Below are 44634 nucleotides of genomic sequence, written 5' to 3' on the forward strand. Positions count from 1 at the left end.
TAACTCGACAAGGTGTCCGGATGTTGCCGAAATGCTGTCCGGATAATTCCGTTATGCTGTCCGGATGTTGCCGTTACGCTGTCCGGATGCTACCGGAATGGGTGTCCGGATGCGGCCGAAATATGCAGGATAAACCTTTTTTAATGTAGAATAATTCAGTAAAATAGCATCAGGTAAGTAGTTCCTGATATGATAAAAAATTACCATGCGCTGAAAAAACAATGGAGGGGTGTCTGTGGACCTTTTTTCTGATCAAGTGATGGTTTCTCTGGTAAAGGAATTAGACGCCGGTGCTCTGCGTCAAAGAGTGATGGCTAATAATATCGCCAATGTAAATACTCCATACTTTAAAAAAACTGTCGTGGAATTTGACAGTTTGTTGAAAAAGGCTCTCGGCCGGGAGCCGGTGGAGATGATAACGACGGATCCCAGGCACTTTGGCGGAAAACCTTCACTGGCCGAACTGAGGCCGGAAGTATCCCTTAGTAAAGAAACTACTATGCGCACTGATGGAAACAACGTTGACATTGACGAGGAAATGACGAACCTTGCGGCAAATAGCATGCAATACCAGGCGGTTGCCAAAGAATTGAGTGAACGTTATTCCGGTTTGAGCTACGTTATTACTGGCGGAAGGAGATAAATAAATGGCCGGTTTTTTCACTTCTTTTGCGATCAGCGCATCAGGTCTTACGGCGGAGAGATTGCGTTTGGACTTGATCTCCAATAATATTGCCAATATGAATACTACCGGCAGGCCGAATGATCCGAACAACCCCCCCTATCGCAGGAGAATTCCCTTATTTGCTCAGATATTGAGGCAGGAAGAGGATGCGGGTGTGTCACAGCCGCTTTTTAGTGGCGCGGGTGTACGGGTAACCAAGGTGTTGGAAGACAGCAACCCGCCGCGGTTGGTCTACGACCCTTCTCATCCTGACGCTGACGAAAAAGGCTATGTGGCTTACCCTAATATTAATGTTGTTAATGAAATGGTTAATATGATTACTGCCACCAGAGCTTATGAAGCGAACGTGACGGCTTTAAACGCCGCCAAAGATATCGCTTTGAAGGCGATGGAAATAGGGCGCGGTTAAGAGGAGGACAGGCAAATGCAAGTATCACCTGTTGGGCTGGCCCTGCCGGTGCAACCGGCGGGACCCGGGAACAAGCAGGAAAGCGGGGGGAGTTCTTTCGCCGACATGTTGAACGACTCCCTGAAAAAATTAAATGATAGCAAGGTGAACGCCGATAACTTGACGCTAAAGTTTCTTACAGGTGAAATACAAGATTTTCACCAGGTTGCCATAGCCATGCAGGAAGCTAGTTTGACTATGCAGCTGGCCGTTGAAGTAAGAAATAAAGTGATTGAGGCTTATCAGGAAGTTTCCCGTATGCAAGTGTAATGCTTTTGTTGAATTTAACGCGTTTATTTGGATGTTTGAGGTGGTTTGATTGAACCTAGGCGGCTCTCTAGCCATGGTCAAGGAGAGATGGCAGGCCTTAAGCCGAAATCAAAAGATAATCTCGGTCCTGGTCGCTGCCGGTGTTTTAGTATGTTTTATATATCTTGGACTTATTGTCACAAGACCTAGTTATGCACCCTTATTATCGGGACTTGATCCGAAGGAAGCTGGAGCTATCGCTGAAAAATTAAAGACAATGAAAATTCCATACCAGCTTGCCGACCAAGGGCAAACTATCAAGGTGCCGGAGTCTCAGGTTTATGAAGCAAGGATCCAGTTAGCCAGCAGTGGCGTGTTGGGTGGGGACGGCAAGGGGTTTGAGCTTTTTGACCAGAATAAGTTCGGGCAAAGCGATTTCGACCAGCAGGTTAACTACCAGCGGGCCTTGCAAGAAGAATTAAGGAGAACAATAATACACATTGAAGGAGTGCAAGATGCCAGGGTTCATCTGGTGCTTCCGCAAAAAAGCGTGTTTGTCAACGATCAGGGTACCCCAACCGCTTCGGTGGCTTTGACGTTAAAACCCGGGGCCCAACTGAAGCCCGAGCAGGTTCAGGGAATTTGTGATCTCTTTGTGGGCAGCGTGGAAGGGCTAAAGCCTGAAAATATTCATATTATAGATAACGCGGGGAATGTCCTTAGTGAAAACTTGAAGTTAAACAACAACCCGGATGTAGTGCTCACCAAGACTACTTTGGAGCAGCAAAAATTGCAGCGGGAATATGAAAAAGAGCTGGAAATAAGGATTCAGCAGATGCTTGCCAAGATCACCGGCCAAAATAATTCCGTGGCGATGGTCACCGCTGATCTTGATTTTAGCAAACAGCAAGTAACTAACACTACTAACACAAACCCGGACAATGTGAAGGTTAGCGAGCATACCATAAAGGAAACAGGTAAAGGCAGCACGTCAGGCGGCGCGGTGGGAACCGATTCTAACATTACTACTACTCCCTTTGCCCAGAGCGTCGACTCATCTAACTTCAGCAAAGAAGATAACACCATCAACTATCAGGTGAGTTCAAAACAAGAAACACTGGTTGCGGCGCCAGGCAGAGTGAAGCGCCTGTCCGCGGCAGTGGTTGTTAAAGATAACGCGGACAGCCCGGTTGACGTTACTAAGATCAAGGATGCCGTAGCTGCCGCCATGGGGTATGATCAAAGCCGCGGTGATCAAATCAGTGTCACCAGTATGGCATTTGACGACTCGCTTCAGAAAAAACTTGACGCGGAAGCTGCTCAGGAAAAAAGCGCCAAGGATAGAAGCAGGATATATATTATTGCCGCGGTCGCCGGAATTATTCTGCTAGCGTTACTGGTTCTACTGGTTATTTATCTGGTGAACCGGCGCCGCAGTGCCCAAGCGCAGTTTGAAGAAGAACAAGAGATAGAAGAAACCTTCATTCCGGTGGGAGTCCTGGAAGCGGAGCCGGAGCATGAAATCAAGGACGATAAACAAGAGCAAATACGGAAAATTGCTACCGAGAGACCTGACGATATTGCTGAAATTATAAAAGTTTGGATGAGGGATTAGGAGGGACGACATTGCAGCTTTCCAAGCTGACCGGTTCTCAAAAAGCGGCCATACTTTTGATCGCCTTGGGTTCGGACTTGTCGGCCAAGGTTTTGAAACAGCGTTTCGCGGATGCTGAGATTGAACAGCTTACTCAGGAAATCTCCAATATGATCAAAGTGCCTCCTGAAATCAAGTATGCTGTTTTTGATGAGTTTTTTGAACTGCACCGGGCGCGGGAATTCCTGATCCACGGTGGGATGGGTTACGCCAAGGAATTGCTTGAGAAAACCCTTGGTCAGCAAAAGGCTTCTGAAATACTGTCCAAGCTGACCAAGGAAATGAAGTCAGTACCTTTTAGCGCCTTGCGCAAGGCTGATCCAAAGTCGATTTTAAACATTATCCGTGAAGAACACCCGCAAACCGTGGCGCTGGTTCTTGCCCATCTAACCCCGGAGCAAGCCGGCATTATTCTGGCGTCCATGCCGCCCGATATGCAAAGTGATATTGCCAGGCGTGTCGCTATTATTGACCGCTTGACCCCAGATGTGATCAAGGATGTTGAAGCTGTGCTGGAAAGCAAGATTTCTTCAGTAGTACAACAGGACCACTCCGTGGTGGGCGGTGTCCAAGCCCTCGTGGATATTCTGAACAGGGTGGGCAGAAGCGCGGAAAAAGTGGTTTTGGAAGGTTTGGAAAGGGAAGACCCGGCGCTGGCGGAAGAAGTCAAGCGGCGCATGCTTGTATTCGAAGACATGATTATGCTCCCGGATAACTTCATCCAGAGAGTTTTAAGGGAGGTCAATTCAAAAGATCTGGCTATGGCTATGCGTGGCGCCGGTGAAGAGGTGAACGCCAGGATATATAAAAACCTGTCCAAACGCGCGGCGGAAATGCTCAAAGAGGAAATCGAATTTATGGGACCGGTACGTTTAAGAGAAGTGGAACAAGCGCAGCAGAAGATCGTGAATATCTTGCGCAAGCTTGACGAAAGCGGCGAAATTATCATCTCGCGGGGTGGCGAGGATGTACTTGTATAAGATTATCAAGAGTACTGATGTGCGGGATAGCAACTTGCAAATATTGCCGCTCAGGTTGTGTAATTTTGTTGGGGAACCCCAGTTCGGTGACGGAAATGGGGACAACGCAACCCAGGAGACAGATCTGGAAGAAAATATTGATTTAAGCGCCGAAATCTTGGCGCAGGCTGAAGAAACATTAAGCGAGGCTCGCGCTGCCGCGGACGAACTAATCAGACAAGCCCGGCTTGACGGTGAAAATATCAAGCAAGAAGCTTGCCGTCAAGCGGAGCTTGAAAGTGAACAGATCAAACTGGAAGCGCGCAAGACCGCATTTGACCAGGGGTATCGGGACGGCTACCAGGAAGGGATGGCAAAAGCGAAGGAAGACGGCGAAACGATCCGGGAAATGGCTCTGGATGTATTGAAACAGTCGGAAGAAAGTCGCCGCCAGACCCTGAGGTCACTTGAAGGTAATATTATCAATCTGGCCAGGGAAATAGCCGAAAGGCTTTTGTCAGCCCAGTTGTCTCTTGAACCGGAAATTGTCTGTAACGTGGCCATGGAATCGCTTCGCCTGGTTGCGGATAGACTCCAGGTGGTTCTGTACATAAACCCGTCGGAACTGGCGCTGTATGAAAAAAGGAAAGAAGAGATGAGAGGTCTGCTGCCGGCGAAGGCGGAGCTTCAAGTAATTGCTGACGCTTCGATTGAGCCGGGCGGGTGCAGGGTCGAAACTGAGAGTGGACGGGTGGACGCTACTATGGAAACGCGGCGGGTAGCGTTATTTAAAGCTCTTTACGGTGAGGAGGGCTAGTTTGTGGAAAGTGCTCCAATAGACCTGTCGGTATGGAGGTCGCGCATAAAAGAAGCCAACTTGCTGAAACTGACCGGCAGGGTCACCCGTGTTATCGGACTCACAGTCGAAGTGCAGGGAATCAATTCTCCAATTGGAGAGGTTTGCGGGATTAATGTGCCGGGTGAACCTGAGCCGGTCCGGGCTGAAGTGGTAGGTTTCCGTGACGGGAGCACACTGCTGATGCCGCTTGGCGAACTCAGGGGGATTTACCAGGGGTGCAGCGTTATTCCCACAGGCAAGCCGTTTTATGTTAAAGTGGGGGAACAACTGCTCGGCAGGGTATTGGACGGTCTGGGTCATCCTTTGGACGGTCTGGGTCCTCTGAACGGGCTTACTGAAGAATACGCGGTGGACAATCGTCCACCAAACCCGCTAAAGAGAAAACGTATATCCGAGGTGCTGTCAACCGGAGTGCGGGTGGTGGATGCGTTTCTTACCTGCGGCCGGGGTCAGCGTATCGGCATTTTCTCCGGCAGCGGGGTGGGAAAAAGTACCTTAATGGGAATGATCTCGCGGTACGGCAGCGCCGACGTTAACGTTATCGCCTTAATCGGGGAGCGCGGCCGGGAGGTGCTGGATTTTATTGAGACCGACCTCGGCCCGGAGGGTTTGGCCCGCTCGGTGGTTGTAGTGGCGACATCTGAGCAGCCCGCGCTGGTGCGCTTAAAAGGCGCCTTTGTCGCTTGCGCTATTGCCGAGTATTTCCGGAATCAGGCTAAAGATGTGCTGTTGATGATGGATTCGGTGACCAGGTTTGCCATGGCGCAGCGCGAGGTTGGCCTGGCTATCGGGGAGCCGCCCGCGACTAAAGGCTATACTCCCTCTGTGTTCGCGCTGTTGCCCCGGCTGCTTGAACGGCCGGGCATGTCCGACACCGGCTCAATTACAGCTTTTTTTACCGTGCTTGTAGACGGAGATGATTTGAATGAACCGATTTCCGACGCGGTGCGCGGCATCCTGGACGGGCATATCGTGCTGTCCCGTTCACTAGCTGCGGCCAACCATTACCCGGCAGTGGATGTGCTGAACAGTGTCAGCCGCTTGATGCCCGATATTACCTCGGAGGAGCACCGGGCGCAGGCCGGGAAGTTGCGTGACTGGCTGGCAGCTTACCGCCAGGCGGAAGACTTGATCAATATCGGCGCTTACGTGGCGGGTTCAAACCCGCGGGTTGACGAGGCTATCGCTTCCTACCAGGGAATTGTTGACTTCTTGAAGCAGGGAATGCACGAGCATAATAATTACGATGACACATTAAACAGGCTAAGTGCGATAGCTCATGGAAAGAGGTGATCAAGCATCGTTAAGTTTCATTTTCAGCTTGAGCCGGTTTTGCGGCATCGCGCCGCTAAAGAAGTTTCAGCGGAGCAGGCCCTAGCCATGGCACATCACGAATATAACCGGCGCCTGGCAATGCTCGAGAATACCAGACAGCGTCTGGAAGCGGCGTTTGATGTGGCTGAAGAAGATGCGGACGTTCTGGGAGTGGCGTATTTGTCCTTTTACAGGGCTTCATTAAACAAGAAAATTGATATACAAGAAAAGGATGTCAGTAATGCCGGCCTCGTTGTTGAGAGTAGGCGCAATGCCGCTGTTCGGGCCAGACAGGAGCGGCAGGTCATTGAGATGTTGAAGGATAAGCATTTGATGAACTACAAGCGTGAAGTGGCGGCCAGGGAGCAAAAAGAAGTGGATGAACTGGCCCTTTATGCCTACCAGCGACGGCTGGACAATCTCTGACAAAAGCTTATTCATTAGTTAGCTTGTTAAGGTTGCTAAATGATAAGAACAGGAGGGGTGTTGTTATGAAATTAAAGTTTTTCGGGATTTTGTTGGTTTCTTTGCTCGCAGTAGCTATTTTTTCAGGGGGTATGCCCGGGGTTTCCGTGGCTGCGGATGTGTATCTGCCGATTCCGGGTGATAATAGCGTTTCGCAATGGGTGTATACTTCAACAACTGCAACTAAAGGTTGGACCAAGCTAAGTGCTATAAGCAAGAGTGTTGAGATTAATTTCGGCAAAGATAATTACCTTTTATTCAATAATAATATTAGCGGTGAAGGCATCAATGTTATTCTTAGGGATAAAACAATATTCCCCACTAATGACAGTTCCAGCATTAACGGTTCCTTTGCTCAGTCGGTTGATCCTAGTCCACCCCATGCTTATATTAATCATACAAATGACTGGATAGTAAAACCACTTTCCCCTGTATACACAATAGTCCCTAGTCAGACACTAACTGCAAGTAATGGTCCATTACCTGGATATAGCTTTGTTTCGCCCTCAACAATTACATTAAAGTATAACAGCAATATATCGGATTCTTATGAAACTGTGAGCGTTCTTTATCGTATTGATGACAACTCCCCCTGGGAGATACTGCCAGGGTTGGTGAACTCCGGTTCAAAGACAGTTACCGCTACTTTTACCACGAACGGCTTCGGCAGCTATTGCGTGGTTAACTTAGACAGTGATTTCAATGAGTTTTCACAGGAGATCGCGAGCGTCAACTGGTCACAGCAATATGTTCAATCACTGTGGAATAAAGGGATCATGAGTCAAACCGGGAGTAACGGGTACTTTGGACTTGTTGACGGTTCAAGCAATGAATACAATACGACCCGCGGCGAGTTCGCTTCAATGCTTGTAAAGGGTATGAGGCTTCCACTAGCCAGTCTGGACAATAACATTTTTTCCGATGTGACTTCTGCTAGTCCTTCATTGTTTGCTGATGGTGTACATTATGAATATTACTATCCGCAATGGCGTGAAAACGTTTGTACCGCGGCAAGTTACGGGCTTTTCAACGGTATCAGGACCGCTGGTGGTTCTCTGGTGTTTCAACCCACTGCGCCTGTAACGCGCGAACAGGCGGCTGCTTTGATCGCGCGTGCAGTAAATCTTAAGGTGGATTACATGGATGATCCCTCTAATGATAAGGTTTTAACTGCATTAAAAAAAATGTATGCTGATAATGATGACTATTTGAATATTAGCGTCTGGGCAAGACCTTATGTGCTTGCTGTTTCCAAGGCAAAATACATGTCAGGAACACTTAATGCAACTACCAAAAAATACAGCTTCAACCCAACGGATCCCATTACCCGTGCTGAAACAGCGAAAATTATTCAAAAGGTACTGAAGAACAAAAAGCTTATCTAAAGAGGAAGTCATCCGAAAAAGTGTGCCTCTTGATATAAATTTCTTGGAAAGGAGGTGAAAAATATGCAAATAGCGGCTGTTAATAATGTGTTGGTTTCACGGAAGGGAAACGGGACATTATCTGGAGATTCGGCGGACGCAGGAGGGTTTGACATGGCCATGGCTGCCATGCTGGCACTGCTAAATCCACAGCCCCCCGGAGCAAGCCAGGTTTCCGCCGGTTCCGGCGATGACAGTATCAATGCTCAAATTGCCGGGACTAGTAGTGGTGGTTTTGTTGACGTGCCAATAGTATCAGGTGAATTACCGGGAAATATGTTGATTGTGAGGCCGGCTTCTTCGCAACAGGACGCAGAATCAGTTGGTGGCGAAGCATTGGTGAATAGTAACACTACCACTGAAATAGCGCAAATACCCATGCCGGAAGTGCTTCCGGATACAACCCAGGTTATTACGGTAACAAACTCGCCTGAAGGTTTAATTAATCAATCACCGGGAGTGCTGCCGGACACAGCGCAGACTATTACGGTAACAACTCAGAATATTGCGGTAACAAATTCGCCTGAGAGTTTAATTAATCAATCACCGGAAATGCTTCCGGACACAGCCCAGGCTATTACAGTCACAACCTCACCTGAAGATTTGATTAATCAATCACCGGATGTGCCGCCGGACACGGCCCAAGCTATTATAGTCACAACTTTGCCTGAAAGTATAGCTAATCAATCAGCGGACCTTACCGGGCAAACAACCCAAGCTGTTTTATTTACGGAGGTAGAAGGGGAAGCGCAAAACAATCAGGCAATAGCTGGTAACAGCGCCATCACTGTGCAACCGGGAGACACTGCTAAGGTACAACCTCCTGCCACTGATAATAATATTTTTGCATCCGTGGTGATTTCAGAAGCAGGTAATGTGTCCGATAGCCAAGGAGTGCCAGGAAAAAATTCGGCTGTTCAGGATATACAATCCGACAACGTTTCGTTTGTTCCGATATCTGAAGCAACTTATGTTGCAGACTCTTCTGTTAATAACGATATAGGGCAGAGTTTGCAAGTTGTGTCTGATGCCGGAAATGCAAACGCAGTAGTCGCTGGGGTAAACACCACTGAAACGGATAATGTTGTTACAACGCAGTCTGAGCCTGAGAACGTGAACAATCCGGCTTCCGGTTCAATAGCTGCAGGAGAGCCACAGTTAACATCTGAAAAGAAAATTGTTACTTTTGTTTCGGAAAACGCTGTGATTAAACCGGATGTGGAGAACCAGTCCGGAGTCGTAACAGCGGAACAACAGCGTAATCCGGAATTAGCCTACCAGGGTGGCAATGAAAACAAGCTGCTGAATAACAAGCCAAAGGGACCACAAACCGCGGATGAGAGTAAAAATATAATATCGAACGATACAGTTCCGGCGGGAAAAGTTGATTCCAACAATGGATTGGGGACAGGCAATACGACTGATAATAGCGCTCAATTCCCTGCGCAGGTTGCCACTGACAGCTTAAAAGGAGTACCTTTGTCCAACCTCAGAGATAGGGTGCTTCAGGAAATAAGGCATGTATATAACAACATTGGCAATGACAATCGGCAAACACAGGTACAGCTAAAACTTGAGCCTGAGCAATTGGGACAGCTCACGATTAAACTTTATTTTCATAAAGGTGAATTAAACGCCCACTTTTACACCGCGAACAATAGCGTGAAAGAGGTTCTGGAAGGTTCGCTGCAGCAGTTAAGGACTTCCCTCGGCCAGCAGGATTTGAAATTAAATGAGGCGTTTGTGTTCGTCGGCAACGGCAGCCAGGACAATTCGAATTTTTATTATCAGGGAAGGAATCAGAGCGGCACAGTTCAATTCGGTAGCAATAACTACCATAAAGACAGTGACATTCCGGTTGAGCCTGCACAGTCCGGCAGGACCGAAACTGGTTCGAGTTCCCGGCAGGTTGACTATTTAGTATAAACAGGATGTGATGTTTTAATGGAAGTAAATTCAACCACTAATGATTATTCGTATCCAACGGAAGCGAAAAGGAAAGATCCTGTAAAGACACTTGACAAGGATGCGTTTCTCCAGTTGTTCGTAACTCAGTTGCAAAACCAGGACCCAGCCAGCCCGCAGGATACAAGCGCATTTATTTCGCAAATGGCTCAATTTACCATGCTTGAGCAATTGACAAATATGAATACAGAAATCACCAAGCTCAAACTTTCGCAGGAGATGGGTCAGGCGTCGGCGCTAATCGGACATCAGGTGAAAATTACCGCCGATAGTACTGATAGTTCCGGTAGTTCCGTTATTAATGAAGTTTCTGGTCAGGTGGAAAAAGTCACACTTACAGGTGATACTGTGCAAGTATATGTAAATGGAACTGCTTATGGGCTGGATAAGGTGACCGAAATCAAGTAGGAGTGGTGCGAGATGAACCATAACATTAGTTCAATCCTGCCTGTTGCGCCGCTTCCGGTCATACCGGCAACTGGGGGCGGACAGTCGCCGCGGAAAGACGATAAGCTGTCCTTTCAGGAAGCAGTTCAGCGGGAGATTGAAAAAAACCAGGGATTAAAGATCTCGGCACACGCCGAAAAACGGCTAAAAGAAAGGAATATTGTTTTAGCTCAGGATGATCTGGCCAAGATTAATACGGCTGTAAAACAGGCTGAATCCAAGGGGGCGCGGGAATCATTGATAATCTACGGTGATTTGGCTTTGATTACCAGCGTACGCAATAAAACAATAGTAACAGCCATGGACGGAAACTTTGCGACGGACCACGTTTTTACCAACATAGACAGCGCGGTGATTGTAAAGTAAACGAGCTTCAAAAAATATTTCACAGCCGGCCCGAAAGGAGGCTGTGCAGCCGCCGAACGACTGAGGCGGCTATCAAAAAGGAGGATAAATAATGATTAGATCTCTTTTTTCCGGCGCTTCGGGTATGAAAAACCACCAGATCAGAATGGATGTTATCGGCAACAATGTCGCCAATGTCAACACAACCGGCTTTAAAGGCAGCAGGACTAATTTCCAGGATATTCTTTACCAGACGGTACGTTATCCCAGTGCCGGCGTTGATAACATAGGTGGAATCAACCCGTCTCAAGTCGGTCTGGGCGTGATGGTTTCCAGCATCACCAACAATACCGGCCAGGGTGGTTTGCAGAATACCGGCCGCTCACTGGACCTTGCCGTCAACGGTAACGGCTGGTATGTATTGTCGACTAACGGAGAAGCTGTGGCGGGAACTGGTGAAATTAATGAAAGGTATTCCAGAGAGGGGATATTCTATATTGATAATGTAGGTAATATCGTTAATTCAAGCGGCTACAACCTTTGCGATGTTGGGGGTAATCCTATCCAGCTTGATATCGCCTCAAGCGGGGTTGCGACTATAAATATTTCGAAAGACGGGTGGATTTCTTACACTCTATTGGATGGTACAAAAAATGACAATGCTTTTCAGATAGGCCTGGCCATGTTTCCCAACCAGGATGGCCTGGAGCGCGATGGACTGAATATGTATAAAATTTCGCCAACCAGCGGTAATGCTGTTGAAGTGTTCGGAGCTCCGGGCGGCACTACAGGCGGATATGGCACGATCAACTCCGGTTTCCTGGAAATGTCCAACGTGGATTTAACAGACGAATTCGTTAACATGATTACCACTCAGCGCGGTTACCAGGCTAATGCCAGGACGGTTACTACTTCCGACCAGATTTTGGAGGAATTGTTAAATATCAAACGGTAGCTGAGTTTCTACCTTTACATGCAGTATCTTATTTGGCTGTAATGCATAGTTTGTTTATAGAATCCAAGAAAAGTAGGTGTGGCCGTGCCAAAGGACAGTGAAAAACCTCAGGGAAAAGGAACGAAAAAAGATAAGCCTAAAAAGAAAAAAATACTACTGATTTTGCTTATAGTCCTGGTGGTTTTAGCCGGTTCTGCGGCCGGCTGGTATTTCTTTTTTAAAAGTCCGGCCGGGGATAGCGCGGTGGCAAAGAAGGCCAGTAGTGTAGAAGAAACGAAAGCGCCTGAAAAAAATACAAAAGCAAAAGAAGTACAAAATGAAAAGCTGGATCTGGGCGAGGTGGTGGTGAATCTTTCCGGTGACGGGGGAGGACACTACCTCAGGGTGAAGGTTGTTATAGAGTATCCTAAGGATAATAAAGATCTGGCCAAGGAATTAAAAGACAAGCAGCATCAAGTAATGGATACTTTGATTTCCACTTTGCGCACTAAAACGCTTACTGACGTCACTTCCACCGGTTCGGTAGAGAATCTTAAAAAAAGCTTGCTTAAAGAAATCAATAATAATTTGAAAACCGGAGATATTGCCGGGATATTCTTCACGGATTTTCTGGTCCAGTAGGGGGAAGCGCTTTGATGACCGAAGAGGAAATCAGGTCTCTTCTAGGCGGCCCGCGAAAAGGCGAGGTTGAAATTAGAAAAGTACAATTTCCTTCATTAAAACCGGCTGCAGAAATGGAAAACCTGAAAACAGGCCTGTTTCACCTTGATGATGTTTACATTGAGATAAGCGTTGAGCTTGGCCAAGGAGAGCTTAAGCTGGGGGAATTACTGAGCCTGGAGGAAGGTTCTGTGCTAAGACTTGATAAAGCTGTGGGTGAATCGGTTGAAGTGAATATTAACCAGCAAAGGTTTGCCAAAGGAGAAGTTATAGTAGTTAATGATGTGTTTAACGTCCGGATTAATGCCATCAACAAGACGCAAAATCTAAAATTGTCGGAAGGCTTGCTATGAGCAATGATTTAATCTGGGCTGCGGTACGTGTTCTGGTTGCTTTACCGCTTGTTCTTTTGATGGCTTACCTGGTATTGAAGTACGGCCTAGCTAAGCGATATGCGGCAACACCGGGCAAAAACCGGATGAAGCTGGTTGAGCAGCTTCCCCTGGGGCCTAAAACGGTCTTAAGTCTGGTTGGCTTGGGTGAGAAATATTACTTGCTGGCCCACCAGGACAACTCTATTCAATTAATTAAGGAACTGGATGAGTTGCCTTTACAGGAAAAGATAGTGGTAGAAGAGGTTATGGAGTTGACCCCCCGGGCCATAAAAGAAATCGATCAGAACCGGGGAACCGGTAAAACCGGGGAAACAGGGCCAATTCCCGGCCGCTTAAAAAAGGGGAAATATATTTTTAAGGCTGGTCTGGTTGCTTTGGACAAGCTGCGTTCACAAGTTGCTTCTCACAGTGGAGCCAACATGAAACATGGAAACAAACCTGATAGGTAACGGTGAAATGAGTGAAAAGTTTGAAGGCTAAGCTCACGGTCCTTCTTTTACTATTAGCGGTAATATTTTTATTGACCACGGAAGCGGCGGCCGCGCCGCTTCCGGCTGTTGACCTGAACGTTCATCCTTCTGACAGCCCGGAGCAGGTGGTAGACACTGTTAAACTGCTTGTCCTGTTGACTCTATTATCACTGGCGCCTGCTTTCCTGGTGATGATGACTTCTTTTACCAGGATCGTGATTGTTCTTTCACTGTTGCGCACAGCCCTGGGAGTGCCATTGATCCCAAGCAATCAGGTTATAGTAGGTCTTGCTTTGTTTCTAACAGCTTTTATTATGGCGCCAACCTACAAACAGATCAATGAGGAGGCGCTGCAACCATACTTGAATAATCAGGTCGGGCAGCAAGAAGCGCAGAACCTGGCGGCTAGGCCTCTGCAGAGCTTTATGATCAGGCAGACCAGGGAAAAAGACCTGGGGCTGTTTGTAAATCTGGCGAAAATGGAAAAGCCGGAGAAACCGGAAGATGTGCCTTTATATGTGGTGATACCTGCATTTGTTATCAGCGAATTGAAAACGGCCTTTGAAATCGGGTTTTTGCTTTTTATACCTTTCCTGGTTATTGATATGGTTGTGGCCAGCATCCTGATGGCAATGGGTATGTTTATGCTTCCACCGGTGATGATTGCGTTGCCTTTTAAGCTGCTTCTCTTTGTAATGGTAGACGGCTGGTCGCTGGTTGTTAAATCCCTGGTGGAGAGCTTCCGGTGAGGAGGGAAAAGTTTTGAGCCAAACTTTTGTGGTTCACTTGGCGCGTGAAGCTTTGTTCATGGTATTGCTCCTCGCGGGACCTTCTATGGCTGTCGCGCTTTTAATCGGACTGCTGATTAGTGTTCTCCAGGCCACCACCCAGATCCAGGACCAAATGTTGAATATGGTGCCGAAGATCGTGGGGATGTTCTTAACTTTGCTGTTGCTGGGTTCATGGATGCTTAAAAGCGTGATCAATTACACAACCAACCTCTTTAACCAGATACCTAATTTACTACATTAGCCGGGGTGTTGATATTTGCCCGACATAAGCCAGGTTATGGCCTTCTTCTTGGTGTTTTTAAGGGCTGCAGCCTTCATGATTTCCGGACCGCTTTTTGGTTTCAGGGGTATTCCTCCGCTTTTTAAAGTCGGGTTTTCCCTGGCGTTGGCTGTTGTTCTTTTCCCTACAGCCGCCGCCAACCTGGCGACACTACCCGGAGGAGTCTGGGGATTTGGGCTGGCGGTGATCAGTGAAATTGGCGTCGGCTTGATGTTAGGCACTACGGTTACAATTATTCTTAACAGTATCCGGATGGCCGGACAGATGATTGATATGCAGATAGGTTATTCGATGGCTTCTTTGGTTGACCCGATGAACGGATCGCAAAACACGCTGTTAGCCCAGTATCTGTACCTGCTGTCATTGATTCTCTTCCTTATGCTAGACGGCCATTATACCTTGATTATGGGCCTGGCAAAAAGCTACCAGCTTGTGCCGTTAAGCGCGGCAGCCCTTAACGGCAGCGTGCCGCTTGTGCTGATCAAAACATTTTCCGGAGCGTTTACCATCGCGTTACAGGTAAGTGCGCCCGTTTTAGCTGTATTGCTGGTGAGTGACCTGGCACTTGGCTTTTTATCACGTACCACACCTCAGATTAATGTTTTCCTTACCGGTTTTCTTGTTAAAATAGTGGTCGGTATATTGACCTTGAGCTTTTTAATCCCTCTGCTCGGGACTGTCTTTCATTCATTGATTAACATGATCGAAAGAGATTTATATTCACTGATGAGAGCGTTGATATAAATGGCCGGCAGCGCACAAGAAAAAACAGAACAGGCGACACCCAAGCGTTTAGAGGAGGCGCGGCGAAAGGGGCAGGTGGCCAAAAGCGCTGATTTGACCGGTGCTTTGTGTCTGTTGGCGATAGTTGTTTTGCTATTTGCCATAAAAGACACCTTTTTTCTGGAGCTGCAACGTTATTTGACCGGCTATTTCAGTGAGGTCGGCCGTCATTACGGTTCGAATTACAACCCGCTGCTGTCGATTAGAGATGCCGTGATGTTTTTCATGAAAGTGCTCGCTCCTTTTTTTGGTGTGGCTTTGCTGGTAGTTATAGCCTCCAACGTGGCTCAAGTTGGTTTCCTTTTTTCCAGCGAGGCGTTGCGGCCCAACCTGGATACGTTAAATCCACTGTCGGGCTTGCAACGTATGTTTTCCCGCCGCAGCCTGGTTGAGTTAGTCAAGTCGGTTTTAAAGTTTTCCATTATCGGAGGGATCACATATCTATTAATTAGAAAAAATCTGGATAGCCTTCTTGTGCTGTTCAACTGCTCACCATGGGGTATTTACCAGGTTATCGTCGGTTTTATTATTAAGGTTGCCTTCTATGCCGGACTTTGTTACCTGGTTTTATCGCTGTTTGATTATCTTTACCAACGATGGGAATACAATAAAAACCTGATGATGAGCAAGCAAGAGGTGAAAGATGAATTCAAGCAGATGGAAGGCGACCAGCAGATTAAGTCCAAACGGCGGGAGGTCCACCGCAATATTTCGATGAACCGGATTGCCAAGGAAGTGCCCCAAGCCACTGTGGTAGTAACCAACCCTACCCGCCTGGCGGTTGCCCTGCGCTACGAACAGGGCGAGATGGCGGCGCCGCGTCTGGTGGCTAAAGGCGCCGGGCATTTTGCCTCGCGGATCAAAGAAATTGCCCGGGATAATGGTGTCCCGGTCATTGAGAATAAAGAAGTGGCGCAGTTTATTTATAAGAATGTTGATATTGACCAGGAAATACCCCTGGAAATTTACCAGGCGGTAGCGCAAATCCTGGCCATGGTTTACCGGCTGAAGGCTAAAGAAAACTATCGTTCTTATTAATAAGTACTCAGGAGTCAGTAGTCAGGAGTCAGAATAAAAAAACCGTTATTATTTGAATTATTCTAAGTGCTGAACATTGAATTCTGAATACTTGATCTAAATACTTGTTCAGTAATCAGTATTCAGAAGTCAGTAGTCAAGTAAAGAATGTCTATTGTTTTGAATTATTCTGAATTCTGACTCCTGACTCCTGAATACTTAACAGTAATGACAAGCGGAGGGAAGAAGATGGCTTCTCCAACTCCCCTGCCCGTAACGGCCAGAGCATATATAAAGAAGAGCAGCGACTTGATTATCGCCGGGCTGATCGTCGGGATCATCCTGTTGATTATCATTCCGCTGAAACCGGGTTTTCTTGATATCTTGCTCACTTTAAGCATGACTATGGGGCTGGTGATCCTATTAATCACTATGTTTACTATTGAGCCTCTGCAGTTTTCCGTTTTTCCCTCGCTCTTGCTGGTGACTACTCTTTACCGTTTGGCGCTGAATATTTCATCCACCCGCTTAATTTTAGGGAGCGCCGCGGCCGGTAAGGTGATCGCGGCTTTTGGAGAGTTTGTGGTCGGCGGCAGCTACGTGGTGGGAATGGTTGTATTTATTATTATCACTGTTATCCAGTTTGTGGTGATCACCAACGGCGCCGGCAGGGTGGCGGAAGTTGCCGCGCGTTTTACCCTGGATGCCATGCCGGGCAAGCAAATGAGCATTGACGCTGAGTTTAACGCGGGTATGATTAACGAGGTTGAGGCGCGGGATAGGCGGAAGCGTCTGCAGCGTGAGGCGGATTTCTTCGGGGCGATGGACGGGGCCAGCAAGTTCGTCCGCGGTGACGCTATTGCCGGTATTATTATCATTATTATTAACATTTTAGGCGGCCTGATTATCGGCATGGTGCAAAAGAACATGTCCTTTCTTCAAGCGCTGCAGACTTATACGTTACTGACAATCGGTGAGGGTTTGGTTGCCCAGATACCGGCGCTTCTTATCTCAACCGCGACTGGCATTCTGGTCACCAGGTCCACTTCCGACACCAGCTTTGGTAAAGATCTGTCAAGTCAGTTTTTAAATTTTCCAAAAGTGTTGATAGTTGCTACTTTTATCCTATTCGTGATCGGCCTTATTCCGGCCATGCCCAATATACTGTTTCTATCCCTGGCTGGGGTTACAGGATATCTGGCTTACAATATGATCCGGGCGGAGAAGAAAAAAACAACGGCGAAGCGGGAACAGGTTGCACGGGAAAGCCGAGAACAAAAGAAAGAGCCGGAAAATGTTTCTACTTTCTTTCAAGTCGATACCTTGGAAATTGAAATTGGGTATAACCTGATCTTGTTGACTGATGAAGGACAGGGTGGTGACTTGCTGCACCGTTTGGCGGCTGTCCGGCGCCAGTGTGCCGGAGAAATGGGGATTTATGTCCGCCCGATCCGGATCAGGGACAACCTGCAGCTTAACCCAAACGCTTATTCTTTTAAGTTGCGCGGTATTGAAATAGCCGCTGGCGAGTTGATGCCGGGGCAGTTCCTGGCCATGGACCCGCTTGGGCAGGAGTTGAATGTCAAGGGGACACCTACCACTGAGCCGACTTTTGGACTGCCGGCCTGGTGGGTGTCTGCCGAAGACCGAGACCAGGTGGAAATGAACGGGTTTACTGTTGTTGACTGTGCCACTGTTTTGGTTACCCATCTCACTGAAGTTGTCAAGAGGCACGCGCACGAACTGTTAGGCAGGCAGGAAGTTAAAGAATTGCTGGATGTCGTGAAAGAAAAGAATTCGGTTGTTGTTGAGGAACTGGTCCCTGACTTGATGACCATGGGTGAAGTGCAAAAAATCTTGCAAAATCTCCTGAAAGAAAGAGTGCCGATAAGAGACCTGGCCGGTATTCTGGAGGCGTTGGCAGACGGCGCCAGGATTAGCAAGGACCCTGACTACCTGACGGAATGTACGCGTCAGGCCTTGTCCAGGACCATTTGCAGCCAGTATACGGGGACGGACTCATCAAAAATTGCGGTAGTCACTTTGCATCCCAGGTTGGAACAGTCTGTCGCCGACTCTATTGAACAGACTCAAATGGGTTCTTATCCTGTTTTGGAACCGCAAGTTGCCAGGCAAGTGTTAAATAAGTTGAAGGAAACAGTGGATAACCTCACCCTGCGCGGGTTTCCTCCGGTGGTTCTTTGTTCATCAAAGGTACGCCTGCCGTTTCGCAGGTTGACGGAAAGGTTTCTGCCGAACCTTGCCGTGCTGTCAATGAATGAAATCGCTCCGAATGTAGAAGTTGAGGCTATAGGGACGGTGACGTTAGATTGAAAATTAAGCGTTATGTAGTCAGGGAAATGCAGGAGGCTATCAGGCTGATAAAGCAGGATCTGGGTCCGGATGCGGTGATTGTCAGCAGTTACAAGGTGCCTGCCAAAGGTATTGCGGGATTTTTTATGCCCAGGTTGCTCGAAGTAACTGCCGCCCTGGATGAGCCCCATGAGATTAATTTTAGATTGAAAAGAGCCCCGGTGCAACTGGCCGCGACAGCCGGCAATAGTGCAAACAGTCAAAGTAGCCCGGCGGTTGCGTTGCCCTTAAAGCAGCAAGGACATGGTGAACGTACTCTCTACCTTACCAGTGGCAGATACGGCGCAAGGAGACCGGACAATCCGGCGGACAGCCAGCTGGCGGAAGGTCCAGGCCCAGTGGGGCGGGAGGTCCGGCAAGGCGTGGAAAGGAGAAGCCTCTTCGAAATGATTGTCAATAAAGAAATGGAAGCAGGCCAGGGTGGAGATCCCGTATTCAATTGGAGAAGAGCGCTGATAAAAATGGATGTGGATGAAAATATAGTCGAGAGACTGTTGTCGGACCTCAACAGTGAATTAAGCCAGTCCGGTAGTGAATTTGAGAATGTCTATCTGAATATCAAGAGGCAAGTCATCCGCCTGTTGGAGCCGGCTTATATTCCAACAGAAAAAACCAGGGTGTTGACCTTCGTTGGGCCTACCGGGGTGGGAAAGACAACCACACTAGCGAAATTGGCGACTAAATTAAGCCTTAATGAGAATAAGAAGATTGCCCTGGTCGCGATTCAAACATACCGGCTGGGAGCTATGGAACAACTACAGGCTTATGGGGATTTTCTGGGCATTCCGGTTGAGGTGGTAATGACTCCGGCTGAATTGGCTAGAGTGTTGGAAAACCACTCCGATAAAGACTTTGTACTCGTTGATACTGCCGGCCGCTCGGCGCGAAATAACGGGCAGTTGCTGGAACTCAAAAGTTTTCTTGACGCTGTCGGGGAACCACAGGATATTTTTTTGGTTTTAAGTCTGACCACGAAAAATAGAGATTTAAACAAAATTGCTTTTGAATTTCAAAAAATAAAATGCTCAAAAATAATTTTTACTAAACTTGATGAAACCGAGACCTATGGCTCTATTTTGAATTTAGTAAGTGCTTACGGTATGCCTGTGGCTTATCTGGCGGACGGCCAGGGCATACCGGACTGTATTAGCGAAGCAAAGCCCAGGAGTATAGCAGAATTACTATTCAGGGGAGTTGACCCGGATGAAGTTATGGCCACCTAAGGCGGGCCGAATTTACCGGGGTTCAATAGTAAAAAGCGAAAACACGCCTTCTGGCCCCAGAGCAATCGCTGTGGCTAGCGGGAAAGGCGGAGTCGGCAAGACGAGCCTGTCGGTAAACCTGGCGCTATGCATGGCTAAGATGGGTCTCAATGTTACCCTGCTTGACGCGGATCTCGGTCTGGCCAACGCAGAGGTCATGCTTGGGCTGGTTCCCCGCTTTAGCTTGTACGAGGTGCTCTATGGAGATAAAACTATTGAGGAAATTACTGTACAGGGTCCGTTTGGGATAAATGTGATATCCGGCGGTTCCGGTTGTCTGGAGATGGCCAATTTGGACCACAACAGGCGGCAGTGGCTTTTAAAAATGTTCGACCGGTTCAACTGTCGTGACGATGTGCTTATTATTGATAATGGCGCGGGTATCAATAAGAACGTGCTTGGTTTCTTAGCGGCAGCCGGGGAAGTGATCATAGTGGTTACACCCGATCCGACTTCGTTGACTGACGCTTATGCGCTAATAAAAGTGCTTGCCAATTATAAAGTGCATTCGGAAGTATATCTCGTGGTTAACCGCGCCTCCGGCAAGCAGGAGGCAATACATACGTTAAACAAGATACAAACAGTTGCCGGCCGGTTTTTAGAAATAAAGATCAACAACCTAGGTTGGATCCCTGAAGACAGGGTGGTCGCTCAGGCAATAAGAAAGCAGCAACCTTTCTTTATAACCAGCCCCTCTTCAACGGCTTCCCGGAGCGTTGCCGGGATGGCGGAATTATTAACGGGAGTTGCTCCTTCTCCCGCGGTTAGTGGGGGGTTCTGGGGCAAGTTGATGGGGTTATTTGGTTAGGGGGAACATTGTTGGCTGTGCAAAATTGGATTAGGATCAACCAGAACATCCGGGTTGCCCGTCTTGATAGCGATGATGACTGGTATGCTTCCAGTGTGCAGGATATTAACGAACGTGAGTTTTGTATTTCAGTTCCGTTGAAGGAATCGAGGCCGCTGGTTTTAAGTAAAGGAGAACAGGTAAAAGTATCATTTATCGCTGACATGACACGGTATGAGTTTATCACAAAAACGCGCGGACGGCGGTACGATAACATCCCGTTGTTCGTGCTGGCCATGCCGAAAGAGTACACTCGCGTTCAGCTAAGAGATTTTGTCAGGGTTCCCATAACTTTGGAAGTAGATTATGCCAGGATTCCCATTGGAGGCAAAGAACCTGTCTTTTTGAAGGCAGATAGTATTGATTTAAGCGGCGGCGGGATCAGGTTATTGATTAATAATGATTTGGCCGCGGAAACGCGTATAATTATCAAGTTTACAATTCCATTAAAGACAGGACCCCAAGAGATAGAAGTCGTTGGCAGGGTTGTAAGGATCTGGGCCGACGAGCGTACAAGATTGCGCCAAGCCGCTATCCAATTTGTGAAAATAAACCGCAAACAAGAGGATTTAATTACCCGCTTTTTATTTAATATAATGTCTGAACAAAGGCGGCTAAGATAAAATTAAATATTTTTACGTTAGATATAAACTCGTAAAAAGTGCAGCCTCCTTTATGGAAATGGGTGATGACATGGCTGTTACCGAAGAGCTTTGGCGGGAATACCGCACAACAAGGGAGGAAAATATTAAGCATGAATTAGTTACGGCTCACCTGTCTTTGGTGAAACATCTCGCGGGGCGGCTGGCGGTCAGATTGCCTGCCATAATAGATCAGGAAGACTTGGAAAGCTACGGGGTGTTCGGTCTCTTGGAGGCAGTGGAAAAATATAATCCTGATCTGGGAACCAGCTTCAAGGCTTACGCATACAGCCGCATTAAGGGCGCCATGATTGATGAAATACGTAAGTTGAACTGGGTGCCCCGTACAGTATGGCAAAAAATACAGCAGTTAAATTTGACCAAGGAAAGATTGCAAAAAGAGCATGGCGAGAATATGTCGGAAGAAATGCTGGCCGGGGCAATGGGTTTAACCTTGTCCGAGTTGCACAAGCTGGCCGGACAGACCAACTTGCTTAATCTTTCCTCACTAGATGAAATCGCATCGGGCACTGACGGTGAACCAGTTCGTTTGGTGGATTTAATCCGGGACCCGGCAAGTCCCGATCCACTGGATGTCGTCGAAGGAAAGGAAGGTAAACGACAATTAACTGAAGCTATCAGGACACTTTCTGAAAAAGACCAGTTGGTATTATCGCTTTATTATCAAGAGAGACTGACATTAAAGGAGATTAGTAAAGTGCTTGAAGTTTCGGAATCAAGGGTCTGTCAGTTGCATACCCGGGCGATAGAAAGGTTGAGGAAAAAGTTGAAAAATATTTGATTCATGGTGTAGTGAGATAAAGTATTACGAAACATTAATCGAAGGGTGTGGTATGAATTGTTAAGGGGCTTGTATATGGCTGCTTCCGGGATGGATGTTTTACAAACATGTATTGACGGGACGGCAAATGATATTTCGAACGCGACGACACCTGGTTACAAAAAGGATACTTATTTAATTAAGAGTTTTCCCGAGATGCTTTTGATCGAAAAAGGAGGCCCTCAAAATAAAAACCCATTGTTGCCGCAGCACACCCGAAAAATTGGAACCACAAGCATAGGGGCGCGGTTGGCGGAAATATCAACTGATTTCACCACGGGGAGTGTTCAAGAAACTGGGAATAAAACGGACATTTTTCTGAGTGGTCCGGGTTTTTTTGCGGTAAACGCTCCGGCACAGGGTGATCCGGGAAGAGTCTGTTATACCCGCAATGGCGCCTTTAAGATTGACGAAAATGGCTATCTGGCTACTGCCGGAGGTTATCGTGTGCTGGGTGAGAATGGCGAAATATTACTAGGAAATTCGGAATTGAAATTCGACGTTACGTCTGACGGGAGCGTTATGGTCGACGGTGTCCGGGTGGAAAAACTCCAACTGGCTGAGTTTAGCAATCTTAATAGTCTTTACAAAGAGACTGACGATTTATTTGTTGACAGAGAAGGGGCGGCGGAAACCGCATCCAACACTTCTGTTAAACAAGGTTTTCTGGAGGGCTCTAATGTCAATCCTGTTGACGAGATGGTTAATTTGATTACCGTAACCAGGGCATATGAGGCTAACCAGCGCTTGATTCAATCCCAGGACGAAATGCTGTCTAAAGCAGTTAACCAGGTGGGTAGTTTGAGGTAAGTACTCAGGAGTCAGAAGTCAAGGAGTCAGAATAAAAGAATGGTTTACATCCCGAAATATTCTGAATTCCGACTACTGAATTCTGAGTACCTGAATAATAACGGTAAAAATGCCTTTTTTCTGGTTTAGTTGCACAAAAAATAACCGATGGATAGAATTTCCTAAAGATTATGGTATTATAGAGGTGTAAGGTTATGCTAAAAGCATTGAGTAGCAGCGCTTGTGGAATGAACGCACAACAATTGAAAGTTGATACATTGGCTAATAATCTGACCAATATCGACACACCTGGTTATAAGAAACTCCGGGCCAATTTTGCCGAACTGATCAACCAACCGGTTGAGTATACCGGTTCTCCAGGTAACCCTGACGTAACCTCTGGCAATGGTGTGCGGGTAGCTGAAGTGGCCAAATATTTTAGCCCGGGTGATGTCATAAAAACTGGACGCTCACTGGATCTTGCCGTGAAAGGAGAAGGCTTTTTCCGGGTTGTCCGCGGCGGCGAGGAGTATTATACACGCGACGGCACTTTTAACCTTGATGAGTCCGGTAACCTGGTGACTCCTAATGGCTGCGTGCTGGAGGGGATCCGGTTTAATCCAGACGCAAATAAAATAATGATTTCTGCGGACGGAAAAGTTACAGCCGAAGGACCCCAAGGCGTGTCTGAATCAGGTCAAATCCAGCTGTACAAGTTTACTAATCTGGCGGGACTAAAGTTGGAAGGAGAGGATCTTTTATCATTTGATAGTGAACTGGGAGAGGTTGTGCCCGGAGTTGCCGCAAGTCCCGGATATGGAACGATTATGCAAGGGTTTCTGGAAGCGCCGAACTTTAGTTTGGTGGAAGAGATGACAAATCTAATTGAAGCCCAGCGAGCATATGGTTTTAACGCCCGGACCATGCGTACCGCGGATGAAATGTGGGGGATGGCTAATAATTTGCGGAAGTAAGGTGATCGTAAAATGCAGGTTTCACCGGTACGGGAAGCAACGGCATTCCAGGCAGCTAACTATACCGAGATTCAGGTGGGTATAGCCGATTTGAAAGTTGCATCACAGCCGGATCGCTTAATTACCCTGGGCCTTGGTTCCTGTGTCGGGCTTACCCTGTACGACCCGGCTGCCAAGATAGGGGGGTTGTTACATATTATGCTCCCTGACAGTACCCAGTTCAATAGTGTTACGAAACCAGCCAAGTTTGCCGACTTGGGAATACCTCTCCTGTTATCGGAAATTAGACGATACGGTGGCAAGGTTAGTAACCTTCAAGCGAAGATAGCTGGTGGAGCGCAGATGTTTTCCGGGTTAAATGAAAAATTTGTTTTAAATATCGGGGAGCGAAATATTGCCATGACCAAGCTGACTTTAAAAAACTTGGGTATCCGGATACTGGCGGAGGAAGTGGGCGGAAACAGGGGCAGAACCATGATTTTAGATACAACTAACGGTCAGGTGACTATCCGGACAGTGGGAACCCCGTTGAAAGTAATTTGATTGTCAGGCAAGTAAATATTTAAGATATATGGAGATAAGGAATTTAAGTATGGATTTTTCACTTTTTAAAGATAGAATACGCAGCAATTTTAAATTGGATTTGAACGCTTATAAAGAGAATCAGTTAAAGCGCCGATTGGACAGCTTGATGACAAAGCAAAAAATAAATAATGGCGACTACGCCGGCTTTTTTAAATTATTGAACTCAGACAGAAAAGCTTACACGGACTTCCTCGATACCGTGACTATCAATGTATCAGAGTTTTTTCGCGATAAGTCGATGTTTAGCGTACTGGAAGAAAAAGTTATGCCAATGCTGTTGGAAAAAGGTGCCTTGAAAGTCTGGAGCGCAGCCTGCTCCAACGGGGCTGAACCCTATTCCATAGCGATTATTTTGCACGAATTATCTCCAAATCGGCGCCACCAGATCGAAGGCACTGATCTGGACCGGAATATTCTGCAGGCGGCGGCCGATGCTTGTTATAATCAAGATCAGGTGCGTAATGTCAGCGGTCCAAGACTTGACAAATATTTCAGAAAAGAAGGCAACATGTACTACTTACATGACAATATAAAGAACATGGTTAACTTGCGGCAGCACGACCTGCTGCTGGATCAGTACGGGCAAAGCTACGACTTGATCGCCTGCCGGAATGTGATGATATACTTTACCAGGGAAGCGCAGGATGTTTTGAATAATAAATTTGTCAAGGCGCTGAAACCTGGAGGCGTGCTGTTTATTGGCGCCAGTGAGATGATATTCAACTATAAAGAACTGGGTCTTGAAAAAATTGCCTCGTGTTATTACCTTAGAAAGTAATTAAAGAGGGGATTAATATGTTGGATAAAAAGGTAATCCCGGATGTTTATATTGACGCTTTACAGGAAATAAGCAATATCGGCTTGGGCAACGCGGCTACCGCTTTAGCTGAACTGCTTGATAAAAAAGTGGATATGGCTGTTCCAAAAGCCTTCTTTATCGATGTGGAAGAAATATTCAACATGGTAGGCGGACCTGAGGAAGTAGTGTCATGCGTCTTTTTGAATGTCGAAGGTGATGTTCCCGGAACAGTATTGTTTATTTTTACGGAGCAGAGCACCTACAGGTTAATTGAAATGTTGATGGGACAGGGGGTTGGTGATGTTACAGAACTGGACGTTATGGGTGAGTCGGCTGTTTCCGAAATAGGCAATGTTTTAACGGGCTCATTTATGAACGCCATCGGTGGGATGACCGGTCTGAGTATGAATACTTCGGTTCCTATGTTTGCTTTTGATATGTTCGGGGCGATTTTAAGCACTTCCCTTGTGGCCAGCGGTCACTGGGATGATCAAGTCCTGTTTATTGAAACAGTTTTTTTCCAGGAAACAGACGAAATAAGAGGACATTTTTTTATGCTGCCGGAAACCGGAGCCCTAAACCGGCTTTTTGAAGCACTTGGCATTACAGAAGGAGCATAGACTATTGACAGGAGGGAACTATTTTGGGGAAGCGGATTTTAATCGTTGACGATGCGGCTTTTATGAGGATGATGATTAAAAATATCGTTAGCAAGAACGGTTATGAGGTAGTTGGTGAAGCGGAAAACGGGCAAATTGCCGTAGAGTTGTACAAGCAGCATAAGCCCGACCTTGTGACCATGGACATTACTATGCCGGAAATGAACGGGATTGAAGGTGTCAAAGCGATTCGCAGTATTGATCCCAATGCTAACGTGATCATGTGCAGCGCGATGGGCCAGCAAGCCATGGTAATGGAGGCGATACAGGCCGGCGCGAAAGACTTTATCGTTAAGCCATTCCAGCAAGACCGGATCCTCCAGGCCATCGAAAGAGTCATGGCAAGGGCCGGCCAGTAAAAGTATTTAGGGAAGGAATAACTTATGGACGTACTTTCCCAGAATGAAATAGATGCCTTATTAAACGCGCTGTCAACCGGCGAGGTAAAAATTGAGGAGCTAAAGGACACCCAAAAGAGTATTGATTATAAATTATATGATTTTCGGCGTCCGAATAAATTCTCCAAGGAACATCTGCGCTCCTTGCAGGTGTTGCATAGTGTCTTTACAAGGTTTTTAACGAACTTTTTAACGGGTTACCTCAGAACCAACATTCAGGTGGAAGTTGTTTCCGTTGACCAGTTGACGTATGAGGATTTTATCAAGTCTATACCGAGTCCGACTGTAATCACCATTTTTAAAGTGAAGCCTTTTGAAGAAAATGCTATTATCCAATTTGATCCGATGTTTTTATTCCCCATGATCGACCTTTTTTTCGGCGGAAACGGGGAAGCGCCTGGAGAAGTCCGGGAACTGACGGATATAGAACTCTCTGTTACGAAAAATATCAGTGACATTTTATTAGATAATCTAGTGTTGTCGTGGAAGGACATTGTCTTAATCGAACATGAGATTTTGTCTGTGGAAACAAACCCAAACTTGCATCAAATTTTCCCATTTAATGAGATTGTGGCTTTAATAACAATGACTACCAAAGTGGGGGAATCAACAAAAGGCTTTATTAACCTTTGCCTGCCGTTCACTTTGCTCGATCCCGTCATAATTCAACCGGCTCAGCAAAAGCGTTTTGGAGCACATATTTCCGCCGCGGACGAGAAAGAGAGGAAAAAAGTTGAGTATTGGCTTGGCTTTCCAAAAATTGAACTGACTGTCGTAACCGGCCAGGCACAAATCACGGTCCGTGATTTCTTGCAGTTGCAGGAAGGCGATGTTATGGTTATAGACAGGAAGATGGACCAGGATATGGATGTTTACGTTGGTGAGAACTTGAAATATAAAGCGCAAGCCGGTACGCTGGGAAACCAGTTCGCCGTACAAATAACCGCGCTGGCGGGGGAAGGCGATCATGATGTCTGATGGATTACTGAAACAGGAAGAAATTGATGCTCTTTTGGGCGGTTCGGATCAGGAACCTGCGCAAGATGAAGCGGTGAGTGAAGATTTCCAGGATGAAAAACTGGAAATTGAGGAACCAGTTGAAGAGACAAGCGTGATTAATGATTTAAAGAATGAGGAAAAAGACGCGCTGGGGGAGATCGGCAACATTTGTATGGGTTCTGCCTCAACAACCCTGTCAATGTTGCTTAACCAAAAGGTAAACATTACGAGCCCTTTTGTCACTGTTACCACTCTGGAGAATTTATTTTCAGGCTTTACAGTTCCTTACATGACCATTTATATTCAATATATCGAGGGACTTTCCGGGTTTAACCTGTTGGCGATGAAGTTGGGTGACGCCGCCGTATTGGCTGACTTGATGATGGGCGGCGACGGCACAAATATAACCGAGGAGTTAACTGATATCGGTGTCAGTGCGGCGTCAGAGGCCATGAACCAGATGATTGGCTCATCTTCAACCTCTATGGCGTCAATGTTCGGACGGACTGTTAATATATCTCCCCCTGAAACAATCGTGTACCGTCAATTGGAAGGTATTAAAGCTCTGCAAGAGGTTGTAAATGGTCCGGTGGTAGTTGCTTCATTTAAAATGACTATCGGTGAAATACTGGACACCCAAATCATGCAGGTTATGGGTATAGAAACGGCAAGGGAAGAGGCAAAGTTCATTCTCGGCAACTTGTATAATGATTCCGTTGAGGAGCCGGGTATTAAAGAAGAGCCTCCAGCGGAGGAAATAGTTGAGGAAAAATTAGACGTTGGGGAATTCAACGGACTGGCCAACGATTTTTTAAGCAGCTTGGATGAAGACATAACGGAACCGGAACCGTCGATGCCATTCACAGCAGTGGGTTCAAGCGATAAAACAGCGCCGGCGCAGCAAATTCCGGTTAAACCCGTTGCGTCCTCTGCTACGCTGGCCGCCCCGCCCGGGATTGACCAAAAGCGGCTGGATATGCTCTTGGATATCCCTTTAAAGGTTACCGCCTTGCTTGGGCGAACCAAGTGGCCGATTAAAGATATTTTGGGAATAGCGCCTGGTTCCGTCGTTGAGTTGGAGAGTCTGGTTGATGAGCCGGTGGAGATACTGGTTAACGGCATTCTCGTAGCTATGGGTGAAGTTGTTGTTGTAAATGAAAACTTCGGGGTGCGTATTACCAGTATAATTGGACAGGAGGAAAGAATACAAAAACTTATGCAAAGAAAGATACCCTGATGAGATCAGGGTATCTTAGCAATAGTTACATAGCGAGTATAAGTTTTGCGGAGATATGTAATAATAAGCTGTTAATATAGAAATGTGGCACTAATTCAAGACACAATGTAAGTGAGCTTTCAGAGGAGAGAAAATTGAAAGTATTTGCTATCGGGGATGTACACCTGTCTTTTTACAGTCCGGTTGACCCTCGCTGTTGGGATAATGTTAAGGTCTCCAAACCCATGGATATATTCGGGGAAGAGTGGTATGAACACTACCGCAAGATTTATGATAATTGGTTGAGCGTGGTAGGACCGGAGGATTTGGTTTTGATGCCGGGTGATTTTTCCTGGGCGATGAAGCTTGACGAGGCGCGTTATGACCTGGAATTCCTGGGTCTTTTACCTGGAACCATTGCCGGGGTGGCGGGGAACCATGATTACTGGTGGCAAAGCCTGTCCCAGGTGCGTGCGGCATTACCTGCAAATATGCGGGTAATCCAGAACGACCACCTGGTTTTTGGAGATTTAGCCATTTGTGGCTCAAGAGGGTGGAGTTGTCCGGGGGAGGCGCACTATGAGGCGCACTATAAAGAAGAAGATCAGAAAATTTACCGCCGGGAACTGCTCAGGATGGAAAACTCGTTAAAAGGTGTCCAAGCAGGAGCGCAAAAGATAGTTGTGATCACCCACTTTATGCCTACCAGCGAGCAGCACGAAAAAAATGATATGATTGAACTGTTCTTGCGGTACGGGGTGGACTCCGTAGTCTATGGCCACTTGCATTCGGACGCTGTCCGGTTGAAACTGCCGGATCGTGCTTGGGGGATAAATTTTCATTTAGTCAGCGCCGATTATGTGAATTTTGCGCCTGTGAAAATAATGTGAGAAGCAAGGGGACGTTCATTTTGCTTCCCTTTGCAAGGGAAGCAAAATGAACGTCCCCTTGCTTCTCTTGCAGAAAGAGGGGTATTGGTGAAAACCAAGGCTGTATTGTTTGATCTAGACGGTACTCTTGTAGATACGTTACCTTTGATAATCCAAACCTACAGGAAAGTGTTTCATGGTATGAAGATCCCTTGGGGTGATAATGACGTAGTAAAGTTGATCGGACTTCCCTTGGTGGAAATTGCCAGACGTTTTGTTGGAAAGAATGAGCCTCAGTTTGTTGAGCTTTATCAATATTATTACCAGTTGGAGCATGACCGCTTAACCAGGCTGTTTCCAGGCACATTAGAAATCATCAAATATTTAAAGAATCTGGGCCTTAAGCTCGGCATTGTGACTTCAAAAGGCAAGCCGGTTACTTTACGGACGATTGCTTATACAGGATTGGACTGTTTGATGGATGTAGTGGTAACAGCCCACGATGTTGTTAAACCAAAGCCTGACCCGGAGCCATTGTTTAAAGCTCTGGCGTCGCTGGAGACCGCGGCTGACCGGTCAATTTTTATCGGCGACAGCAGGTTGGACATATTAACCGGACAAAATGCCGGGGCACGCGCTTTAGGTGTAACTTGGGGGCTTGACGACAAGGAAGAATTAGAAAAACTGGCTCCGGACGGTTTGCTGGACAGCTGGGAAGAAATAAATCTTTATCTGTAGCAGGTTAACTGAGCAGGAGTCAGAATTCAGGAGTCAGGAGTCAGGAGTCAGGAGTCAGAATAAGAGAATGGTTATCGGTCTTGAAATATTCTGAATTCTGACTACTGAATTCTGAATACTTGAATAGTGACGTAACAAGAAGCATGGCTGTTACCAGGATATTTGTCCTGAGAATAGCTGATGTCATTTGCTGGAGGTATCTTATTGGTTGTCGGAGTGTTAACAATTGAATTGTTCATTGGCGAAGCACACTCGCTCAAAGAAAAGAGAAGGGTGCTAAAAAGTGTCATAATGGAAGCAAGGGGACGTTCTTTTTGCTTCCCCCTTGCAAGGGGGAAGCAAAAAGAACGTCCCCTTGCTTCCCAAAGACCTCCACTTCTATTAGTGGGGGTTACCGATTCAGACTTCGATTAGGATAGAGTCCCCCACCAAAGCCCTGAAGTTTAGCGGAAGCTAAACGAGTTCACTGTCTTAAAATATTCTGAATTCTGACTCCTGACTCCTGAATACTTGAATAGTAACGTAACAGGAAACATGCTTATTGGTAGGATAACTATTCTCAGAATAGCCGTTACCATCGCCGGAGGAAATTAGATTGGTTGTCGGAGTGTTAACAATTGAATTGTTCATTGGCGAAGCACACTCGCTCAAAGAAAAGAGAAGGGTGCTAAAAAGTGTCATAGACCGGATAAAAACGCGTTTTAACGTTTCTATCGCGGAGATCGGAGAAATGGATACCTGGCAACGTTCTACTTTAGGCCTGTCAATAATAAGCAACGAACAAGCCTACGTCCACAAAGTCTTTGCTGCCATAGTAAGTTTTATCGAAGTCCAGGGAACGCTGACTGTTATTGATTATCAAATACAATTGTTATAAGTTAATTCCTCAACTTATAGTGTTTTTCACCCATAGCCGTACCTTTTTATACCACGATGGAATAGCGTTGAATATGAAAGAATAATTGGAATGGCGGGAAGTTAGAGTCAGCATGTTTGAGTTGGTTTCCATAAAGATTAAGGTGGGCTTTAGTTTACCGTCTTTATCGGGCACATATTTGCCGGTTAATCGATGGTTTGTCATAAATTAACACCCCTGTAATACATTATATATTTTAGGGGTGTCATGTTAAAGAGGTTGATTTTGTCGTTTTTTAACATTTCTATATAGTAATTAAAACATCGGCTGCGCGTACGCCTTGTCCTTTTGGGAATACGAACAAAGGGTTAATATCAAGTTCGTTAATTTGAGGAAAGTCCACTGAAATTTGGGATAATTTTAAGAGTACATCTACAATTGCCTCTTGATCCGCCGGGGGCTTGCCACGAAGACCGGATAAAACCTTGAATCCTTTTATTTCACCGATCATTTCCCTGGTGTCTTCCATGTTCAAAGGGGCGATTCTTAAGGATACGTCTTCCAGCGCTTCAACAAAGATTCCTCCCAATCCGAACATCACTGTCGGGCCAAAGACCGGGTCACGGCTGATACCGGCGATAACTTCAATCCCCCCGGTAAGCATCTCTTGCACCAAAATGCCCCGGATCAAAGCGTCAGGGTTGTGTTTTTTTACGCTATGAATAATTTCTCTGTAAGCTTCTTTAATTTTTTCCGGAGTTTCAATATTAAGTTTGACTCCCCCGGCTTCGGTCTTGTGAGGTATATCGGGTGAGTCGATTTTCAAGGCCACGTGGCAGCCCAGCCCGGCTGCAATTTTAACTGCCTCTTCCTCATTAGTGGCTAAGCTTTCTCTCGTGGTCAGGATACCGCAAGATCTTAGTATTTCCTTGGATTGTGATTCCGACAGCTTATCGCCGGGTTTATAACTTTTTAGCAAAACGGCTGTTTTCTCTCTGTCAGGCATAGGAGAATGAGAAATTTGGGACCGGTTAAAGTATGAATCAACCTTGGCGGAATATTTCGCCAACGCGGCCAGGCTGCGCGCTGCATAATCAATCTCCCTTACAGCGGGAACCTGGTGTTCTCTAAAGAAACGCAGATCTTCAATCGCCGCTTCATCCGAACCCCACACCAGCACCAGCACAGGCTTGCCTGAATGAGCCAACAAATCGACAATTTCCCTCGTAGGTTGCGACCAGCCCTTGCGGGATGCCCAATGCAAGATGATCAGCATATCCACGCCGGGGTCTTTTATTACCAGGTTAGTTGTTTCTCTTAACAGGGTGGGGTCAGTCAAAATCCGTGAGGTCATATCAATAGGATTGGCTGTTGTGCCGAATGAAGGCAGCAGCTTACTTAGGGAGGCCTGTGTATGGGTGCTCAACAGCCCTACTTCAAGACCGGCTTCGACACACTTGTCGGCTAGTAAGACACCATTTCCGCCGGAACCGACAATAATGCCGACTTTGTTTCCGCGGGGCAGGCTGTTGCCGGCCAGCAAAGATAGTATTGTGATAAACTCCTCCACACTTTCAGCCCTAATGATGCCTTTTTGTTTGAAAAAAGAACTATAAACGCGGTCCGAACCCGCCAACGCGCCTGTGTGTGAAGAAGCCGCCCTGGCTGCCGCCGGATGGCGCCCGGTTTTTATCAATATAACCGGCTTTTTGGCTTGAAGCGCCATTTCAGCCGCTTGAAAAAGTTTGCGCCCGTCTTTGATTCCTTCTAAATAACCTCCGATTACTTTGGTGGCGGCGTCTTCGACCATATAGGCAAGATAATCGGCGAACTGAAGGTCGGTCTCATTGCCTGAACTGATAAAATAAGTAAATCCGATACCCCGGTCTGAAGCTATAGCGTGCATTATTGCCCCGAATCCACCGCTTTGGCTGATAAATCCAAAAAAATTAGGCACTATTACTTTCTCCGGCAGCTCTGAAATAACAAATCCCGCTGTCATCGCGTTTTGGGCATTGAATATTCCCATGCAGTTCGGGCCGCACAAGGCGATATCACTTTCTCGCGCCAGTATTGCCATATCTTCCTGAAATTTAATACCTGAACCGCCTACTTCGGCAAACCCTGAAGTAAAAACTATGGCAGCCTTTACTTTCTTCGCGGCACACTCATGAAGAGCTTTTTGAGTCAATTGAGCGGAAACAGCGATAACTGCCAGATCCACTTCATCAGGAATATCACTTAGGGAAGGATAGCATGGTAACCCGGCAATCTTTACGTGTTTTGGATTAACCGGGTATATGCTGCCGGTGTAGCCGTTATTGATTAATGAAACAATCGGCATGCCGCCAGGTTTGGCAGGATTGGCCGAAGCTCCGATAATGGCAATTGAACGGGGATAGAATAAGTAATTCATTGCTTTGCTTCCCCGTAATTGTGAATTATCCAATGATAACTCCCTCACTTTTTTAAGAAACTTGCTCGGGTTATAATTTAAAGATTTAATATTGTTGACCTGATTTTTTTAACGTGCTATAATAAAACCCGTAATTCTGCAATAGTTATTTGATTTACAATAAAATTTGCGGCAGTGGCGGAATTGGCAGACGCGCTAGATTCAGGTTCTAGTGGGCATTAAGCTCGTGGGGGTTCAAGTCCCTTCTGCCGCACCAATTTAGTAATTACGCGGGATACAGGATTTTTGCATTACTAGCAAAAAATCCTGTATTTTTTTTACGCACGATTAGAATTTATATTTTTCATCCCGATATTGGATTCATTAACATCTATAAAAACAAGTAAAATCAATACTTCCTGGAATAGTTGATTTTAATTTTAAACGAAAATAGGTTAAAAATCCAGATATTTTTCTTACTATATCTTAGTTGTGGTGTAATAAACAATGCCTCCTAGTGTCTTGACATACCATAGATTACCAAACTACAATATGTGTAGCATATACAAAATGTTTCCTGGAAAGTGCTGTGCACACTATTATTGAAGGAGATGTTAGTATTGGAAGTATGCCCTATTTGTGATAATCCGGTAAAGGTAATTTATAAAGATTACACTGTAATTAGACCAGTTAAACAGAGATATACAGTACAAAATGTAAAACATATTATATGCGACCAATGCAGAGAAACTTATTTTGATAACGAAACAACGTATTATATCGGTCAAGAATTAAAACGAATGAAAAGAGCGGATGAATAACCGCAAAACCATCCGCGCCGCTGATAATCCATTGTCAAAATAAATTGGCTGCAACAGTTATAGTATCCTTCTCAAGCCACGCATGTGTTTGTCCACCCTCTTCATAAATAACCAGATGCAAATCCCACGTATCTAATCCCATTTTGGATCGCGCAAGCGCCTCTTGGAAAATTATATTAAGGATACCATCAGTTTTTCAGGATGACTTACGGATTGTATCTATGATAACATATAAAAAAATGATCATGTTATTGTATCAGTGAACCGACGATACTTGAAAACATAACACAAGAAATACCAATACCTGAAGTATAATAATAGGTGGCGAGTCGGGGAGGTCTTGCGGTGGCTTCTAATATGATCCTAGTTGTAGATGACGATGAACTGGTTCAGGATTTGATTAGACTGTACCTGGAAAAGGAAGGGTTCCGGGTGGAATCGGCCTGGGATGGGGAAGAAGCGTTGGCCAAGCTGCGAACTGCCGGGCCCGACCTGATTATCCTGGATATAATGCTGCCTAAATTGGACGGCTGGGCAGTTTGCCGGGAGATCCGGAAAACAAAAACAACTCCTATTATCATGCTTACAGCCAAAGGTGAGGAATTTGACCGGGTGCTGGGACTGGAGCTGGGGGCGGACGATTACGTATGCAAGCCCTTCAGCCCGATAGAATTGGTGGCGCGGATCAAGGCGGTACTGCGCCGCAGCGCGCTGGCTGGTCAAACTAGTTCTAAAATTTTAAGCTACCCTGGGATTATTGTTGATTACAGCAGCCACCGGGTTGAAGTGGACGGCCGCGAGGTTGCCCTGGCGCCAAAGGAATTTGAACTGCTTTGGTTTCTTGCCAGTTATCCAGGCAGGCTGTACAGCCGGGAGCAGTTGTTAAAAAATGTTTGGGATTACGAGTACCTTGGCGATCCCCGTACGGTGGACACGCACATCAAACGCTTGCGGGAAAAACTGGAGGCAGGAGCGAAAAAGCGGTACATCAGGACAGTTTGGGGGCTAGGCTATAAATTTGAGGTGGCTGAGTAAAATGCGTAACAGCCTTTTTTCCAAACTGATGGTTTCTTATCTGGTTATTGCTCTGGTTACGCTTGCCGTTGTAGGTATTGCGATCTCTCAGCTATTTGCCAATTATTTTTATACGGCCAAGGAAAGGGAACTGGAGCGCAAAGGCCAGGAAATGACGAGAATTGTGGCGGTTTACCTGGAGGGCGGCCAAGCTCAGCCGATGAATTTTTTGCTCAATACGGTTGGCACTTTTTTAGATGCCCGGTTAACCGTTATTGACAAGGAAGTTTTGCAGCAGGGCGGGTCCGGCATTCAGGGTTTTCCGCAATTGCCGTTGACGTCCGAGGAAGCGAAGCAGGTTCTTGAGGGAAAGACTGTCGTTCTTGAGGGGAAAACAATCGATAATAGAGGCTTTGCCCAGCGTCACGAACAGGTGATGCTCTCAGTGGCGGTGCCGGTTCAGACAAATAATGGGGTGGTTGGCGCTCTAATCCTGACGGCTCCTGTTTCAGGTATGACTGCCACAGTTAATGCTGTGCGTGTATTAATCCTTTACGCCGCCTTGGGGGCTGTTTTACTATCCGCCATGCTGGGGTTCTGGCTGTCCCGCTCTATCTCCCGGCCTTTAAGCCAGATGAGCGAGGTTACCAGGGAAATGGCCAGAGGCAACTTCCGCCAGCGGGTGGAGGTGACCTCAAGTGACGAGGTTGGCCAGTTGGCGGAAGATTTCAATCACCTGGCCGGCTCCCTGGATCAGACCATCAGCGCCCTGTCGCGGGAGAAGGGTAAAATTGAAAACATCTTAACCAATATGACGGAAGGTGTCCTGGCGGTTGACAGCTCCGGCCAGGTGATCCTGGCAAACGAGGCGGTTTCCCGCACCTTGCGGGTTGATCCGGCGGAAGTGCTGGAGCGCCCGGTATCGGCGCTTTCCTGCTGCCCTGGCCTGGCCGGCCTTTTCAGTGAAGTTGTTTTGTCAGGCGAGCCTTGTTCAGCGGAATTTGAAGTTAATGAGGGTAAAACTTTCATTATTGCCCACCTGGCGCCTTTAAGAGAGAGTGTGGGGGGCAGCTACGGAGTTGTTGGCGTGCTGCAGGACATTACCGAGTTGAGGAAACTGGAGCTATTGAGGCGGGACTTTGTGGCCAATGTGTCTCACGAACTGCGTACCCCGCTTACTTCCATTCAAGGATTCCTGGAGGCTTTAATGGATGGCACTATAGACGAAAGCCAGCCCCGGGATCGTTACCTCAAAGTAATCCATCAGGAAACCTTGCGTTTAAACCGGCTGATTCATGATTTGCTGGATCTGGCTATAATCGAGTCCGGCAAAATGCGTTGGGAGCTTAATCCGATCGATGTATCGGACTTGGTTGCCCGGGTTCATCTTAAGTTAAAGCCACAGATAGAACGGCAGCAGGTTAAGGTGAACCAGGATGTACCGGTTGATTTATCCCTAATGCTGGGTAATGAAGACCGGATTGAGCAGGTACTGACCAACTTGTTGGAAAACGCGGTGCGTTATTCGCCGCCAGGTGGCGCCATCACCGTAAAAGCTGTTGAAGAAGCGGGGAAAATTACCGTGGAAGTGGCCGACCAGGGTCCAGGCATTCCACCGGAAGATCTGCCGTATATTTGGGAGCGTTTTCACCGGGTGGAAAAATCCCGCTCACGCAACCTAGGGGGAACCGGACTGGGTTTGGCCATAGTTAAGCAGATAATTGAGGCGCACGGTGGCCGGGTAGAAGTGCGCAGCGAGGTTGGCCAGGGTTCTAATTTTAGTTTTACCCTGGAGGTTGTTCCTGCCGAAAATTAATCGGCACTTATATTTTAAATGGAAAAATTTTTGTTTTTGTCAAAGTTTGTTCACAAAACGGTAAAAAAAAATAGGTATAATAAAGACAATCGTATTTATCATTAATTATTAGGAGGTGTCTGCTGATGAACTCGTATTTTAAATCGATACCCAGGACAAAAATAGTTGTTGCTTTTCTGGCGGCTGCGCTGGTAGTAGCTGCCGTGGCATATGCCGGCAGCTATCATGGACTGCCGCACCTTTCCTGGGCTAATGAGACAAATCCGGGAGAGGCTTATAACCCGTTGCCGGGAATAGGCCCTGACACTATCCCTGACATCGTTTCCAGGGTTAGCCCGGCAGTGGTTAGAATTGATACAACAGAACAGAGCAGCGGTAGCGGCAACCTTGATCCTTTTTTCAACGATCCCTTCTTTAGACAATTTTTCGGGAATCAGAACCTTATGCCGTCCCAACCGAGGGTCAGCCGCGGTCTGGGATCAGGCTTTATTGTATCGTCAGACGGGTATATATTGACAAACGAGCACGTTATCAACGGTGCTGATGCAATCGAAGTGACCTTGGCAGGGCAGGATAAAGCGTACCCGGCCAGAAAAGTTGGGTCTGACAAAGACCTGGACCTGGCAGTGCTAAAAATTGACGCTGGCGCGGAATTGCCCACCGTGCCCCTTGGTAATTCAGACAGCATAAGGGTTGGGGACTGGGTGATCGCTATCGGCAATCCATACGGACTTGATCATACGGTAACGGTGGGAGTGATTAGCGCCAAAGGTCGTCCAATGACCGTGCAAGATCGACAGTATAAAAACCTGCTCCAAACCGACGCCTCGATTAACCCCGGCAACAGCGGCGGACCATTGTTAAACCTGAACGGTGAAGTTGTCGGGATCAATACAGCTATTAATGCCCAAGCCCAAGGCATCGGCTTTGCTATTCCCAGCAGCACCGTCAAATCTGTTTTTGATGATTTGGTGAATAAAGGTGGTGTTGCCCACCCGTGGCTTGGCGTATATCTCCAGTCGGTAACAAATGAAATAGCGCAATATTATGGCTTGAAGGACTTAAGCGGTGCGTTGATTGCCCAGGTGGTGGAAGGCGGCCCGGCTGCCAAGGCGGGGCTTCAACGCGGCGATGTAATAACGGGCTATAACGGCAGCAATGTCAGCAACCCTAATAATCTGATTGATCTGGTAAACGGTACCCAGGTGGGTAGTCAGGTTGAAATAAATTTTGTCAGACAGGGTAATAGCAAGTCAGTGATAGCTACCATAGAAGCTAAAAATTAAACAATTATTTTAATTCCTCACGAGCATGGTGAAACAAACCATGCTTTTTTATTTTCTTGTATAAGAAGTGCGGGTATTATATACTATCATTTGCAGGGTTTTTGATAGCTCCATGGAAAAATGAGGTGATTATTACGGGCGGAGATGAAATAAAAAAATGGCGCAATCTGGCGCTGGCGGTTACCGTACTGGGCATAATAGTGTTTTCACTGCCGTGGATTCCAAGCAAATTGAAATTCTTTTCAGCTGTACCGCTATATATTATTTTTGTCTATGTCTACTATCGATATATTTGTTTAAAAAAAAGAGCTGCTTCCGGTAATGGCAATTCTTTGAATAAAGGAAGTAATGGTAAAGAGGGCGTGAAAAAAATAGATTGCTCCAAAGACGGAAGGTCCCAAAAAAGGAACCGCTGACAAAAAAACTTATTTAAATATTACTATCGGTTTCTTTTCATGCCACGAAGTATTCGGGTCGCGGAGTTTTTTTGCATAATAATAACAGTTGACCAGACGCCGGGTGTCCATGCCTTCAAGTATACGGCTTGAATAACCCCAGCTTAACAGTTGCTTTTCAATTTTATAGAGCTGATACGGCAACATATTTATCACCGCCTTAGATTTTTAAATATCATAAAACAAAACCACCACCTTTTGCATGAGTGATATTTCCTAAATTAAACAGGACCATAGTCTGAAGTTGGTTATTTTCTTTATTATTGTTACCGGTTACGGTAAGGGACTTTAACACCCTGGTACTTTTTAGCGCCTTTTTCGGATTTCCTGGATTTAACATCTGTATCCATTATTGCTTTACCTTTATAGTGCTCAGTTGTTAGTTTTTCTTCCCTTTTTCTCTTCTCGTTGGCGTAGCAGCTTATTAAACTCCAGGGTTTCATATTCTCGACCAAATGGGATGGATAACCCCAACGAATAAGTTGCTTCTCAATTCTTTCCAATGTAATCGGCAACATTATAAAACCCCCTCTTGAGTAAAAAAAAGGATTATTCGATCTTAGTTTACATCTTTAAGGATTTTGATAAAAGATTTATTTTAAATATTTTATAGATTTAATATTTATTGTTCGATTGAGGTTTGTTATATTTTATCCTGGTTGGGATATCTTATTGAACAGAGGTGAGATTTTATGTCCCAACTAAAATTCCGGCGACTACCAAAACATATTGGAATTATACCTGATGGAAACAGAAGATGGGCTGTACAGAATGGATTGCCAAAAGAGGCCGGGTATGAAAAAGGATTGGAACCTGGCTTGAGACTTTATGAGATATGTAAAAGCATTGGAATAAAAGAATTAACTTTTTACGGTTTTACTCAGGATAACACAAAGCGTCCGTCAGTTCAGCGAATAGCCTTTCAGCAGGCGTGTATTAAAGCCGTTAATATGTTTGTTAACAAAGATGGATCTTTGTTGGTCATCGGAGATTTTTACTCACCGTTATTCCCTCCGGAACTAATTCCGTACACCAAAAGACGCACATTTGGAAATGATGCTATTCGTATAAACTTTTTAGTAAACTATGGATGGAAATGGGACTTAAATCATCTGACAAACTATGATTCCACAAGTGATAACATTTCAACAAGAAATTTTTTGGAATCGATAGCCTCAGCCGATATATCACGTGTTGATTTAATCATCAGATGGGGGGGCCGGAGGAGACTCAGCGGATTTCTACCTGTTCAATCAATATATGCTGATTTTTATGTTGTGGATGAATTATGGCCAGATTTCAGACCTGAACATTTATACGATGCCTTGAATTGGTATGAAACACAGGACATAACACTGGGCGGTTAAATAATTATGCTTTGATAATATATAATACCCCGGAATTGTAAAAAGTAATATATAATATATTAGTTAATTACTATTAAGAACGCTTACTTATTAATGAAACAGTTGTTATGAAGGAAGCCGGAAGAGAGAGGAGGAAAAAATGAACATGGAAAGTGGTATGGAACGGTTAGGGAATGATTCATTTGCCCGGCACCTTGGGATAAAATTAACTGATATGAAGCCCGGATACGCACAGGCAATGATGGAAGTAAAACCGGAATTGTTGAATGGTGTGAATATAACCCACGGTGGTGCGATTTTTAGCCTCGTGGACATCGTAATTGCCGCGGCAAGTAACGCCCATGGTCCAGTTGCTTTGGCCTTGAATGCTAATATTCATTTCATAAAAGCTACAAAAGAAGGAGCTATTCTCACTGCTACCGCCAGGGAAGAGAGTTTAACCAAAAAGACCGGAATATATCGAGTTGAAGTAAAAGATGAGCATAATAATTTAATTTCATTAGCGGAAGGATTGGCTTATCGCCCATCGGTAAAATAGAATTTACCGCAGTATGCTTTAGTAACTTATACGCCTCCAGGTAGGTAAACCTGAAGGCGTATTAATAGTTTGCTTTTACCTATAATACTATTTGGAGCCCTTGTCTTTGTCTTTGTCTTTTAAAGACCGGTTAATATTATCCTCGCACGTCATATCTTCGCAACTTTCGCAGGTTATATCCGAGCTGATTTCATTTAGAGCATCATCTGAAGCTCTATTTTTTTTTGAAAATGGACATTTTGTCATCTGTATTCCTCCTCACTAGATTTGAATGCCGAAATATCGATGAGCGAATTTTTGATTTGTCGGTTCATTCACCTCCTGATTTTATTTTGACCAATAATAAAAAACAAAAACAAGGAAGATGATGGATATTTATAATTAGCGAGAGAAAATGGGAAAAATCTGTCAAGGAGTAGCACTTCTTTAAATAAATTTATATATTATATAAAGAGGTGTTTGAATTGAACCCTTGGGAAGGCAAACATATCTGGATTTGGGAGTTAGAGCTATGCGGCGCGCCTCAGAATGTGGTGAATAAGGCGGTGGCTCTTGACCTGGCGGGACTACTGATAAAAGGCTGGGACGGGTCCAATTACTGGCCGCAAATTGAGTCCATAGTTGAAAAGGCGCATAATGCTGGTTTGATAATTGGCGCTTGGGGTTATTCCTATGGAACTAATCCGTCTGGCGAAGCTGAAGCTGCGAGAAGATGCTTAGCTGCCGGTGCTGATTGGCTGGTTATTGACGCGGAGGCTGAATATGAACAGTATCCAAGCCGTGCACAGGCTGTTTTAAAAGCATTCAGGTTGCTTGGCGCTCCGCTAGGCTACTCCAGCTTCGGGATACCCAGTTACCACACCGGTTTCCCATGGCAAATTTTTTCAGAAGCATGTGCCGTGGCTATACCGCAAGTTTATTGGGGAGATTTTGGAATGACGGTTGACAGGGCGCTCTCCAGTTCATTAAATGGCTTGATGACTTATGGGCTGCCCGTTGCTCCAGCCGGCCAGTTGTATGATAACGTGACTGCTGACGCTATTATTCGTTTCGCTGACATTTGCAAAAATGCCGGATTGCCTGGGATCAGTTATTGGAGTTGGCAACATGCTGATGAAACAAAACTAGCCGCCGTTGGTTCGGCAGTGTATGAAAAAGGGAGGAATAACGTGAGTGATTGGGCTAAGGCTTCCTGGGATAAGGCAAAGTTAAAAGGCATCATGGACGGAACCGATCCACAGGGGACTGTAACGCGGGAGATGCTGGCGGTAGTCCTAGACAGGTGTGGTTTGTTGGACGCTGTTAAGGTGTCACAGAAAGTAGTGGATACACTAAAACAGCAGGATTGACAACTGTTGATACCCGGTCCGCGCATGACCGGCAAATATGCTTATCAACAATAAGCACATTTGTTATTTATCACATATTGATCTTGCTCCTTCTTGTTTTCGGTGTGGGCTTCTGCGGCGGATGTATTTAACAAATAGATTAACCAATAAGTGAAAAACCAGGGATATACTGTGTCCCTGGTTTTTCACTTATTGGTTAATACGTTGCAATTGGAATCAGTCAACACTAATTAATTACCAGATAATTGCAACAATGATTAAGTTAAATATATTGCTCCAAAATTAGCTATATAGAAATTTCTTCTTAAAAATAGTAAGCGTATTAATATAAATGAATATTGATAATATTTCAAATATTGTTATAATATTAGTTACCATCTTCAACCTCTTTATTATATGACCTCCCCTATTCTTTTCACCTAGCCACCTGACGAGGGTGGTTTTTTCTTGCATAATATTTCCACATCTATACCTTGCAAATTCAATTAAAGACATAATATAATTCTAGATCATGAAATATTAAAAGCCGCCTGGAGAGAAAGGCGGCATGTGGGTGCGGGCTGAGGTGGTTATCATGAGCCACACACTTATCTATTAATACGTTGATTATGCACATTTTCGGGGGGTGGGGTCGCTAAAAAATAAAAAATGCCCTACCAAAAGAGGCAGGGCTTTGCCAGGAGACTTAGAGTTGTTTGTTAATATACCCCATATTTCAAATAAAATACCTGTTAACGATAAGAAAATCACCTGTTTGGCGGATCAAAAAAAATTCCGCTTGGGTTGAATATTTTTCTTCAATTATTTAATCACTCACTGGTGATTCATTAAGAAAGTGTCGATATTATTAAAAATGATAAATTAAGGAGGTTATTCCGTGCAAATCTCGCCAGTAGGTTCCAGCGGTTATTCAATCCCGAATAAGCAAAGTTCCACAAACGCGAAAAACAGTTTTGATGAATACGTTTCACAAGCTCAAAATACAGCAGAAGCCAACGAAATTAAAAAGGCAGGATTACTGAAGTCGCTGTTTCGTCACAGCAACGGTAATGTCATTACCATCAATGATCTGAAGGCAGAACTTAAGGAAGATAAAGAATCATTTTTATCAAGAACAAATAAACTTTTTTCTGATAACGGTATTGACACATCTAAAGAAATCAGCCTGAGTACAGATACAAACGGGAAGATCATTGTAACCAATGATCATCCCGATAAGGCAAAAATCGAAAAAATATTTGAGGAAGAATCTGATTTAGCTAATTTATTTAGAAAAATTAGCGGTTTGGACAGTTTAGTGAGGCATAGTGATGTCGCTATAGCATTTCAAAAAGCATACTCAAAGGATCCCATAGCAGCTGTTGCACAGTATGCCTACCTTTTTAACAGCACCGATTCTACATTATTCAATATGGTGATTGGTGGCAAAGAAAAATAAAAATATGACATGGCATTCCACCCAGGGGTCTGAACCATTTAAAGCGAGACAAGAACCCGGCCCGGTAACGGACCGGGTTTTACAAGAGGAGGTCTTTAGAACAAAAGGAGCAGCTGTTAATATAACGTATGCTGTTTGATTAATTTGGGTACATAGCCATCCGTTAACATTTTTGTCATTAGAATGCTTTGTCAAATACACCGGTGCTTTATTGTTCTGGCGGTTATGATTTTAGACACCGGCTAGGGAGTAACACCGGCCGGTTTTGTACAACAAAATCTTTTTGCTTGCAGGAAAACCCCATCACGGTGTTTAATAACCCTATACCCGACAAATATGGGAGGACTTCACCCATGCCTGATAATAAAGAATTGGTAAATATGCTCCGCGCCGTCATTCAGGAGGAGTTAAAGCCCATCAATGAACGGCTTGATCGTGTAGAACAAGGCCAGCAAGAAACCAACAAGCGCCTTACCCCCATTGAAGCCGCAGTCAATGATTTAAAGGCCATCAACCGTAGGTCACACAAGGAAGCATTTAGTCAACTCAATGCCATTTGGGATGATGTCAAACGCATCGAAAACCGCCTTGATGTTCAAGAGAAAAAGTCAATTCGTTAAGCACCCGGCCACTTTATTTGCAACTTTATCCATTTCCATTATGCAATAAACACATACATTATTGTCAGGGAGCAAAGTCGGCGTGGTTTGCTTCGGGAATTGTTCCATTTGGCAATTTTGCCGTTTGGAACGATTCAATGTTTTTACCTTTTTGCCAAAAATTAAAAACGCCGCAAAATTTTGCGGCGTCTAACTTTCTTTGGCCTCCCAGACAGGATTCGAACCTGTGACCTACGGATTAGAAGTCCGTTGCTCTATCCGGCTGAGCTACTGGGAGAAGTTTTTTTCTTTGCATATTTAATAATAGTCATTTGTTAATCAGGTGTCAAGTTTGTTCAGCGATAAGGTTATAGGTAGTGAAGTGAAGATTAATGTGGGACACAATATTGAATTGATCCGGGTCTTTGACACTTGCGACCTATATAGAAATCTCTACAAGCCTTGAAAATAGGGCTTTTTTTATTGGAAAAATGTCAAATTCCCTCCGATAAATAGTGCGTAATTTTGCGTAATGTGTTATAATA

The 44634-nt window shown here is 45.7% G+C and carries 50 protein-coding genes and 2 tRNA genes; 48 read left to right on the forward strand and 4 right to left on the reverse strand.

Annotation, left to right across the window (positions count from 1 at the left end; all coding sequences use genetic code 11):
• Positions 1-235: 235 nt before the first annotated feature.
• The 37 genes from flgB to L7E55_RS13385 all read left to right on the forward strand — a co-directional run bounded on the left by flgB (position 236) and on the right by L7E55_RS13385 (position 31032).
• The gene (gene flgB, locus L7E55_RS13205; protein ID WP_277444753.1) at positions 236-643 is read left to right on the forward strand and encodes a flagellar basal body rod protein FlgB; all 408 of its coding nucleotides are present in this window, start codon (positions 236-238) and stop codon (positions 641-643) included.
• A gap of 4 nt (positions 644-647) precedes the next feature.
• Complete coding sequence (flgC, locus tag L7E55_RS13210) at positions 648-1094, forward strand: flagellar basal body rod protein FlgC (RefSeq protein ID WP_277444754.1); 447 nt, start codon at positions 648-650, stop codon at positions 1092-1094.
• Positions 1095-1109: 15 nt separating this feature from the next.
• Positions 1110-1403: a flagellar hook-basal body complex protein FliE gene (fliE, locus tag L7E55_RS13215; RefSeq protein ID WP_277444755.1), complete on the forward strand. Its 294-nt coding sequence runs from the start codon at positions 1110-1112 to the stop codon at positions 1401-1403.
• Between the two features lie 49 nt (positions 1404-1452).
• On the forward strand, positions 1453-2997 hold the full coding sequence (gene fliF / locus L7E55_RS13220) for a flagellar basal-body MS-ring/collar protein FliF (RefSeq protein ID WP_277444756.1): 1545 nt from the start codon (positions 1453-1455) through the stop codon (positions 2995-2997).
• An 11-nt stretch (positions 2998-3008) separates the two neighbouring features.
• Complete coding sequence (fliG, locus tag L7E55_RS13225; RefSeq protein ID WP_277444757.1) at positions 3009-4016, forward strand: flagellar motor switch protein FliG; 1008 nt, start codon at positions 3009-3011, stop codon at positions 4014-4016.
• Complete coding sequence (locus tag L7E55_RS13230; protein ID WP_277444758.1) at positions 4003-4812, forward strand: FliH/SctL family protein; 810 nt, start codon at positions 4003-4005, stop codon at positions 4810-4812. Before fliG ends, L7E55_RS13230 begins: the two co-directional genes overlap by 14 nt.
• A gap of 3 nt (positions 4813-4815) precedes the next feature.
• Positions 4816-6147, forward strand: a complete 1332-nt coding sequence (fliI, locus tag L7E55_RS13235) for a flagellar protein export ATPase FliI (protein WP_277444759.1) — start codon at positions 4816-4818, stop codon at positions 6145-6147.
• A 6-nt stretch (positions 6148-6153) separates the two neighbouring features.
• Positions 6154-6594, forward strand: a complete 441-nt coding sequence (gene fliJ, locus L7E55_RS13240) for a flagellar export protein FliJ (protein ID WP_277444809.1) — start codon at positions 6154-6156, stop codon at positions 6592-6594.
• Positions 6595-6659: 65 nt separating this feature from the next.
• Positions 6660-8018 carry an S-layer homology domain-containing protein gene (locus L7E55_RS13245; RefSeq protein ID WP_277444760.1) on the forward strand — a complete coding sequence of 453 codons (1359 nt, stop codon included), beginning with the start codon at positions 6660-6662 and terminating at the stop codon, positions 8016-8018.
• 63 nt (positions 8019-8081) lie between these two features.
• Positions 8082-9983 (forward strand): flagellar hook-length control protein FliK, encoded by a 1902-nt coding sequence (locus L7E55_RS13250; protein WP_277444762.1) that lies wholly within the window; start codon positions 8082-8084, stop codon positions 9981-9983.
• Between the two features lie 18 nt (positions 9984-10001).
• Entirely contained in the window at positions 10002-10430 is a 429-nt protein-coding gene (locus tag L7E55_RS13255; protein ID WP_277444763.1) for a flagellar hook assembly protein FlgD, read from the forward strand.
• A gap of 12 nt (positions 10431-10442) precedes the next feature.
• Positions 10443-10835 carry a TIGR02530 family flagellar biosynthesis protein gene (locus tag L7E55_RS13260; RefSeq protein WP_277444764.1) on the forward strand — a complete coding sequence of 131 codons (393 nt, stop codon included), beginning with the start codon at positions 10443-10445 and terminating at the stop codon, positions 10833-10835.
• Positions 10836-10926: 91 nt separating this feature from the next.
• The gene (locus L7E55_RS13265; protein ID WP_277444765.1) at positions 10927-11769 is read left to right on the forward strand and encodes a flagellar hook-basal body complex protein; all 843 of its coding nucleotides are present in this window, start codon (positions 10927-10929) and stop codon (positions 11767-11769) included.
• Positions 11770-11853: 84 nt separating this feature from the next.
• The gene (locus L7E55_RS13270; protein WP_277444766.1) at positions 11854-12390 is read left to right on the forward strand and encodes a flagellar basal body-associated FliL family protein; all 537 of its coding nucleotides are present in this window, start codon (positions 11854-11856) and stop codon (positions 12388-12390) included.
• A 14-nt stretch (positions 12391-12404) separates the two neighbouring features.
• On the forward strand, positions 12405-12782 hold the full coding sequence (locus tag L7E55_RS13275) for a FliM/FliN family flagellar motor switch protein (RefSeq protein WP_277444810.1): 378 nt from the start codon (positions 12405-12407) through the stop codon (positions 12780-12782).
• Positions 12779-13273 carry a flagellar biosynthetic protein FliO gene (locus tag L7E55_RS13280; RefSeq protein ID WP_277444767.1) on the forward strand — a complete coding sequence of 165 codons (495 nt, stop codon included), beginning with the start codon at positions 12779-12781 and terminating at the stop codon, positions 13271-13273. Before L7E55_RS13275 ends, L7E55_RS13280 begins: the two co-directional genes overlap by 4 nt.
• Positions 13274-13284: 11 nt before the next feature.
• Positions 13285-14043 (forward strand): flagellar type III secretion system pore protein FliP, encoded by a 759-nt coding sequence (gene fliP / locus L7E55_RS13285; protein ID WP_277444768.1) that lies wholly within the window; start codon positions 13285-13287, stop codon positions 14041-14043.
• 13 nt (positions 14044-14056) lie between these two features.
• The gene (gene fliQ, locus L7E55_RS13290) at positions 14057-14326 is read left to right on the forward strand and encodes a flagellar biosynthesis protein FliQ (RefSeq protein ID WP_277444769.1); all 270 of its coding nucleotides are present in this window, start codon (positions 14057-14059) and stop codon (positions 14324-14326) included.
• A 15-nt stretch (positions 14327-14341) separates the two neighbouring features.
• Positions 14342-15109 (forward strand): flagellar biosynthetic protein FliR, encoded by a 768-nt coding sequence (fliR, locus tag L7E55_RS13295; RefSeq protein ID WP_277444770.1) that lies wholly within the window; start codon positions 14342-14344, stop codon positions 15107-15109.
• On the forward strand, positions 15110-16186 hold the full coding sequence (gene flhB / locus L7E55_RS13300; protein WP_277444771.1) for a flagellar biosynthesis protein FlhB: 1077 nt from the start codon (positions 15110-15112) through the stop codon (positions 16184-16186).
• A gap of 228 nt (positions 16187-16414) precedes the next feature.
• Positions 16415-18499: a flagellar biosynthesis protein FlhA gene (gene flhA / locus L7E55_RS13305; RefSeq protein ID WP_277444772.1), complete on the forward strand. Its 2085-nt coding sequence runs from the start codon at positions 16415-16417 to the stop codon at positions 18497-18499.
• Positions 18496-19761, forward strand: coding sequence for a flagellar biosynthesis GTPase FlhF (gene flhF / locus L7E55_RS13310; RefSeq protein WP_277444773.1), 1266 nt, complete (start codon positions 18496-18498; stop codon positions 19759-19761). The genes flhA and flhF overlap by 4 nt, the downstream gene beginning before the upstream one ends.
• On the forward strand, positions 19742-20608 hold the full coding sequence (locus L7E55_RS13315; RefSeq protein ID WP_277444774.1) for a MinD/ParA family protein: 867 nt from the start codon (positions 19742-19744) through the stop codon (positions 20606-20608). The genes flhF and L7E55_RS13315 overlap by 20 nt, the downstream gene beginning before the upstream one ends.
• A gap of 17 nt (positions 20609-20625) precedes the next feature.
• Positions 20626-21270 carry a flagellar brake protein gene (locus L7E55_RS13320; protein WP_277444811.1) on the forward strand — a complete coding sequence of 215 codons (645 nt, stop codon included), beginning with the start codon at positions 20626-20628 and terminating at the stop codon, positions 21268-21270.
• Positions 21271-21322: 52 nt separating this feature from the next.
• Positions 21323-22090 carry a FliA/WhiG family RNA polymerase sigma factor gene (locus L7E55_RS13325; RefSeq protein ID WP_277444775.1) on the forward strand — a complete coding sequence of 256 codons (768 nt, stop codon included), beginning with the start codon at positions 21323-21325 and terminating at the stop codon, positions 22088-22090.
• Between the two features lie 75 nt (positions 22091-22165).
• On the forward strand, positions 22166-22939 hold the full coding sequence (locus tag L7E55_RS13330) for a flagellar hook-basal body protein (RefSeq protein WP_277444776.1): 774 nt from the start codon (positions 22166-22168) through the stop codon (positions 22937-22939).
• A 194-nt stretch (positions 22940-23133) separates the two neighbouring features.
• Positions 23134-23892, forward strand: coding sequence for a flagellar hook-basal body protein (locus L7E55_RS13335; protein WP_277444777.1), 759 nt, complete (start codon positions 23134-23136; stop codon positions 23890-23892).
• A gap of 12 nt (positions 23893-23904) precedes the next feature.
• Complete coding sequence (locus L7E55_RS13340) at positions 23905-24435, forward strand: chemotaxis protein CheD (protein WP_277444778.1); 531 nt, start codon at positions 23905-23907, stop codon at positions 24433-24435.
• Positions 24436-24484: 49 nt separating this feature from the next.
• The gene (locus tag L7E55_RS13345) at positions 24485-25255 is read left to right on the forward strand and encodes a CheR family methyltransferase (RefSeq protein ID WP_277444779.1); all 771 of its coding nucleotides are present in this window, start codon (positions 24485-24487) and stop codon (positions 25253-25255) included.
• Positions 25256-25272: 17 nt separating this feature from the next.
• Positions 25273-25896 carry a chemotaxis protein CheC gene (locus tag L7E55_RS13350; protein ID WP_277444780.1) on the forward strand — a complete coding sequence of 208 codons (624 nt, stop codon included), beginning with the start codon at positions 25273-25275 and terminating at the stop codon, positions 25894-25896.
• A gap of 23 nt (positions 25897-25919) precedes the next feature.
• Positions 25920-26294, forward strand: coding sequence for a response regulator (locus L7E55_RS13355; RefSeq protein WP_277444781.1), 375 nt, complete (start codon positions 25920-25922; stop codon positions 26292-26294).
• 24 nt (positions 26295-26318) lie between these two features.
• Positions 26319-27311 (forward strand): flagellar motor switch protein FliM, encoded by a 993-nt coding sequence (gene fliM / locus L7E55_RS13360; RefSeq protein ID WP_277444782.1) that lies wholly within the window; start codon positions 26319-26321, stop codon positions 27309-27311.
• Positions 27301-28569 carry a flagellar motor switch phosphatase FliY gene (gene fliY, locus L7E55_RS13365; RefSeq protein WP_277444783.1) on the forward strand — a complete coding sequence of 423 codons (1269 nt, stop codon included), beginning with the start codon at positions 27301-27303 and terminating at the stop codon, positions 28567-28569. Before fliM ends, fliY begins: the two co-directional genes overlap by 11 nt.
• A 134-nt stretch (positions 28570-28703) precedes the next feature.
• The gene (locus tag L7E55_RS13370; protein ID WP_277444784.1) at positions 28704-29438 is read left to right on the forward strand and encodes a metallophosphoesterase; all 735 of its coding nucleotides are present in this window, start codon (positions 28704-28706) and stop codon (positions 29436-29438) included.
• 87 nt (positions 29439-29525) lie between these two features.
• Positions 29526-30155 (forward strand): HAD family hydrolase, encoded by a 630-nt coding sequence (locus L7E55_RS13375; protein ID WP_277444785.1) that lies wholly within the window; start codon positions 29526-29528, stop codon positions 30153-30155.
• A 204-nt stretch (positions 30156-30359) separates the two neighbouring features.
• A complete protein-coding gene (locus L7E55_RS13380; RefSeq protein ID WP_277444787.1) occupies positions 30360-30569 on the forward strand; it encodes a DUF503 family protein in 210 nt (69 codons plus the stop codon).
• A 181-nt stretch (positions 30570-30750) separates the two neighbouring features.
• Positions 30751-31032 (forward strand): DUF503 domain-containing protein, encoded by a 282-nt coding sequence (locus L7E55_RS13385; protein WP_277444789.1) that lies wholly within the window; start codon positions 30751-30753, stop codon positions 31030-31032.
• A gap of 283 nt (positions 31033-31315) precedes the next feature.
• Here L7E55_RS13385 and L7E55_RS13390 read toward each other — a convergent pair whose 3' ends face one another.
• Positions 31316-33460, reverse strand: coding sequence for an acetate--CoA ligase family protein (locus tag L7E55_RS13390; RefSeq protein WP_277444791.1), 2145 nt, complete (start codon positions 33458-33460; stop codon positions 31316-31318).
• Positions 33461-33595: 135 nt separating this feature from the next.
• Between L7E55_RS13390 and L7E55_RS13395 the strand changes: the two genes are divergently transcribed.
• The 6 genes from L7E55_RS13395 to L7E55_RS13415 all read left to right on the forward strand — a co-directional run bounded on the left by L7E55_RS13395 (position 33596) and on the right by L7E55_RS13415 (position 38759).
• Positions 33596-33683, forward strand: a tRNA-Leu gene (locus tag L7E55_RS13395).
• Between the two features lie 334 nt (positions 33684-34017).
• Positions 34018-34227 (forward strand): YgiT-type zinc finger protein, encoded by a 210-nt coding sequence (locus tag L7E55_RS17765; RefSeq protein ID WP_420852049.1) that lies wholly within the window; start codon positions 34018-34020, stop codon positions 34225-34227.
• 345 nt (positions 34228-34572) lie between these two features.
• Positions 34573-35262, forward strand: a complete 690-nt coding sequence (locus L7E55_RS13400; RefSeq protein ID WP_277444793.1) for a response regulator transcription factor — start codon at positions 34573-34575, stop codon at positions 35260-35262.
• Between the two features lies 1 nt (position 35263).
• A complete protein-coding gene (locus tag L7E55_RS13405; protein WP_277444794.1) occupies positions 35264-37057 on the forward strand; it encodes an ATP-binding protein in 1794 nt (597 codons plus the stop codon).
• A 125-nt stretch (positions 37058-37182) separates the two neighbouring features.
• Positions 37183-38343, forward strand: a complete 1161-nt coding sequence (locus L7E55_RS13410; RefSeq protein ID WP_277444796.1) for a S1C family serine protease — start codon at positions 37183-37185, stop codon at positions 38341-38343.
• 101 nt (positions 38344-38444) lie between these two features.
• The gene (locus L7E55_RS13415) at positions 38445-38759 is read left to right on the forward strand and encodes a hypothetical protein (RefSeq protein WP_277444798.1); all 315 of its coding nucleotides are present in this window, start codon (positions 38445-38447) and stop codon (positions 38757-38759) included.
• Positions 38760-38768: 9 nt separating this feature from the next.
• Here the strand turns inward: L7E55_RS13415 and L7E55_RS13420 are convergent, their stop codons facing one another.
• Positions 38769-38945, reverse strand: coding sequence for a hypothetical protein (locus L7E55_RS13420; protein ID WP_277444799.1), 177 nt, complete (start codon positions 38943-38945; stop codon positions 38769-38771).
• 119 nt (positions 38946-39064) lie between these two features.
• Positions 39065-39316 (reverse strand): hypothetical protein, encoded by a 252-nt coding sequence (locus L7E55_RS13425; RefSeq protein WP_277444800.1) that lies wholly within the window; start codon positions 39314-39316, stop codon positions 39065-39067.
• A gap of 174 nt (positions 39317-39490) precedes the next feature.
• Between L7E55_RS13425 and uppS the strand changes: the two genes are divergently transcribed.
• The 5 genes from uppS to L7E55_RS13450 all read left to right on the forward strand — a co-directional run bounded on the left by uppS (position 39491) and on the right by L7E55_RS13450 (position 44110).
• Positions 39491-40165: a polyprenyl diphosphate synthase gene (gene uppS / locus L7E55_RS13430; RefSeq protein WP_277444801.1), complete on the forward strand. Its 675-nt coding sequence runs from the start codon at positions 39491-39493 to the stop codon at positions 40163-40165.
• A 145-nt stretch (positions 40166-40310) separates the two neighbouring features.
• The gene (locus L7E55_RS13435; RefSeq protein WP_277444803.1) at positions 40311-40703 is read left to right on the forward strand and encodes a PaaI family thioesterase; all 393 of its coding nucleotides are present in this window, start codon (positions 40311-40313) and stop codon (positions 40701-40703) included.
• A gap of 464 nt (positions 40704-41167) precedes the next feature.
• Positions 41168-42052 (forward strand): hypothetical protein, encoded by an 885-nt coding sequence (locus tag L7E55_RS13440; RefSeq protein WP_277444804.1) that lies wholly within the window; start codon positions 41168-41170, stop codon positions 42050-42052.
• An 877-nt stretch (positions 42053-42929) separates the two neighbouring features.
• The gene (locus L7E55_RS13445) at positions 42930-43490 is read left to right on the forward strand and encodes a hypothetical protein (protein ID WP_277444805.1); all 561 of its coding nucleotides are present in this window, start codon (positions 42930-42932) and stop codon (positions 43488-43490) included.
• A gap of 353 nt (positions 43491-43843) precedes the next feature.
• Positions 43844-44110 (forward strand): hypothetical protein, encoded by a 267-nt coding sequence (locus L7E55_RS13450; protein WP_277444807.1) that lies wholly within the window; start codon positions 43844-43846, stop codon positions 44108-44110.
• Between the two features lie 200 nt (positions 44111-44310).
• On the opposite strand, the gene L7E55_RS13455 is transcribed toward L7E55_RS13450, so the two are convergent.
• Positions 44311-44387 (reverse strand) — tRNA-Arg (locus L7E55_RS13455).
• Between the last annotated feature and the right edge of the window lie 247 nt (positions 44388-44634).

It is taken from the genome of Pelotomaculum isophthalicicum JI (assembly GCF_029478095.1).
GTDB lineage: Bacteria > Bacillota > Desulfotomaculia > Desulfotomaculales > Pelotomaculaceae > Pelotomaculum_D > Pelotomaculum_D isophthalicicum.

Excerpts from the sequence above, each read along its gene's own strand:
- flgC (WP_277444754.1), top strand. The coding sequence starts at position 648 with ATGGCCGGTTTTTTCACTTCTTTTGCGATCAGCGCATCAGGTCTTACG.
- fliE (WP_277444755.1), top strand. The coding sequence starts at position 1,110 with ATGCAAGTATCACCTGTTGGGCTGGCCCTGCCGGTGCAACCGGCGGGA.
- L7E55_RS13230 (WP_277444758.1), top strand. The coding sequence starts at position 4,003 with ATGTACTTGTATAAGATTATCAAGAGTACTGATGTGCGGGATAGCAAC.
- L7E55_RS13245 (WP_277444760.1), top strand. The coding sequence starts at position 6,660 with ATGAAATTAAAGTTTTTCGGGATTTTGTTGGTTTCTTTGCTCGCAGTA.
- L7E55_RS13250 (WP_277444762.1), top strand. The coding sequence starts at position 8,082 with ATGCAAATAGCGGCTGTTAATAATGTGTTGGTTTCACGGAAGGGAAAC.
- L7E55_RS13255 (WP_277444763.1), top strand. The coding sequence starts at position 10,002 with ATGGAAGTAAATTCAACCACTAATGATTATTCGTATCCAACGGAAGCG.
- L7E55_RS13260 (WP_277444764.1), top strand. The coding sequence starts at position 10,443 with ATGAACCATAACATTAGTTCAATCCTGCCTGTTGCGCCGCTTCCGGTC.
- L7E55_RS13265 (WP_277444765.1), top strand. The coding sequence starts at position 10,927 with ATGATTAGATCTCTTTTTTCCGGCGCTTCGGGTATGAAAAACCACCAG.
- L7E55_RS13275 (WP_277444810.1), top strand. The coding sequence starts at position 12,405 with ATGACCGAAGAGGAAATCAGGTCTCTTCTAGGCGGCCCGCGAAAAGGC.
- L7E55_RS13280 (WP_277444767.1), top strand. The coding sequence starts at position 12,779 with ATGAGCAATGATTTAATCTGGGCTGCGGTACGTGTTCTGGTTGCTTTA.
- flhB (WP_277444771.1), top strand. The coding sequence starts at position 15,110 with ATGGCCGGCAGCGCACAAGAAAAAACAGAACAGGCGACACCCAAGCGT.
- flhA (WP_277444772.1), top strand. The coding sequence starts at position 16,415 with ATGGCTTCTCCAACTCCCCTGCCCGTAACGGCCAGAGCATATATAAAG.
- L7E55_RS13315 (WP_277444774.1), top strand. The coding sequence starts at position 19,742 with ATGAAGTTATGGCCACCTAAGGCGGGCCGAATTTACCGGGGTTCAATA.
- L7E55_RS13325 (WP_277444775.1), top strand. The coding sequence starts at position 21,323 with ATGGAAATGGGTGATGACATGGCTGTTACCGAAGAGCTTTGGCGGGAA.
- L7E55_RS13330 (WP_277444776.1), top strand. The coding sequence starts at position 22,166 with ATGGCTGCTTCCGGGATGGATGTTTTACAAACATGTATTGACGGGACG.
- L7E55_RS13335 (WP_277444777.1), top strand. The coding sequence starts at position 23,134 with ATGCTAAAAGCATTGAGTAGCAGCGCTTGTGGAATGAACGCACAACAA.
- L7E55_RS13340 (WP_277444778.1), top strand. The coding sequence starts at position 23,905 with ATGCAGGTTTCACCGGTACGGGAAGCAACGGCATTCCAGGCAGCTAAC.
- L7E55_RS13345 (WP_277444779.1), top strand. The coding sequence starts at position 24,485 with ATGGATTTTTCACTTTTTAAAGATAGAATACGCAGCAATTTTAAATTG.
- L7E55_RS13350 (WP_277444780.1), top strand. The coding sequence starts at position 25,273 with ATGTTGGATAAAAAGGTAATCCCGGATGTTTATATTGACGCTTTACAG.
- fliM (WP_277444782.1), top strand. The coding sequence starts at position 26,319 with ATGGACGTACTTTCCCAGAATGAAATAGATGCCTTATTAAACGCGCTG.
- fliY (WP_277444783.1), top strand. The coding sequence starts at position 27,301 with ATGATGTCTGATGGATTACTGAAACAGGAAGAAATTGATGCTCTTTTG.
- L7E55_RS17765 (WP_420852049.1), top strand. The coding sequence starts at position 34,018 with ATGTTAGTATTGGAAGTATGCCCTATTTGTGATAATCCGGTAAAGGTA.
- L7E55_RS13405 (WP_277444794.1), top strand. The coding sequence starts at position 35,264 with ATGCGTAACAGCCTTTTTTCCAAACTGATGGTTTCTTATCTGGTTATT.
- L7E55_RS13410 (WP_277444796.1), top strand. The coding sequence starts at position 37,183 with ATGAACTCGTATTTTAAATCGATACCCAGGACAAAAATAGTTGTTGCT.
- L7E55_RS13420 (WP_277444799.1), bottom strand. The coding sequence starts at position 38,945 with ATGTTGCCGTATCAGCTCTATAAAATTGAAAAGCAACTGTTAAGCTGG.
- L7E55_RS13425 (WP_277444800.1), bottom strand. The coding sequence starts at position 39,316 with ATGTTGCCGATTACATTGGAAAGAATTGAGAAGCAACTTATTCGTTGG.
- uppS (WP_277444801.1), top strand. The coding sequence starts at position 39,491 with ATGTCCCAACTAAAATTCCGGCGACTACCAAAACATATTGGAATTATA.
- L7E55_RS13435 (WP_277444803.1), top strand. The coding sequence starts at position 40,311 with ATGGAAAGTGGTATGGAACGGTTAGGGAATGATTCATTTGCCCGGCAC.
- L7E55_RS13450 (WP_277444807.1), top strand. The coding sequence starts at position 43,844 with ATGCCTGATAATAAAGAATTGGTAAATATGCTCCGCGCCGTCATTCAG.